Source organism: Vreelandella lionensis (assembly GCF_002087295.1).
In the GTDB taxonomy this organism is placed as follows: Bacteria; Pseudomonadota; Gammaproteobacteria; order Pseudomonadales; family Halomonadaceae; genus Vreelandella; species Vreelandella lionensis.
This window is the reverse complement of sequence record NZ_MWVI01000094.1, coordinates 1-57671: the sequence shown is the minus strand read 5'-3', so window position 1 is coordinate 57671 and position 57671 is coordinate 1. Positions and strand designations below refer to the sequence as shown.

53 protein-coding genes and 6 pseudogenes (1 of these 59 running past the window's edge) are annotated in these 57671 nt (G+C 54.8%); 33 read left to right on the top strand and 26 right to left on the bottom strand.

The genetic code is table 11. The features are described from left to right. From tamA to B4967_RS14140, 6 genes are all read left to right on the top strand, one after another. A protein-coding gene (gene tamA / locus B4967_RS14155; RefSeq protein ID WP_083025887.1) for an autotransporter assembly complex protein TamA crosses the window boundary here: on the top strand, positions 1–185 show its end. It extends 1666 nt beyond the left edge of the window; 185 of the gene's 1851 nt are visible here — the last part of the coding sequence; its start codon lies off the left edge, out of view; the stop codon is at positions 183–185. Between the two features lie 9 nt (positions 186–194). Beyond that, positions 195–830: a hypothetical protein gene (locus tag B4967_RS21095; RefSeq protein WP_340638784.1), complete on the top strand. Its 636-nt coding sequence runs from the start codon at positions 195–197 to the stop codon at positions 828–830. After that, on the top strand, positions 827–2071 hold the full coding sequence (locus B4967_RS21090) for a translocation/assembly module TamB domain-containing protein (RefSeq protein WP_340638783.1): 1245 nt from the start codon (positions 827–829) through the stop codon (positions 2069–2071). The genes B4967_RS21095 and B4967_RS21090 overlap by 4 nt, the downstream gene beginning before the upstream one ends. Further along, on the top strand, positions 2068–4230 hold the full coding sequence (tamB, locus tag B4967_RS21085) for an autotransporter assembly complex protein TamB (protein WP_479694235.1): 2163 nt from the start codon (positions 2068–2070) through the stop codon (positions 4228–4230). The genes B4967_RS21090 and tamB overlap by 4 nt, the downstream gene beginning before the upstream one ends. 16 nt (positions 4231–4246) lie before the next feature. Beyond that, on the top strand, positions 4247–4864 hold the full coding sequence (gene msrA / locus B4967_RS14145) for a peptide-methionine (S)-S-oxide reductase MsrA (protein WP_083025885.1): 618 nt from the start codon (positions 4247–4249) through the stop codon (positions 4862–4864). Positions 4865–4980: 116 nt separating this feature from the next. Further along, entirely contained in the window at positions 4981–5391 is a 411-nt protein-coding gene (locus B4967_RS14140) for a c-type cytochrome (protein WP_243470607.1), read from the top strand. Between the two features lie 19 nt (positions 5392–5410). On the opposite strand, the gene can is transcribed toward B4967_RS14140, so the two are convergent. Beyond that, the gene (gene can, locus B4967_RS14135; RefSeq protein ID WP_083025882.1) at positions 5411–6058 is read right to left on the bottom strand and encodes a carbonate dehydratase; all 648 of its coding nucleotides are present in this window, start codon (positions 6056–6058) and stop codon (positions 5411–5413) included. A gap of 163 nt (positions 6059–6221) precedes the next feature. On the opposite strand from can, the gene gorA reads away from it, so the two are divergent. The 4 genes from gorA (at position 6222) to B4967_RS14115 (ending at position 10255) form a co-directional block, all read left to right on the top strand. Continuing rightward, the gene (gene gorA, locus B4967_RS14130; RefSeq protein ID WP_083025880.1) at positions 6222–7604 is read left to right on the top strand and encodes a glutathione-disulfide reductase; all 1383 of its coding nucleotides are present in this window, start codon (positions 6222–6224) and stop codon (positions 7602–7604) included. Between the two features lie 231 nt (positions 7605–7835). After that, complete coding sequence (ectA, locus tag B4967_RS14125) at positions 7836–8414, top strand: diaminobutyrate acetyltransferase (protein WP_083025879.1); 579 nt, start codon at positions 7836–7838, stop codon at positions 8412–8414. A gap of 87 nt (positions 8415–8501) precedes the next feature. Continuing rightward, positions 8502–9770: a diaminobutyrate--2-oxoglutarate transaminase gene (gene ectB, locus B4967_RS14120; protein ID WP_083025877.1), complete on the top strand. Its 1269-nt coding sequence runs from the start codon at positions 8502–8504 to the stop codon at positions 9768–9770. Positions 9771–9859: 89 nt separating this feature from the next. Next, complete coding sequence (locus B4967_RS14115) at positions 9860–10255, top strand: ectoine synthase (protein WP_083025875.1); 396 nt, start codon at positions 9860–9862, stop codon at positions 10253–10255. Between the two features lie 107 nt (positions 10256–10362). Here B4967_RS14115 and B4967_RS14110 read toward each other — a convergent pair whose 3' ends face one another. After that, positions 10363–10911: a DUF3833 domain-containing protein gene (locus B4967_RS14110; RefSeq protein WP_083025873.1), complete on the bottom strand. Its 549-nt coding sequence runs from the start codon at positions 10909–10911 to the stop codon at positions 10363–10365. Positions 10912–11135: 224 nt separating this feature from the next. Here B4967_RS14110 and B4967_RS14105 point away from each other — a divergent pair, with 224 nt between their 5' ends. Genes B4967_RS14105 through yidD form a run of 6 tightly spaced genes read left to right on the top strand, consistent with a single transcriptional unit; the run spans position 11136 to position 15812 of the window. Beyond that, positions 11136–11972, top strand: a complete 837-nt coding sequence (locus B4967_RS14105) for an ATP-dependent zinc protease family protein (protein WP_083025871.1) — start codon at positions 11136–11138, stop codon at positions 11970–11972. Between the two features lie 38 nt (positions 11973–12010). Beyond that, positions 12011–13534, top strand: a complete 1524-nt coding sequence (locus tag B4967_RS14100) for an inactive transglutaminase family protein (protein ID WP_083025869.1) — start codon at positions 12011–12013, stop codon at positions 13532–13534. Further along, positions 13531–14529 (top strand): alpha-L-glutamate ligase-like protein, encoded by a 999-nt coding sequence (locus B4967_RS14095; protein WP_058577943.1) that lies wholly within the window; start codon positions 13531–13533, stop codon positions 14527–14529. Before B4967_RS14100 ends, B4967_RS14095 begins: the two co-directional genes overlap by 4 nt. A gap of 31 nt (positions 14530–14560) precedes the next feature. Continuing rightward, positions 14561–15010: a transcriptional repressor gene (locus B4967_RS14090; RefSeq protein ID WP_044629111.1), complete on the top strand. Its 450-nt coding sequence runs from the start codon at positions 14561–14563 to the stop codon at positions 15008–15010. Next, complete coding sequence (hisI, locus tag B4967_RS14085) at positions 15010–15483, top strand: phosphoribosyl-AMP cyclohydrolase (protein ID WP_083025868.1); 474 nt, start codon at positions 15010–15012, stop codon at positions 15481–15483. Before B4967_RS14090 ends, hisI begins: the two co-directional genes overlap by 1 nt. A 53-nt stretch (positions 15484–15536) precedes the next feature. Further along, a complete protein-coding gene (gene yidD / locus B4967_RS14080) occupies positions 15537–15812 on the top strand; it encodes a membrane protein insertion efficiency factor YidD (protein WP_207953642.1) in 276 nt (91 codons plus the stop codon). Positions 15813–15815: 3 nt separating this feature from the next. Here the strand turns inward: yidD and B4967_RS14075 are convergent, their stop codons facing one another. Together B4967_RS14075 and B4967_RS14070 are read right to left on the bottom strand one after the other, a co-directional pair. Continuing rightward, the gene (locus tag B4967_RS14075) at positions 15816–16232 is read right to left on the bottom strand and encodes a SufE family protein (RefSeq protein WP_083025864.1); all 417 of its coding nucleotides are present in this window, start codon (positions 16230–16232) and stop codon (positions 15816–15818) included. Positions 16233–16270: 38 nt separating this feature from the next. Then, entirely contained in the window at positions 16271–17473 is a 1203-nt protein-coding gene (locus tag B4967_RS14070; RefSeq protein WP_243470606.1) for a tyrosine-type recombinase/integrase, read from the bottom strand. Positions 17474–17668: 195 nt separating this feature from the next. Here B4967_RS14070 and B4967_RS14065 point away from each other — a divergent pair, with 195 nt between their 5' ends. Further along, a complete protein-coding gene (locus B4967_RS14065; RefSeq protein ID WP_083025862.1) occupies positions 17669–18712 on the top strand; it encodes a DNA-binding protein in 1044 nt (347 codons plus the stop codon). Positions 18713–18768: 56 nt separating this feature from the next. On the opposite strand, the gene B4967_RS14060 is transcribed toward B4967_RS14065, so the two are convergent. Next, the gene (locus tag B4967_RS14060) at positions 18769–20460 is read right to left on the bottom strand and encodes a BCCT family transporter (protein ID WP_279384719.1); all 1692 of its coding nucleotides are present in this window, start codon (positions 20458–20460) and stop codon (positions 18769–18771) included. Positions 20461–20625: 165 nt separating this feature from the next. Next, positions 20626–21231 (bottom strand): Fe-S biogenesis protein NfuA, encoded by a 606-nt coding sequence (gene nfuA, locus B4967_RS14055; protein ID WP_054645091.1) that lies wholly within the window; start codon positions 21229–21231, stop codon positions 20626–20628. Positions 21232–21502: 271 nt separating this feature from the next. Here nfuA and metH point away from each other — a divergent pair. The 4 genes and pseudogenes from metH to B4967_RS14035 all read left to right on the top strand — a co-directional run bounded on the left by metH (position 21503) and on the right by B4967_RS14035 (position 28858). After that, positions 21503–25199, top strand: a pseudogene (gene metH / locus B4967_RS14050) (methionine synthase). 13 nt (positions 25200–25212) lie between these two features. Beyond that, positions 25213–26550, top strand: a complete 1338-nt coding sequence (locus B4967_RS14045) for an MATE family efflux transporter (protein ID WP_083025861.1) — start codon at positions 25213–25215, stop codon at positions 26548–26550. 120 nt (positions 26551–26670) lie between these two features. Continuing rightward, entirely contained in the window at positions 26671–28329 is a 1659-nt protein-coding gene (locus tag B4967_RS14040; RefSeq protein ID WP_083025859.1) for a nitrite/sulfite reductase, read from the top strand. Next, positions 28316–28858 (top strand): DUF934 domain-containing protein, encoded by a 543-nt coding sequence (locus B4967_RS14035; protein ID WP_083025857.1) that lies wholly within the window; start codon positions 28316–28318, stop codon positions 28856–28858. Before B4967_RS14040 ends, B4967_RS14035 begins: the two co-directional genes overlap by 14 nt. A 58-nt stretch (positions 28859–28916) precedes the next feature. Here the strand turns inward: B4967_RS14035 and smrA are convergent. Next, positions 28917–29505: pseudogene (smrA, locus tag B4967_RS14030) on the bottom strand (DNA endonuclease SmrA). Between the two features lie 147 nt (positions 29506–29652). Between smrA and B4967_RS14025 the strand changes: the two are divergent. The 3 genes and pseudogenes from B4967_RS14025 (at position 29653) to B4967_RS14015 (ending at position 31204) form a co-directional block, all read left to right on the top strand. Further along, positions 29653–30129 (top strand): gamma-glutamylcyclotransferase family protein, encoded by a 477-nt coding sequence (locus tag B4967_RS14025; protein ID WP_083025856.1) that lies wholly within the window; start codon positions 29653–29655, stop codon positions 30127–30129. A gap of 57 nt (positions 30130–30186) precedes the next feature. Beyond that, positions 30187–30812, top strand: a pseudogene (gene wrbA / locus B4967_RS14020) (NAD(P)H:quinone oxidoreductase). Further along, on the top strand, positions 30809–31204 hold the full coding sequence (locus tag B4967_RS14015) for a DUF2069 domain-containing protein (RefSeq protein WP_083025854.1): 396 nt from the start codon (positions 30809–30811) through the stop codon (positions 31202–31204). Before wrbA ends, B4967_RS14015 begins: the two are co-directional and overlap by 4 nt. 6 nt (positions 31205–31210) lie before the next feature. On the opposite strand, the gene B4967_RS14010 is transcribed toward B4967_RS14015, so the two are convergent. Next, positions 31211–31897, bottom strand: coding sequence for a cytochrome b/b6 domain-containing protein (locus tag B4967_RS14010; protein ID WP_083025979.1), 687 nt, complete (start codon positions 31895–31897; stop codon positions 31211–31213). A 196-nt stretch (positions 31898–32093) separates the two neighbouring features. On the opposite strand from B4967_RS14010, the gene pdxH reads away from it, so the two are divergent. Further along, positions 32094–32738, top strand: a complete 645-nt coding sequence (gene pdxH, locus B4967_RS14005) for a pyridoxamine 5'-phosphate oxidase (protein WP_083025852.1) — start codon at positions 32094–32096, stop codon at positions 32736–32738. 79 nt (positions 32739–32817) lie between these two features. Here the strand turns inward: pdxH and B4967_RS14000 are convergent. After that, positions 32818–35566, bottom strand: a pseudogene (locus tag B4967_RS14000) (bifunctional acetate--CoA ligase family protein/GNAT family N-acetyltransferase). Between the two features lie 106 nt (positions 35567–35672). Between B4967_RS14000 and B4967_RS13995 the strand changes: the two are divergent. Further along, a complete protein-coding gene (locus B4967_RS13995) occupies positions 35673–36614 on the top strand; it encodes a histone deacetylase family protein (protein WP_083025850.1) in 942 nt (313 codons plus the stop codon). Between the two features lie 69 nt (positions 36615–36683). Beyond that, positions 36684–37295, top strand: coding sequence for a helix-turn-helix domain-containing protein (locus tag B4967_RS13990; protein WP_083025849.1), 612 nt, complete (start codon positions 36684–36686; stop codon positions 37293–37295). 36 nt (positions 37296–37331) lie between these two features. On the opposite strand, the gene B4967_RS13985 is transcribed toward B4967_RS13990, so the two are convergent. From B4967_RS13985 to B4967_RS13965, 5 genes and pseudogenes are all read right to left on the bottom strand, one after another. Continuing rightward, on the bottom strand, positions 37332–37682 hold the full coding sequence (locus B4967_RS13985; protein WP_083025847.1) for a TusE/DsrC/DsvC family sulfur relay protein: 351 nt from the start codon (positions 37680–37682) through the stop codon (positions 37332–37334). A gap of 4 nt (positions 37683–37686) precedes the next feature. Beyond that, positions 37687–37977 carry a sulfurtransferase complex subunit TusB gene (gene tusB / locus B4967_RS13980; RefSeq protein ID WP_062361177.1) on the bottom strand — a complete coding sequence of 97 codons (291 nt, stop codon included), beginning with the start codon at positions 37975–37977 and terminating at the stop codon, positions 37687–37689. 12 nt (positions 37978–37989) lie between these two features. Next, positions 37990–38355: a sulfurtransferase complex subunit TusC gene (gene tusC, locus B4967_RS13975; protein ID WP_062361175.1), complete on the bottom strand. Its 366-nt coding sequence runs from the start codon at positions 38353–38355 to the stop codon at positions 37990–37992. Between the two features lie 12 nt (positions 38356–38367). Next, positions 38368–38758, bottom strand: a pseudogene (tusD, locus tag B4967_RS13970) (sulfurtransferase complex subunit TusD). Positions 38759–38858: 100 nt separating this feature from the next. Next, on the bottom strand, positions 38859–39539 hold the full coding sequence (locus tag B4967_RS13965; RefSeq protein ID WP_083025845.1) for a Bax inhibitor-1/YccA family protein: 681 nt from the start codon (positions 39537–39539) through the stop codon (positions 38859–38861). Between the two features lie 160 nt (positions 39540–39699). Between B4967_RS13965 and B4967_RS13960 the strand changes: the two genes are divergently transcribed. After that, positions 39700–40491, top strand: coding sequence for a dienelactone hydrolase family protein (locus B4967_RS13960; protein ID WP_083025843.1), 792 nt, complete (start codon positions 39700–39702; stop codon positions 40489–40491). Positions 40492–40554: 63 nt separating this feature from the next. Here B4967_RS13960 and B4967_RS18165 read toward each other — a convergent pair whose 3' ends face one another. The 4 genes from B4967_RS18165 to B4967_RS13940 all read right to left on the bottom strand — a co-directional run bounded on the left by B4967_RS18165 (position 40555) and on the right by B4967_RS13940 (position 43176). Further along, entirely contained in the window at positions 40555–40725 is a 171-nt protein-coding gene (locus B4967_RS18165; RefSeq protein ID WP_192859216.1) for a hypothetical protein, read from the bottom strand. 103 nt (positions 40726–40828) lie between these two features. After that, complete coding sequence (locus tag B4967_RS13950; RefSeq protein WP_083025840.1) at positions 40829–41830, bottom strand: aldo/keto reductase; 1002 nt, start codon at positions 41828–41830, stop codon at positions 40829–40831. A gap of 26 nt (positions 41831–41856) precedes the next feature. Beyond that, positions 41857–42891, bottom strand: a complete 1035-nt coding sequence (locus B4967_RS13945; RefSeq protein WP_083025838.1) for a hydrolase — start codon at positions 42889–42891, stop codon at positions 41857–41859. Between the two features lie 102 nt (positions 42892–42993). Further along, on the bottom strand, positions 42994–43176 hold the full coding sequence (locus B4967_RS13940; RefSeq protein ID WP_083025836.1) for a hypothetical protein: 183 nt from the start codon (positions 43174–43176) through the stop codon (positions 42994–42996). A gap of 203 nt (positions 43177–43379) precedes the next feature. On the opposite strand from B4967_RS13940, the gene B4967_RS13935 reads away from it, so the two are divergent. From B4967_RS13935 to B4967_RS13925, 4 genes are read left to right on the top strand one after another with little or no spacing between them, the layout of a single operon-like run. After that, complete coding sequence (locus tag B4967_RS13935) at positions 43380–44042, top strand: ABC transporter ATP-binding protein (RefSeq protein WP_083025834.1); 663 nt, start codon at positions 43380–43382, stop codon at positions 44040–44042. Then, positions 44042–44536: a hypothetical protein gene (locus B4967_RS19730; RefSeq protein WP_243470604.1), complete on the top strand. Its 495-nt coding sequence runs from the start codon at positions 44042–44044 to the stop codon at positions 44534–44536. Before B4967_RS13935 ends, B4967_RS19730 begins: the two co-directional genes overlap by 1 nt. Positions 44537–44561: 25 nt before the next feature. Beyond that, positions 44562–46520, top strand: a complete 1959-nt coding sequence (locus B4967_RS21080) for an FtsX-like permease family protein (RefSeq protein WP_340638785.1) — start codon at positions 44562–44564, stop codon at positions 46518–46520. After that, positions 46517–47689 (top strand): lipocalin-like domain-containing protein, encoded by a 1173-nt coding sequence (locus tag B4967_RS13925; protein ID WP_243470603.1) that lies wholly within the window; start codon positions 46517–46519, stop codon positions 47687–47689. Before B4967_RS21080 ends, B4967_RS13925 begins: the two co-directional genes overlap by 4 nt. A gap of 8 nt (positions 47690–47697) precedes the next feature. On the opposite strand, the pseudogene B4967_RS21415 reads toward B4967_RS13925, so the two are convergent. Both B4967_RS21415 and B4967_RS13910 read right to left on the bottom strand, forming a co-directional pair. Next, positions 47698–50062, bottom strand: a pseudogene (locus B4967_RS21415) (putative inorganic carbon transporter subunit DabA). Then, entirely contained in the window at positions 50059–51669 is a 1611-nt protein-coding gene (locus B4967_RS13910; RefSeq protein WP_083025829.1) for an NADH-quinone oxidoreductase subunit L, read from the bottom strand. The pseudogene B4967_RS21415 and the gene B4967_RS13910 overlap by 4 nt, the downstream one beginning before the upstream one ends. A gap of 130 nt (positions 51670–51799) precedes the next feature. On the opposite strand from B4967_RS13910, the gene B4967_RS13905 reads away from it, so the two are divergent. Continuing rightward, positions 51800–52687, top strand: coding sequence for a LysR family transcriptional regulator (locus B4967_RS13905; protein ID WP_083025827.1), 888 nt, complete (start codon positions 51800–51802; stop codon positions 52685–52687). Positions 52688–52705: 18 nt separating this feature from the next. Here the strand turns inward: B4967_RS13905 and B4967_RS13900 are convergent, their stop codons facing one another. The 6 genes from B4967_RS13900 to B4967_RS13875 all read right to left on the bottom strand — a co-directional run bounded on the left by B4967_RS13900 (position 52706) and on the right by B4967_RS13875 (position 57567). Then, the gene (locus B4967_RS13900) at positions 52706–53794 is read right to left on the bottom strand and encodes a flavin monoamine oxidase family protein (RefSeq protein WP_083025826.1); all 1089 of its coding nucleotides are present in this window, start codon (positions 53792–53794) and stop codon (positions 52706–52708) included. A 211-nt stretch (positions 53795–54005) separates the two neighbouring features. Beyond that, on the bottom strand, positions 54006–54626 hold the full coding sequence (locus B4967_RS13895; protein WP_083025824.1) for a hypothetical protein: 621 nt from the start codon (positions 54624–54626) through the stop codon (positions 54006–54008). Positions 54627–54732: 106 nt separating this feature from the next. After that, a complete protein-coding gene (locus B4967_RS13890) occupies positions 54733–55311 on the bottom strand; it encodes a hypothetical protein (RefSeq protein ID WP_207953640.1) in 579 nt (192 codons plus the stop codon). Positions 55312–55334: 23 nt separating this feature from the next. Then, entirely contained in the window at positions 55335–55790 is a 456-nt protein-coding gene (locus B4967_RS13885; RefSeq protein WP_083025822.1) for a hypothetical protein, read from the bottom strand. 96 nt (positions 55791–55886) lie between these two features. Next, positions 55887–56225: a tRNA-binding protein gene (locus tag B4967_RS13880; protein WP_083025821.1), complete on the bottom strand. Its 339-nt coding sequence runs from the start codon at positions 56223–56225 to the stop codon at positions 55887–55889. A gap of 511 nt (positions 56226–56736) precedes the next feature. After that, the gene (locus tag B4967_RS13875; protein WP_083025819.1) at positions 56737–57567 is read right to left on the bottom strand and encodes a 3-oxoadipate:acetyl-CoA acetyltransferase; all 831 of its coding nucleotides are present in this window, start codon (positions 57565–57567) and stop codon (positions 56737–56739) included. Between the last annotated feature and the right edge of the window lie 104 nt (positions 57568–57671).

The window sequence follows — 57671 nt, the reverse complement described above, 5'->3', positions numbered from 1 at the left end:
GGGGCGCCACCTTTATTGATACAGGGGATGCGTTCGATAATTGGGGCCCGACTGGCCTTAAAACAGGCGCGGGCGTGGGCGTGCGCTGGGTGTCTCCCGTCGGCCCGATACGTTTCGACATCGCACATCCCTTTGATATCGACGACGCTTTCCGCGTGCACTTTTCGATTGGTCCAGAATTCTAGGAGAGCTCTTTGGCTAAGGTTGATTCAAAAGCGCCCCAAAACCGTCAGATGCTCTCACCTAAGCGCCGTACTTGGTTAGCGTTCTGGAGCCTGTTACGCCTTATCATCGTATTGCCGTTATGGCTGTTTTGGTTAATTGCCTTAGTTGCCGGGGTAGCGCTCTCCCCCTGGGGAACCGGGCAGCTGTTTTCCCTAGGTGAACAGCGTGGTTTTTTCACCTACGAGCAGCAAGAGGGCGCGCTACTGGACAGCTTTCGACTGCAAGGCTTTCAAATGGCTGTTGGTGGCACTCAAATTACGCTAGCGGAGTTTGAGCTTGCCTGGGCAGAAGATTGCTTGCTATCCGGTCAGTTATGCCTAGACACGCTACGCGTTGAAGGTGCAGATATTCGCTTAGCTGAAAGCTCAGTAACCGAGGAGCCGCCACAGGAAAGCAGTCCACCGTTCAGCATTTATCTGCCGTTTCCGATTGAACTGCGCGATATCGCTCTCAATAACGTACAGCTGACGCTGGCCGACGGTACACAAGTGGGCTGGGAAGCATTTGCTACTTCCATAACCGCCGAGCAGCAGCAAGTCACTATCGCATCCACCACACTGGAAGAGCTATCTCTCTACTTGCCGCCATCTCCCGGCGTCTGTTGACGCAAAAGATAGATACACCGCTCAACGCCGCCGGTATAGACGGCGCTATTCAGCTAGCTCAGCCGGCGAAGCCTGCGGCTGACAATGAGGCTATTGCCCTTAGCGAGCGTGAGCGGCTTACGCTTCCCGAGATTCAGCTGCCGATTAACGTAGAGCTGGCATCACTGTTAGTCACTGACGTAACAATAAGTGGCGCTGCTGAGTATCAGGTTGAGCGACTGCTTGTAGAAGCTCGGGCCGAGGGCAGCGACATAACGCTAAGCACTCTGGAGCTTGCCATACCTGATGCTGACGCCACCTTATCTGCCAATGTCACTCTAAGCGGCGACTACCCACTGGATGCTGCGATTCGTGCAGAACTATGGCTACCCGAATTATTCCCAGCACTTAGCGGTGAGCAGGTGGCACTGAATCTTTCTGGTAGCCTTGCTGACCTGACCGCGAATCTCAACGCAACCGGGCCCGTTAATGCGTCATTGACTGCGCAAGTAGATGCGTTAGCTCCCACGCTCCCATTTGAAGCGCAACTAGAGAGCGACCGTTTGCAGTGGCCGCTAGTTGACAACAGCGAGATTCCAGAGGCGTCATCGGAAGAACCTGCCACTACAGCTGAGAGCTACGTGCTGGAAAACCTTAGCCTTGGTGTCAACGGCAGCCTGGAGGCCTATCAAGTAACGCTTGAAACGAATGCCGAAGGCCCACAAGTGCCTGCCACCGCCATCCGTTTGAGTGGAGAGGGCGATTTAGCCTCTTTCCATTGGTCACCTCTCACCCTTACTATTAATGATAGCGCGCTTAGCAGCGAGGGCCGGGTAAGCTGGGAAGAAGCGATTGAGGTCGATACCAACGTGCGCTTGGATAATGTAGATCCATCGCTGTTTGTTCCGCAGCTAGCTGGCAATCTAAGTGGTGATATCGTCGCCAGCGTACGCCAGCGCGGTGAGCGCTGGGACATTAGCCTGCCGGAGCTAGATATCCAGGGGCAGCTACAGGAGTACCCACTCACGCTCCAAGCTTCTCTTGAGGCTAACAGCGAACTGGAAGTTGATATTGAAGAGCTGCTCTTTACCCAAGGTGATAACCGTCTAACGGCATCAGGACAACTCAGCCAAGAGGCGATGTCTCTTGAGGCCAATATCGCGCTGAATCAGCTCCAAAGCTTACATCCTGATCTAGCAGGGACATTAACCGGTGATATTCAAGCCCAAGGCAGTTTCTCCCGGCCAGAAGTGGTAGTATAGCGCTGAATGGTCGCAGTTTACGCTTTGCTGAAAATAGGCTAACTACGCTCTCTCTGTCGGGTAATGTCGAGGGTCTTGACGACCCCGATCTCAATATCGAACTGGATCTGCAAGGCGTTAATGCAGGTGGGCAAGCGCTAGCGTCGGTCGCCCTTGACCTCACCGGGCGACTTTCCGAGCATGCCTTGCAACTCAGCACCACAGGCGAAGCCGATAACGTTCTGAGCCAAGCTAATTTGGCCTTAGACGGGCGCTTTAACCAGCAGGCTCAACAGTATCAGGCGCGATTAACCCCGCTGGAAGTTGATTCAGAAGCGGGGGACATTCGCTTGGAAGCGCCGCTGGATATCACTTACAACCTTGCTAACGGCCAGGCGCGCTTAACACCTTTCTGCCTACGTCGGTTGCAGGGTGGCCTCGTATGCTCTGAAGAGCCCATTGCCGCGTCAGCCGACCAAGGGCGTGCAGTGCTGAGTGTTCGCGAAGTACCCATGGAGATGCTGGAACCTTTCTTGCCAGAGGAGTGGAGCTTTGAAGGTGACACTACGGCGGATCTAGTAGCCAACTGGGAGCAGGGAGGCGCGCAGTGGCAAGCCAATCTTCAGCTGCTCAGTGAGTTAGCCATCACGGCAGTCAATGATTACGGTCAGCCAGTAGAGCTTCCCACTATTAATCTGGATGCGAAAATTGAAGCCAATCAAGCACAGGCCCAAGCGGATGTACTGCTTGCTCTGTCGGAAGCAGGTGAGCTTACGCTTAATCTAGCGGTAAACGACCCATTGGGTCAGGGAGCGCTTGATGGTCAGCTACGGGCAAATAACATCACGTTAGCTCCCTATCGCCCTATGGTGGTGGGTATGGATGAGCTTGAAGGCGGCTTAAATGGCAGCGTGCAAATTGGTGGCACCACAAGCCAGCCTGATTTACAGGGTGAACTAGCCTTACGCAGCCTGCGTATTAGCGGGCCCGATATTCCCATTACTATTGTGGATGGCGAGCTGGCGGTAGCCTTTGATGGCGAAGAGGGAAATATAGACGGTTTTCTCGCTGCCGAGCGAGGCCGGCTTTCGATTAGCGGTAACGCTTATTGGCCTACCGATGAAGCGTGGCGTATTGGCATAGACCTAAACGCAACTCAAGAGCCTTTGTTGGTGGTATTACCGCAGTTCGGTCGCCTGGAAGCCGCGCCAGATATTCGCATTCGTATTACCCCAGAGCGTCTGCAGGTACGGGGCAATGTGGATCTTCCCTGGGCTCGCTTAGAGGTGGGTGATCTACCTTCGTCAGCAACATCGCCAAGCCCGGATGAAATTATCATTACCGAGCGCGATGATCGTGAGGCTGAACGACAAGCACGTCTTGCGGCAGAGGCTGGGAATGATCCCAGTGCAGCTGATGAACTGGCAGACACCGGTATGGCTCTGGATGTGCTGATTACACTGAATCTTGGGCGCGATATGCAAATTTCCGCCTATGGCCTGGAGTCAGGACTGGGCGGTAGCCTGGAGATTCGTCAGGATAGCGGAGCGCTTCAGCTGTTTGGCGACGTCAACTTAGTAAATGGTCGTTTCCAGGCATTCGGGCAAGACCTGTTGATTCGTCGTGGTCAACTGATCTTTAGTGGTCCTCCGGGCTTGCCGGTGCTAGATTTTGAGGCCATCCGCAACCCGGATGTCACCGAAGATGATGTGATTGCGGGGCTGCGCGTAACAGGTAATGCCGAACAGCCCAATGTGATGATCTTTTCAGAGCCCGCGATGGACGAGACCCGTGCGCTATCGTATTTGCTACGCGGCCGCGCGCCAGATGCTTCAGGCGGTGGTGTTGATAGCGCACTAACCACTGCGCTCATTGGTATGTCCCTTGGCCGCACCGGTGGGGCCGTTGGCTCTATCGGGGAAGCGTTTGGGATTGATGACCTGACACTTGATACCACTGGGGCGGGTGACGACAGTCAGGTAGCGGTGAGTGGCCAACTGTCTGATGATCTTCGCATTAGCTATGGCGTAGGTATTTTCTCTCCAATTGCAGAACTAACCTTACGCTATACGCTATGGCGGAACCTGTATCTACAGGCGGTGTCTGGTGCTAACCAAGCCGTTGACCTAATTTATACGTTCACGCGCTCAGGCGATCCTTATATTTATCCGCAGCAATAGAATAGAAGAGGGTGTTATGACGCTATTTACGAAACAGCAAGCACCAGAAGGGCGCGATACACCCATTGAGACCAGCGACCTTCATACCATTACCGGACACTCTATACACCCACCGTTTCCTGAAGGTTATGAGGAAATTGTGTTGGGTATGGGATGCTTCTGGGGGGTAGAACGGCTGTTTTGGCAGCAGCCAGGGGTGTATGTGACGGCAGCGGGCTATGCTGGGGGCATCACGCCCAATCCAACGTACAAAGAGACTTGTACAGGCTTAACAGGGCATACCGAAGTGGTCAGAGTGGTTTATGACCCGAAAAAGGTAAGCCTTGAAAATTTACTGCAAATCTTTTGGGAACAGCACGACCCCACCCAAGGAAACCGTCAGGGTAACGATATTGGCAGCCAGTATCGCTCGGCCATTTTCACGACTACGGAGGCACAGCTTGCCGCTGCTCAGAAGAGCGCAGAAGCTTTCCAAGAGGCCCTGCAGCGTGCCGATAGAGGCCGTATCACGACGGAAATTAAGCCGCTTGACGTTTTCTATTATGCTGAGGCGTATCACCAGCAGTATTTAGATAAAAACCCAGGCGGTTACTGTGGCTTGAAAGGTACGGGTGTCAAGTGTCCGATTGGCTGAGGGGTGAAAAGATGCTTTTTTGTTTGCAACCCCAACGCCTTACGCAGGCTACGATAGCTGCTGCGGTGTTAGGCTTATTCAGCATAGGGGCTCACGCTGAGCATGCAGCCCCGGCAATGCCACAATCTGTTGACGAGACGCCCTTTGCTAGCGAGCGTGAAGCGGTCATCTGGCGACAGGATGAGTTGAAAGATTTAGAGCGCCTGTTGAGGCAGCTGCGCTTTGACCTAGTGAATAATCAAGATGCTCAAGGTGCCGCCCCCCGACTAGCTGAGCTGCAAGAAAAAGCGACGCAAGCACATTTTTTACCTGCGTTTATCGCAGGTACCCATGGGCGAGGTTCAGATGCGAAACCAGAGATCTGGGAAGAATGGGATCAATTTGCGACGGGCTTCACGGACTTAGAGCAAAAGGTGTCCACGCTTGTGGAAGCAGCAGAGCAAGAAGATTACCGGGCAGCCACACGCGCTTTTTCAGAGGTTGGGTTAAGCTGCCGCAGCTGTCACCGCGCCTACCGTTACGATTAGGGCAGGCGAAGCGCTTACATCAGTCGCTTGGTTGCACGCGATCAATACGATAAAGGGTCGCCACTTGCTCCAGGCCACTGATGGTGCAGTTTAAGTCTTTAACGCGGCCATCGCTTAGGCCATAAACCCAGCCATGCACTGAAATTGCTTGGCCTCGCTGCCAGGCACGCTGCAGAATTTTAGTTCGACACAGGCTGTTGACCTGGGCTTTCACATTTAGCTCACACATGCGATCAATCTGATCTTCCATGGGCAGATGCTCTAGCGTGTCGCGGTGGCGGTTGTACTGTTCACGCACTGAGTGCAGCCAGTAATCGACAATGCCGCACTCGCCACCGGTGACAGCAGCCTTGATACCACCGCATCCGTAGTGGCCAACAATCATGATATGGCTGACTTTAAGAACGTCCACCGCGTACTGCACAACCGATAGGGCATTCATATCGGTGTGATGCAACAAGTTAGCCACGTTACGGTGTACAAAGACTTCACCCGGTGGTAGCGCAATAATCTGGTTAGCCGGTACACGGCTGTCCGAACAGCCAATCCATAGATAGTCGGGGTTTTGCTGGCTAGAAAGGCGTTTGAAATAGTCCGGATCCTCTTCACACATCCGTTCAGCCCAAACGCGATTATTATCCAGCAGCGTAGCAATTTGATCAGACATCGAATCTCCGTGAGATAACATTATTCAGGGGTTGAGGGAGTCCATGCGTAGCGCAGCAGCATTTTTGTTACAAGGTAGGGCGTTTTAACCCCCCTTGCACAGAAGGTCAATCTTAGCGCTTACCTTAGCAGAGGGTAAGCACGGCAGTGGATAGGAGATAACCATGTCAGCGGATGCTGCATATGACTTCGATTTATTTGTAATTGGAGCGGGCTCAGGTGGGGTTCGCGCGGCACGTATGGCAGCAGCTACCGGCGCACGCGTTGCTGTTGCGGAAGATCGCTATTTAGGCGGTACTTGTGTCAACGTGGGCTGTGTACCCAAAAAGCTATACTCGTATGCTGCTCATTTTCATGACAGCTTTGATGATGCGGCAGGTTTTGGCTGGCAGCTGGCCTCACCAGCAACCTTCGATTGGCCTACGTTAAGAGATAATAAAACCAGCGAAATAAAACGGCTTAACGGCATCTACCAGCGCATGCTAGAAGGCGCAGGGGTAACACTGTTTAACGCTCGGGCCCGCGTTGTTGATCCGAACACAGTGACACTAACCAATGCAGATGGCGAAGTGAGCGTCAGCGCCGAAAAAATCTTACTCGCGACAGGCGGCTGGCCCTGGGTACCCGAGTTTCCAGGGAGCGATCTTACCTTAACCTCTAACCAAGTATTTGACTTAGATAGCTTTCCTGAAAGGTTTTTAGTACTGGGTGGTGGCTATATTGCCGTCGAGTTCGCCAGTATTTTTAATGGATTGGGCAGCGAGACACATCTGATTTATCGAGGCGACCTGCTTTTAAAAGGGTTTGACCAGGAAGTTCGCGAGTTCACGTGTGATGAAATGGCCAAAAAGGGCGTTAACCTCCATTTCTCTGCCAACATTGCGCGCATTGAACGGAAAGAGGGTGCTCTGCAGGTTGAGCTAACCACTGGGGAAGCCATAGAAGTGGATGCGGTGCTTGCCGCAACTGGGCGCAAGGCGAATACAAGCGGCCTGGGTATCGATGTACTGGGGATTGAGCTAAACAGCGAAGGCAAGCTGCCCGTGAATGAGCGTTATGAAACGCAGGCTCCTTCAATACTAGCTTTGGGTGACCTAATCGCTGGGCCTGAATTAACGCCCGTCGCCCTGGCAGAGGCGATGAACCTGGTGGATATTCACTTCCATAAAAAAACGCCTAGGCCATTGGACTATGACACCATTCCTACTGCCGTTTTCTGTCATCCCAATCTCGGTACGGTAGGCTTATCTGAAGAGGCGGCTAGGGAGAAGTTTTCCAAAATACGGGTCTACCGCACTGATTTCAGAGCCATGAAGCACACGCTTTCCGGTAGCCAGGAGCGCATGTTGATGAAACTGATTGTCGATGACGCCAGCGATGTTGTTGTCGGTGCTCACATGGTAGGTGAAGAAGCAGGCGAGCTGATTCAGGGTATTGCCATCGCCGTTCGAGCAGGCCTTACCAAAGAAGATTTCGACCGTACGGTAGGCATTCACCCCACTGGGGCCGAAGAGTTCGTTACCATGCGAACCCCCGCGCGCTATTAACCTTATTGATCAACAGCAATAGGCGAGCTTCGGCTCGCCTTTTTTGTCTCGCGCATCGGTATCACTGATCTAAACTCTGATGGTAGCGCCCAGAAACTTGATGCTAGAGTACGTAACGCTCGTTTGATAACCAAAAATTATAGAAAATGCGGGGATGAATAATATGGTTTTTGAATTGCTCATAATCAGCTGTTATAATGATTCTCAAATTCGCTACAGCGAAGCATAACCATGAGTACGCCTATTAAGCCTTTTCCACCTTCTGCCGAGCTGGCTCGCCCAACCGTTGCTGATGCCGTGGTAGGCAATTCCGAAATGCCGCTTTTTATTCGTAAGCCCAATGCTGATGATGGCTGGGGGATTTACGACCTCATCAAAGCGTGCCCGCCGCTCGATGTTAATTCAGCCTACGCTTATCTGATGCTAGCAACGCAGTTCCGCGATACCTGTGCTGTGGCTACCAACGAAGAGGGTGAAGTAGTTGGTTTTGTATCCGGTTATGTCAAAGATAATGCCCCTGACACCTATTTTTTATGGCAAGTCGCCGTAGGTGAAAAAGCTCGGGGCACAGGTCTGGCACGCCGTCTGGTGGAAGCGATTATGTCGCGCCCTGAACTTGACGACGTTCACCACTTAGAAACCACGATCACCCCTGACAACCAAGCATCGTGGGGGTTGTTCCGTCGCCTAGCTGCACGATGGCAGGCACCTTTGAACAGCCGTGAATACTTTTCTACCGAACAGCTTGGAGGAGAGCACGACCCGGAAAACCTAGTACGTATCGGGCCATTCCAGACGGACCACATCTAAAGGCCGTCTCGATAGATCGTTTTCCCGCTCGTGTTGCCCTAGCTGTTTTAACTCGCTTAGCTCACATACTTGATAAGGAGGTCGCTAATGCAGACCCAAACACTCGAACGCATGGAATCTAATGTTCGTACCTATTCACGCTCGTTTCCTGTTGTCTTTACCAAGGCACAGAATGCGCGGCTGACCGATGAGAATGGTCGTGAATATATTGATTTTCTCGCCGCCGCTGGCACGCTGAACTACGGTCATAACAATCCGCATCTAAAAGAAGCGATGATTGACTATCTCTCCAGCGATGGAGTGGTTCATGGCTTGGATATGTGGACAAGCGCTAAGCGTGACTACCTGGAAACCCTTGAGAACGTCATTCTGAAACCTCGTGGACTTGATTATAAAGTCCACCTGCCGGGACCAACCGGTACTAACGCAGTGGAAGCGGCCATCCGTCTGGCCCGTGTTGCTAAAGGTCGCCATAACATTGTGACCTTCACCAACGGCTTCCACGGTGTGACCATGGGCGCCCTGGCAACCACCGGTAACCGTAAGTTCCGCGAGGCGACGGGGGGCATCCCCACGCAAGGCGCAAGCTTCCTGCCATTTGATGGCTATATGGGTGAGCACGCCGACACGCTGGACTACTTTGAAAAGCTCTTAAACGATAAGTCAGGCGGCTTGGATATCCCCGCAGGCGTGATTGTTGAAACTGTGCAAGGCGAGGGTGGTATCAACGTCGCTGGCCTGGATTGGCTCAAGCGCCTAGAAAGTATCTGTCATGCGCATGACATCCTTCTCATTGTGGATGATATCCAGGCAGGCTGTGGTCGCACGGGTAAATTCTTAAGCTTCGAGCATGCAGGCATTACGCCAGACATTGTCACTAATTCGAAATCGCTCTCAGGCTTCGGATTACCGTTTGCACATGTGTTGATGCGTCCTGAACTCGATAAGTGGAAGCCTGGCCAGTATAACGGTACGTTCCGTGGCTTTAACTTAGCGATGGTGACGGCGACCGCAGCGATGAAAAAGTATTGGTCTAACGACACCTTTGCGCGTGATGTTCAGCGTAAAGCGCGTATCGTTGAAGAGCGCTTCCAAAAACTGGCCGCTATGCTGACAGAAAATGGCATGCCGGCGACCGAGCGTGGCCGTGGTCTGATGCGCGGTATTGACGTGGTATCTGGCGATATCGCCGATAAGATCACCAGCCATGCGTTTGAGCACGGCCTCATCATCGAAACCAGTGGTCAAGATGGTGAAGTGGTCAAGTGCCTTTGTCCGCTAACCATTCCGGATGAAGATCTGCTGAAAGCCTTAGATATCCTTGAAGCGTCAGTTAAGTCTGTTATTAAGGCATAGTTTAGCGTTACGCTAAATCGTCACACGCCATTACGTCCCTTACAGGAATAGGCAGCCAGCAGCTGGCTGCCACGAAACGGAGCACGTTTATGATCGTTCGTAATCTCGAAGAAGCACGTAAAACAGATCGCCTAGTCACTGCTGAAAACGGTAACTGGGACAGCACGCGTCTTGTTCTGGCCAATGATAATGCAGGTTTCTCTTTCCATATCACCCGCATTTTTCCTGGCACTGAGACACACATTCATTACAAAAACCACTATGAAGCGGTATTTTGTTATGAGGGTGAAGGCGAGGTGGAGACCCTGGCCGACGGTAAAATCTGGCCGATCAAGGCGGGCGACATCTACCTGCTGGACCAACACGATGAGCACCTGTTGCGCGGCAAGGAAAAGGGCATGACCGTAGCTTGTGTCTTCACGCCACCGATTACTGGCAACGAAGTACACCAGGAAGATGGCTCTTACGCACCGGCAGGCGATTAAGCTCCATTGTCGTTAGGCTTGTAAGTCTAACTGCCATAACGTAAAAGCAGCCTAGCGTCATTATGCTAGGCTGCTTTTTTTGATTATGGCTAGGCCGAACGCAACTTCTAGCGGTCTACCTGTTCAAATACCAGCGTAATTTCACCCAGGGTGAGGCCAAATTTACGCATGGTCGAACGGTTAATTAGTCGGCCATCAGGCTGCAGGTACCTCCAGTCATCCATGGTGAAGCTTAATGTGCGTTCACCCACTTCAATATCTAGTGGGTAGCGCATATGGAAGGCATGGCCGTATTGCCGAGCATCTACTTGGCCTTCAACATCGTTAGCGGTGCCAATCCAGTGATGCTCGTCAACGCGCTCAAACTCCCAAACACGCTGATCAGTCTCGCCATCGGCAAAGACAAAGGCTTCATCCAGAGTGAGCGTATCGCCTTCGTAGGTGCCTGTAATATCAACTGTAAAGCGACGCTGCACTTTGCCAGAGTAGTCTTGTACCATACCCCAAGCGCGGGTTTCCCTCGTAAAGTATTCCGCGATATCCAGCCGGGGAGAAGTGTCAGCATACTCCTCAATTTTGACGTTGGCACAGCCAGCGAGTAGGACAAGAGTGGAAAACAATGAGAAAGCCAAAAATCGTTGACGCATGCTGTTCATTGGGAAATTCCTATATACTTTCTCTTATAAGTATAGCTATTGTAGGAGAAAATTTTGCTAGGTAATAGGCTTTATTTGCTCAAGCAACTAACCAGCTGAGTTCGCATAATATATATTATGTTAAATCAGCTAAACTAGACGGATGAAAACCGCTGCCATGTTGGACAAGCGGTCACCCTTCTCCTTATCATTCGTGCTCTTATTGTCCAAGGATATCCCTCGTTATGCGCTCAGGTGTTTTATGGCTAATGGCCGGTTTGTCGATGTCGTTTACAGGCTGCCCAGTGACACAGCAAGAGTCAAATGAGCCACCGCCATTAAGCGAGGCGTCTTTTAATACCCGCATCCTTGAGCTTGAGACATCACTGTCCCAGCAGTGCGACGCCTCTACCGCGTTCAATGAGCAGCAGCTCAGCCAGCAGCAGGTACTGACGGCAGATGTTCGTGAGGTGGGCAGCCTGCTGCGCCATTTACGTCAAGAAGTTGCCAGTTTGGAAGCACGTAGCGAAGAACCCGTCATCATTCGCGAAGAGTGCCGTGTTGAAGAACCCGAAGATAATAAAACACTGCTTGGCCGCAGCGAATGGGTGGGCCTGCCTAGCATTGGCACCTATTTAAAGGCGCGGGTCGATTCAGGAGCCAATACGTCATCCTTATCTGCTTCCGAAATCACTCGCTTTGAGCGTGATGGTGAAGACTGGGTGCGCTTTAAGCTGGCACTGAACGAAGATGACGTGGTCGTAGAGCAGATTCGCGACGAGTGGATTGAGGCGCCTATTGAACGCCGCGTTAAAATCATCCAAGCATCTGGCGAAGAGTCCCGCCCGGTGATTTCACTGTTGATGACTTTAGGGCCAATTCGTGAAAACGTCGAGTTCACTCTGAACGACCGCTCGCATCTGGATTATCCGGTACTGCTTGGGCGTCGTTTCATGATGGATATAGCAACGATCGACGTTGCTGAAACCTATCTGCATGACCGCCCCGAATTCCCGGGTGGCGAACCCTCTGAAGAAGCGGCTGATGATGAAGCGGCCGATCAAGACGATACTGAAGAGTAATCACACTCCCCTGCCGCTTTACGCTGAAAGGAATCACCATGTCACGGTTGCCATTTTATTTTATCGTTGGATTGCTGCTGCTGGTTGGCATCGTCGCCAGCGTGCATCGCCATTTGCAGTTTGAGATTCCCTGGTTTCCAGGCGAGCAGCGCCAAGTATGGGAAATTGAAGCGGTTATTAACTTCAACGCTCAAAATGGCCCGGTACAGGTCGATCTAGCGCTGCCATCCCACCAGGCAGGATTCCGTGTATTGACCGAAAACACGGCATCTTCTGGCTATGGGCTGGCTTACCAGGCAGATGAACTGGGTCGGCAGGCGCAGTGGACCATCCGTGAAGCGGCGGGCAGCCAGCAGCTCTATTACTCCGTTCAGATGCTGGTATCACCTGACTCTCGCGCTCCCATACAAACGCCGCCCGGCATCCCTGCTGTTACTCCCTGGGAAAGCCCCTACGATACGGCCGCTAGCCAGCTAATTGATCGTGCTTGGGATCGTAGCGCCAATAACGCTACGTTTGCCCGCGAGTTAATTCTCGATATTAATGGAGAGCGTCAGGGAGAAAATGCGCGCCTGCTGCTAACCCAAATGCAACCGTCAGCTCTGATTGTGCGCTTGCTGAATCAAGCAGGCGTGCAGGCCAGAGAAGTAAGCGGCTTACTGCTGGAAGATGGTCGTCGCCGTCAAACCCTCAGCAGTTGGATTCAGGTGTTTGACCAAACTGCTGAAGAGTGGACGCTGTTTAACCCAGCGACCGGCGAACAGGGTCAACCCGAGAACTTGCTGTTATGGGAAACCGGCGGTCGTGCGGTGCTTGAGGTTCAAGGTGGCACGAATTCCCGTGTTTCCTTCTCAATGCTAACCCACTACCAGCCTGCTTCGGCGGCGGTGCGTAACCACTACTCCGACGACACGCTGCTAAACTTCTCGATTCACAGCCTGCCGCTGGAAGAGCAGGCGCTATTCCAGACGATCCTGTTGATCCCGATCGGTGCGCTAGTGGTTGTATTCCTGCGCGTACTCGTGGGTGTGAAAACGTCAGGGACCTTTATGCCAGTACTGATTGCTCTGGCGTTTATTCAAACCACCCTACTGACCGGTTTGATTGGTTTCCTGCTCATCGTGGCGGTTGGCTTAATTATCCGTAACTATCTCTCGTACCTCAATTTGCTCTTAGTCGCGAGGGTCTCGGCGGTCATTATTACGGTCATTGCCATCATCTCGATCTTTACCGTGCTGGCGTACCGCATGGGCTTGAGCGCCGGGTTAACGGTGACGTTCTTCCCGATGATCATCTTGGCGTGGACCATTGAGCGGATGTCGATCCTTTGGGAAGAAGAAGGTCCCAAACAGGTATTGGTACAGGGCGGTGGCAGCCTGCTAACAGCGGTGCTGGCATTCCTTGCAATGAATAACCCGTGGGTACGCCACATCACCTTCAACTTCCTGGGTGTGCAGCTCATCTTGATGGCCTTTATTCTGCTATTGGGTAATTACACGGGCTATCGCCTGCTGGAACTTCGTCGTTTCAAACCCATTACCGAAGATGAGAAGCCTTCATGAGCTGGCTAAAAAACTGGACGTGGCCGACCCGCCTTCGGGATAAAGGCATTGTGGGCATGAACCGGCGTAATATTCGTTATATTGGCCGGTACAATGCGCGCCGGTTATATCCTCTAGTGGATGACAAGCTCAAAACAAAGCTACTGGCTCAGCAGTATGGCATTACCACGCCCGAACTCATCGGTACGGTGACGACACAGTTTGGCGTTAAGCATATGAGTGACATGCTTGACGGCCATCAGGGCTTTGTTGTCAAACCGGCCAAAGGGAGTGGTGGTAAGGGTATTCTTGTTATTGAAAAGGTAGAAAATGGCCTTTTCTACAAACCCAGTGGTGCCAGCCTGACGATGGAAGACATTGAGCGACACGTCTCAAACCTTCTCTCGGGCCTTTATTCATTAGGCGGCTCGCCCGATGTAGCGGTCATTGAAACGCTGATTAACTTTGATGAAAGCCTGCTTGAGTACACCTATGAGGGTGTTCCTGACATTCGCGTGATTGTCTTCAAGGGCTACCCGGTGATGGCCATGATGCGCCTCTCCACGGCGGCATCCGATGGTAAAGCTAACCTTCACCAAGGGGCTGTCGGGGTTGGCTTGAACATCGCCACTGGAGCAGCGCTACGGGGTGTGCAGTTTGACCGCCCTTGCTATAGCCACCCCGATACGGGGCATGACCTGGCAAGCCTTGTCGTGCCCCAGTGGGAAACTCTCCTTCACCTGGCGGCGGGCTGCTACGAGATGACCGGCCTTGGCTATCTGGGTACCGATATGGTGCTGGATCGCAAGCACGGCCCCATGCTACTGGAGCTAAACGCCCGCCCCGGTTTAGCGATTCAAATGACCAATGGTGAGGGTCTGCGTCGCCGGCTGGACTTGATTGAGCGTCAGCCTGATAACGTGCCGGTGGCTAAGCGCGTAGCGTTCGCCCAGCACCATTTTGCGCGTAAAAGCGAGCTGGTCGATAACCCTGACACACCCTCGGCAACGGCGTAGACTACACGCGAGACGTTCAACGAGCTATCTAATGACTGAAGCGAATACGCTATTGCAGCAAGCAGAATCTCAGTGTCACACGCGCGGCGTTCGGTTTACCCCGATACGCCGCCGGGTACTTGAGCTTATCGCAGAAAACGGTGGCGGCCTCAAAGCATATGATCTGCTGGATCAGCTCTCCACTGAGCATGCCGCTGCCCGCCCGCCTACTGTCTATCGCGCGCTGGAATTTCTGATCGAACAGGGGCTGGTGCATCGCATTGAATCGCAAAATGCCTATGTGGCCTGCGCATGCCCAGAGCACGCCCATGGCTTCCAGCTACTCATCTGTCGCCAGTGCGGCTACGTCGAAGAGCTGCACCTTGATGAAATTAGCGATCAGCTTGCCGCCCTGGCCCAGCGCCAAGGCTTCAACGTTGAGCGCCAAACGATTGAGCTTCAGGGCTTATGTCAAGCATGCCGATCCGTGAGTAATGCCTAATGTCCCAATTTGATGAACTCGCCCCTCAACAGCTTTTTAAGGCGTTAGAGTCAGCGACCACAACAGCCTCCCTGCCCAAGCTTGCAACGCTACTAGATGCCGTTCGCTTTAATGAAGACGGCCTGATTCCCGCCATTGCCCAGCAACATGATACGGGCGAAGTACTGATGATGGCGTGGATGAACCGAGAAGCCCTGGAAGAGACGTTAACAACGCAGCGAGTTTGCTACTTCTCACGCTCGCGCCAAAAGCTATGGCGTAAAGGTGAGACATCTGGCCAGCAACAGCGCCTTAAAAGCGCAGCGCTAGATTGCGATGGGGATACGCTGCTGGTTCAGGTGGAGCAAACTGGTCCCGCGTGCCATACCGGCCGTCGCAGCTGCTTTTATGTGTCGCTCGGTGCAGACAGCGCCAAGATTACCAGCGAGCCGCTGATTGATCCGGCCACGCTATACGGCAAAAAAGCGCCGTGAAAACTTGGCTGTTCGCCATTAAACAGGTTTTTCTTAAGCTGCTAGCAGCAGTGATGGTAGGCTGTATTCGCGTATACCAATACACCATCAGCCCACTGCTTGGACCCCGCTGCCGTTTCTGGCCAAGCTGCTCTTCCTATACCATCGAGGCCATCCAGGTGCACGGCCCTTTCAAAGGCGGCTGGATGGCCGCCAAACGCATCGTGAAATGCCACCCAGGTAGCCCAGGCGGCATGGACCGGGTGCCCGGTGGGCGCAGCGAAGCGCTCTGCCGTGAAGATGACGACCGCCCTGCTGAGCGTTGCCGCTCAACCTCCTGCCGCCACTAACGTTTATCCTAGCTTAGCCACCTGATAGATACGCTCTAACATGGCGTGCAGGCCGTTACTGCGCGTGGGTGAAAGGTGGTTATCAAGCCCGAGATCTTTCAAGAAATGCGGCTCGGTCTGATTGATCTCTTCGGCTGTGCGCTCACTGTATATACGCAGCAACACGGCGATCAGCCCTGATACGATGGCAGCATCCGACGTAGCCTTAAACACCAGTTTGTCGCCTGCCTGTTCATGGCACATCCACACGTTGGATTGGCAGCCTTGGATTTTATATTCTTCCGTACGACGCTCCTCCGGAAAGTCAGGCAGCTGCTTTCCCATATCAATAATGTATTGATAACGGTCCATCCAGTTATCAAACATCTCAAACTCTTCGACCAGCTCCTGTTGGGCTAGCTCTGCGCCTGAAGTTGCCATGGCGTATCCTTTGGGTTGATGAATCACAGTCGAGGCTATTATAACGTTTCAGCCCCTGTTTTTGGGGGCGTTTTCAAGCGGTGGCGCTGCTGCTCTTGATGCCACTCATCGGCTTCGGTGTGCAAATAACGGCTGGTGGTATCTAGCTTGGCATGGCGAGCGCTTTCCGCTAAATAGCGCAGGCTAACGCCGGATTGGGCCTGATGAGTGATCGCCGTATGCCTCAGCCAGTGAGGCGTTGCTCGGCGAAGCGCATTCACATACGCAGGCTTACCGCCCTCCTCTTCTAGCACATCAGCGGCCTTGGCAAAGGTTTCCTTAATCAATCGGTAAAGCTGGTTATCGCTAATGCCTCGGCGTTTATCCAGCGCACGAATGATTGGCGCTGGCTCATGGTAGCTTGGCAGTGCCTTTAGCCCTAGCGCTGCCCGCCATGTTTTCAAACTCTCCAGCATGTCATCAGGCACCGGAATACGAGCCTGTTTACTGCCCTTGCCTATCACACGCCACCACCAGCGCCCCTCCACCTCATGAAAATCATCCATTTGGGCGCTGGCCATCTGACTAATACGTGGCGCCAATAGATAAGCAAAGCTGAAGATGAAGCGTCGGCGCGCATCCTCGTACATGAGGCGGGCATCATCACTACTCAAAGGTTGGTTTAACCACTGCCAAAACCAGGCCCACAGCGGTTGCTCCAGATAGCGCTCTATGGCCTGCGACTGATTATTCATTCGTCGTGCTTTATCGCGCATCAGCACAAACGGGTTATGCCTAACCCACCCTGCTTCTACCAGCCAGCTAAATAAGCCCTGAAGAATAATCAAGCTCTGCCGGCGACTAGCGGGCGACAGTCCGTTTCTAAATGGCCGCCACTCAGGATGCTCTCTTGACTTTGAAGGCCCCACCCACGCCGCCCGCGGCTGAGGGTCTTCTAGAAAGGCTTCAAACTGGCGCAGCGCCTCGCGGTTCATATCACGTAAGCCTTTCCCTTGGCTGACCAGCCAAAGCAGCAGTCTCTCCGCTTCTCGGCGGTAGCTTTTTAGCGTTTGCGGGTTGTCACGGTACTCCGCCAGCCATAGCCGCACGGCCTGGTAGTCATTTTCCGCCTCGATTCGCGGGTTCTGAGTAGACGCGAGGACAGATTGGCTTGTTGCCCAGTGCTCCTCCTCTATCAGGCTTGGCATTGCAGTGAGGTTATCGCCGCTGTTTAAGCCATTATGTGGCGTTTCGGGTGGCATTTCAGCGCCTTCTTCGTCGTTATTCAATGGGTTAAGTGTGGCGCTACGCCTCATAAAATTCAAGATAATGGGCGTAATCTTGAATTTTATGCTATAAAATAAATAATATTACGTTTTATGTATTACGTAATTATTGTTTTTTTTTCAGACACAGCCACGACAATAGCGCTCTTTGACTGGCAAAGGATAACGACCATGGCACGCAGCGGAATTCAGTACAGTGACGTTCAGCAAGCGATTGATACACTGCTGGCCCGCGGGGACACACCCAGCGTGCAGCGCATCCGTGAAGTGCTCGGCACTGGCAGCTTTACGACCATTAGTGAGCATTTCCGCCTATGGCGCACCGAGCGTGAACACAATCGTGACGTACCGCCCCCCAAAGGCGTGCCTGAAGTCGTGGTCACTGTGGCCAGCGAGCTATGGCGCGAAGCGCAAGAGGTTGCCAACCAGGCACTGGTACACTATCGGGAGGATGCCAATCGTCAGGTGGAGAGCGCGCAGCAAGAAGCTGCCGAAGCGCTTCAGCAGGCCGCCAATGCAGAGCAGCGCGAAAGTGCCCTGGCAGAGCATTTACGCCATACCGAACAGCGCTTAGAAGCGCTTCACCGCGACTTGGGAGAAAGCCAAACCAACGAGCGCCACTGGCAGCAGCAGGCAGAAAAAGCAGCTCACGAGGCCAGCCAATACCGCGAGCAGCTTGAGCAAGCCAAGCAAACCCTTAAAGCCAACCAAGACCGCTTTGTCGAACAACAGGAAGCGCAGCAGAAAGCCTGGGAGCAGCGCTTAGCCCAGGAGGAGCAGCGTAATGAGGCATCAGAAGGCAAGCTGATGGCACTGCTGGATACGCTACGACAGGAGCGCGCCCAAGAAGAGAAGTTGCTGCAAAAGCGTTTACAGCAGTGGGAACAGCGAGCGGAAGCGCTCAGCAACGAGCTTCAAAACAAGAACGAAGCGATTCATCAGTATCAGCAGGACAACAACACCCAACAGCAGCGTCTGGCCGAACTGGAGCGTCACAACGCGGAACTGCAAACCCAGCGAAACGAGCTACAGACGAGTCTGGATAAAGCCACCCAGACGTTAGAAACACACCAACAACAAGCGCGAGACAGCGACCACTGGCAAGAGCAGCTATGGCAGCGTATGGCATCATTGCAAGCGCAGCTGGCAGACCTGCCCAACACGCTCGCCAGTAGTAGTGACGAAACACCAGAGACAAAAAAGCCATCCCGATAACGGGATGGCCAATGGTGGTTAGGGCATTAAAAGATTAGGAGTAGCTGTCCAGTCGATTAAGACTTGCTGGGCTCACCGCTCTGCTCATCGGGTAACTCCCAAGTGCCCTTTTCGGTCCATGGATCGTTTTCCGGAAACTCTTCGATATTGATTTCTGGCTCATCGTAATCGGGCTGGAAGCGCAAATCGTAGTGCGCCGCCCTAACCATAGAAACCATCAGCAACACGGAAATCAACAGCAGTGGTACGCCGCTGACGATACTGGCAGTTTGCAGCGTCTGCAGCCCACCTAAGAAGAGTAGCGACATGGGCAAGAGCGATAGCGTAAAGGCCCAGAATAGGCGATGCCACCGCGCTGGCTCTTTATCGAGCTTCTTCTCTGCGGCAGAAGAGAGAATGTAGGCAATCGAATCAAAGGTAGTGGCAGTGAAAATAGACAGCAGAATCACCACTGCTAACGTCACCAGCCAAGAGAGCGGCAGTTGGCTCAGCACCGCATAAAAGGCCGCATTAGCTGACTGATCGTTCATCACCTGGATAACGTCCAGCGTGCCTGAAAGCTGTAGGTAAAGGCCATAGTTGCCCAGGATGATGAAAAACAGCGCGCAGCCCAGTGAGCCAAAGAAAATCGATCCGGCCACCATGGTTTTGATGCGGCGCCCTTTCGAAATGCGCGCAATAAACAGGCCCACGGTTGGCGCAAATACCAACCACCAAGCCCAATAAAAAATCGTCCAGGATTGATGGAAACCGGTGTCTTCGAAGCCATTCAGGTCACCGAAAGGCTCTGTCCACGTCGCCATTTGAACCAGGTTGCTGAGCATTAAGCCGATGGAGTTTAGGCCAGTATCTAAAATAAATACGGTAGGCCCCATCACCAAGACAAACAGCAGCACGGCTAAACCAAGCCACATGTTGATGTCGGACAGCATCTCGATGCCGCCCTTCAAACCGCGCCATGCACTTACCGCAAAGATCGCCGTGGTACCTACCAGTACCGCAATTTGGCTGGTGGCATTAGGGGTGAAGGAGAACAGACCACCCAGCCCTTCATTGATCAACGGTACCAGAATACCTAGTGACGTTGCGCCGCCGCCCAGCATGCCAAAAATAAATAGAATATCAATGATGTTGCCCAGCCAGCTTCTAGCCAGTTTCTCACCTAGCACGGGGCGAATGGCTTCACTGATGCGCAGCACTTTATGTTTACGCACATGAAGGAAGTAAGCCATGGGCAGTGCGGGAACAAGGTAGATCGACCAAGCAATAGGGCCCCAGTGGAACATACCGTAAGTCGCTGCCCATGCGGTTGCCTCCTCAGAGAAAGGCTCGACATGAAAGGGAGGGTTCTGCAGGTAGTACATCCACTCGACCATACCCCAGAACACAACCGCCCCGCCGATGCCTGCTGCGAACAGCATTGCGCCCCAGGAGAGCAGCGAAAACTCCGGCTCGGCGTCTACATCGCCCAGCTTGATTTGCCCTATATCGCTAAACACGATGTAGAACATAAAGCCCAGCGAAGCGACGCCCATGGCGAGATAGAGCACGCCAAAGTTAGTGGTCACGAAGCTTTGCGCTGCCATCACCCAGACGCGGCCCATCTCTGGAAACAGTATGAGCGGAAGCGTCACCGCAAGTAGCAGGCCCAAAGACCCGAAAAAGATAGGTTTATGGATATTAGAAAACAAAGATGAGGGTTTAAAGGCCGTCTCTCCATGGCACTTTGTTGGGAATTCTCTCGCCATAACGGCTTAGAGAATAGCTTTACAATAGTGTTACATGGAATAAACGTTGACTGCCAGCAGCGGCTTCTATCGCCTATTGTTTTCGCATATCAAAGCGCACACAAAAAAAGCCCAGCAGTGGCCTGCTGGGCTTTTGCGACGCTAGCAAAGTATCTGAAGGATGCTCTAGCGGTAATAAGCGTTCGTTGTATCAGTATGGTCAGTCACGTCGCGAATGCCTGCCAATTCAGGGATGCGATCCATCAGCGTTTTCTCTACGCCATCTTTAAGCGTGAGATCCACCGCTGCACACCCTTGGCAACCGCCGCCAAACGCTAGAATCGCCACGCGGTCTTCTGTCAGCTCGACAAGCTTAATCTCGCCACCGTGAGCCGCTAGTCCAGGATTGATTTCACTGTAGAGCGTATAGTTGATACGGTCTTCCAGCGGGCTGTCGGCATTCACCTTGGGCATTTTAGCGTTGGGTGCTTTAATCGTCAGCTGTCCGCCCATACGGTCAGCGTTAAAGTCGACAACCGCTTCTTCTAAAAACGCTAGGCTGTTTTTATCGAGAAATACACCAATCTTCTCAAGTTCCAGCTTCACGTCGGTAGGCTCTTCTTCCCCAGGACGGCAATAGGCTAAGCAGGTTTCTGCATAGGGCGTGCCGGGCTGAGTGATGAAGATGCGTACAGCGATGCCTTCAACGTTCTGCTTTTCCAGCAGTTCCGCTAAGTAGTCTTGTGCGCTGTCGGTAATGTTAATGCCGGGCGCTTCGATAGTCGTGGTCATAAGGGATGTTATCCTCCCGTGGTAGTGGCAGTGCCACTTCACATGTCATTTATGCCTATGGTAAGCAAAACCGCGTGCCGACACAATCCCGAGTGTTTTAGTCGGCTATTGCTCTCGCCTATGAGTGCGGCTAATAAGGATGCTGCAATAACTTCACGCCCACGCTTGCTGCCCTATGGGGCGCCCTTTGGTATGATAGCCGCCGCTCAACTAATGACGACGACGATAAAAATATCCTTTCTGACTGAGACGCTGGAGATTTCCCCCTGCCATGGCTGCTAGTGATTTGACTGCTTCCCTCACCCAACGCCTTGCCCAACGCATCCTGATTCTGGATGGCGGCATGGGCACCATGCTGCAGAATGCCCAGCTCAGCGAGGATGATTTCCGCGGTGAACGCTTCCGCGATTGGCCGTCGGATTTAAAAGGTAATAATGACCTACTAGCGCTGACCTGCCCGGATGTCGTCGCTCGTATTCACCGCGATTACCTGGAAGCTGGCGCGGACATCCTGGAAACCAACACGTTTAACCAGCACCCGTTTATCCCAGGCCGACTACGGCATGGAAGACTTGGTGCCCGAGCTTAACCGTGAATCGGCACGCTTGGCACGCGAAGTGTGCGATGCGGTTGCCGCCGAGACCGATATCCCACGTTACGTGGCCGGGGTGCTAGGCCCAACGTCACGCACGGCATCACTCTCTCCAGACGTTAACGACCCCGCAAAACGTAACGTGACGTTTGATGCGCTTCGCGAAAACTACTACGAAGCGGCCAGTGCCCTGATCGAAGGCGGCGCTGACCTGATCATGATCGAAACGATCTTTGATACGCTTAACGCTAAAGCCGCTATCTATGCGCTTGAAGAGCTGTTTGAGGATCTTGGCCGCCGCCTGCCGGTGATGATCTCCGGCACGATTACCGATGCTTCCGGGCGCACGCTTTCCGGGCAAACCACGGAAGCCTTCTGGAACTCCGTGCGTCATGCCAACCCGCTCTCCGTGGGCTTGAACTGTGCGTTGGGTGCTGAAGAACTCCGCCCCTATTTAGAAGAGCTCTCCACCAAAGCCGACACGTTTGTGTCTGCTCATCCCAATGCGGGCTTGCCCAATGAGTTTGGTGAGTACGACCAAACGCCTGAAGAGATGGCCGCCATCGTCAGCGAGTTTGCCCAGAGCGGTTTAGTCAACATTATTGGTGGCTGCTGCGGGTCAACGCCTGAACATATCCGTGCCATTGCCGATGCCGTGCGCCCTATGGCGCCCCGCATAATACCGGAGCGCAGCAAAGCGTGCCGCCTGTCGGGTCTTGAGCCGTTTAATATTGAAGCCGACTCCCTGTTTGTTAACGTTGGTGAACGTACCAACGTGACCGGGTCGGCACGTTTTAAGCGCTTGATCGTTGAAGAAGATTTCACCACGGCGCTGGAAGTTGCTTTAGAGCAGGTGGAAAGCGGTGCCCAGATTATCGACATCAACATGGACGAGGGCATGTTGGAGTCGAAGGAAGCCATGGTGCGCTTCCTGAACTTGATTGCGGGCGAGCCGGACATTGCCCGCGTGCCCATCATGATCGACTCCTCGAAATGGGACATCGTTGAAGCAGGCCTGACATGAGTTCAAGGCAAAGCGGTTGTTAACTCGATCTCTCTGAAAGAAGGCGAAGCCGCCTTCCGCGAGCAGGCAACCAAATGCCGCCGCTTCGGGGCGGCGATTGTCGTCATGGCGTTTGACGAAGAGGGCCAAGCCGATACGTTTGCCCGCAAAACCGAAATCTGCGAACGCGCTTATCGGCTGCTCGTGGACGAGATTGGTTTTCCGCCGGAAGACATCATTTTCAACCCAAATATCTTCGCCATCGCCACGGGCATTGAAGAGCACAATAACTACGCCGTCGATTTTATCGAAGCCACTCAGTGGATTCGTGAGCACCTGCCCCACGCGATGATCTCGGGCGGTGTCTCCAACGTTTCGTTCTCGTTCCGGGGTAACAATCCGGTACGCGAAGCGATCCATTCGGTATTCCTCTACCACGCCATTCGTGCCGGGCTCAGCATGGGTATTGTGAACGCCGGTCAGCTAGCGGTTTACGATGACCTACCTGCCGAGCTGCGCGATGCAGTGGAAGACGTGGTGCTGAATCGTCGCGCTGATGGTACTGAACGCCTGTTGGACCTCGCCGACAAGTACAAAGGGGATGGCAGCGGCCCTGCCAAAAAAGAAGATTTGGAGTGGCGCAGCTGGCCCGTCAACAAGCGTATTGAACACGCGCTGGTGAAAGGGGTGACTGCCTTTATCGAGGAAGATACTGAAGAGGCTCGTGCCCAGGCCGCTCGCCCGATTGAGGGGATAGAAGGCCCGCTCATGGACGGCATGAACGTGGTGGGCGACCTATTTGGTGCAGGCAAAATGTTCCTGCCTCAAGTGGTCAAGTCGGCTCGCGTCATGAAGCAAGCGGTCGCTTATCTGATCCCCTATATCGAAGCGGAAAAAAGCGAAGACACCCAAGCCAAAGGCAAAATCGTCATGGCCACGGTTAAGGGTGACGTACACGACATCGGAAAAAATATCGTGGGCGTCGTGCTGCAGTGTAATAACTACGAAGTGATTGACCTGGGTGTGATGGTTCCCACCGAGAAAATTTTACAGGCCGCCATCGACCACAATGCCGATATCATCGGCCTCTCTGGCCTGATTACGCCCTCGCTGGATGAAATGGTCCATGTGGCCAAAGAGATGCAGCGCCGTGGTATGAACCTACCGCTGCTGCTTGGCGGTGCCACCACCTCAAAAGCGCACACGGCAGTAAAAATCGAACCGCAGTACGAGCACCCCGTTATTTACGTGACGGATGCTTCCCGTGCGGTAGGCGTGGCCGGTAAGTTGCTGGCCCCCAATTTGAAATCTGCTTACGTGGCCGAGATTCGCGAAGAGTACGAAAAAGTACGCGAGCGTAACGCCAAGCGTCGCCCGAAAGCGGCTGGCCTGGATTACACCCAGGCGCGTAAACGCCGCTTCCGCACCGACTGGGCAAATCATACCCCTGCCAAGCCGAACACGCTGGGTCTGATGACCTTTGACGATTACGACCTGGAAGAGCTGGTCGAGCGTATCGACTGGACGCCTTTCTTCATGAGCTGGCAGCTCGCCGGGAAGTACCCCAAGATTCTCAATGACGACGTGGTGGGTGAAGCCGCCCAAAACCTGTTTGACGATGCCAAAGTGATGCTGCGCAAGCTGATCGATGAAAAGCGCGTACAGGCGCGGGGCGTGATTGGCTTATGGCCCGCAAACAGCGTGGACGACGACGTGATAGAAGTTTACGCCGATGAGAGCCGCACCGAAGTAGTCGAGCGCTTACACCATATTCGTCAGCAGACCACCAAAGGCCGCGACGGCATCTGCTACAGTCTGGCCGACTTCATCGCTCCTAAAGAGAGCGGCAAGCCGGACTGGATTGGCGGTTTCGCCGTGACTACTGGCCACGGTGTTGACGAGCTCTCCAAGGCCTATGAGGCAGCGGGCGATGACTATAACGCCATCATGGTGCAGGCGCTCACCGACCGTTTGGCAGAAGCCTTTGCCGAACGTATGCACGAGAGAGTACGGAAAGAGTTCTGGGGCTACGTGCCCGAAGAAACGCTGGACAACGAAGCACTGATTGCAGAAAAGTACCAAGGCATTCGCCCGGCTCCGGGCTACCCCGCCTGCCCCGACCATACCGAGAAGGCAACGCTTTTCCGTCTCTTGAACGCGCCGGACAACACCGGCCTTACGCTGACGGAAAATTTTGCTATGTGGCCGGCAGCGGCTGTATCGGGCTGGTACTTTGCTCACCCGCAGTCGAAGTACTTCTCTACCGGCAAAATTACTCGCGACCAAGTCGAAGCGCTGGCTGAGCGTAAGCAGATGCCGCTGGAGGAGATGGAGCGCTGGCTGTCGCCGGTACTCTCTTACGACCCTAGCTAAACCAGTCTAGCGTATGTCGCCGGTGGTTCGTCGTCAGGGAAAGGTCATGCGCTTGGCCTTCCCCATTATGTTGGGCATGCTCTCCCAGAGCGTGCTCAACCTTATTGATGCTGCTCTGGTCGGTCACTTAGGCCAGGAAGCACTGGCGGGGGTCGGTATCGGCGGCTATGCCATGTTTATGATGACGGCACTGGTTTTCGGGCTCTCCTCCAGCGTGCAGTCGCAAACCGCCCATGCTTCAGGTGCTGAAAAGGCCTGCACTGCCCAGCCGCTTCGCGCTGGCTTAATGATTGGCTTAGCCATTGGTCTGCCGCTCTCTTGCCTTGCTTGGTGGCAAACGCCTGCCCTCATTCAACTGATGGCACCTTCGGATGCAGTTACTCAGATCGCCCTTGAGTACTTCCGCTGGCGCGTTGTAGCGCTCACGGTGATTGCACTGACTCTTTGCCTGCGCGGCTACTGGAATGGATTGCAACAAACGCACCTTTATCTGCGTATTATCGTGTTCGTGCATGTTGTGAACGTCGCCCTCAGCGCGGCGCTGATTTACGGTATTGGGGGGTTACCAGCATTAGGCGTGAACGGCGCCGCTATCGGCACCACTCTGTCGCTTCTGCTCGGGTTATTCATCTGGGCTGTCATTACGTGGCGGCAAAGCCCCCCGCTTACTCGCCTCTTGCCTTCATGGCATGGCGTGAAGGTTACTCTGAAGCTCGCGCTTCCTCACTCGCTACAGCAGCTATGGTTTGCCGCAGGCTACGTGGTGCTGTTTTGGCTGCTGGGCCAGTTGGGTACATCCAGCGTAGCTGTGGGCCATGTGCTGGTAAATTTATCTCTCTTACTGATTTTGCCGGGAGTCGGCGTTGGCGTGGCCGCCATGAGCCTTGTAGGCGAGGCCCTAGGCCGTGACGATCAGCAGGCCGCCCACCGCTGGGGCATTGACGCCTTAAGTGTTGCCGGTATGCTGCTGACTGTTTTAGCGTTACCCATGCTCGTTATGCCCGAGCCCATTTTAAGCATCTTCTTTACCGATGAGTCGCTGGTGCAGTTGGGGAGACTGCCCCTGCAAATCACCGGCTTGATGATTGTGCTTGATGCTGCCGCGCTGGTGCTGGCGCAGGCATTGATGGGCGCAGGTGCGCAGCGTACCGTCATGCTGCTGACGCTGGGCATGCAGTGGCTACTGTTTTTGCCGCTGGCCTGGTGGGTGGGTATTTGGCTTGGCTACGGCCTTGTAGGTGTATGGTTGACGCAGCTCTTTTACCGGCTGCTCAACTCCAGCAGCTTTTTGTGGGTATGGCAGCGACGCCGCTGGCTAGCCCACGGCTTTAAAATAGACGCTTCTAAATAGCATTTAACGATAAAAAGATAATTATATATTCTTTTGTAGAATATGACGCCCGCGTTAAGGTGACGGCACATTACCGTCCGTCTCGACGTGACCATTTCGCTTTTAGCAGGATCGTGCCCCATGTACCGTTATGATATTCACGACCAAACGCTGGTTGACGAGCGCGTAGCTCAGTTCCGCGATCAGATGGAACGCTACCAAGCCGGACGTTTGGGAGAAGAAGAGTTTCGCCCGCTACGGCTGCAAAACGGCCTGTATATTCAAAAGCACGCACCGATGCTGCGCATTGCCATCCCATACGGGATGCTAGCAGGCGCTCAACTGCGTGCACTGGCCGATATCACCCGCCGCTACGACCGCGGCTACGGCCACTTTACGACGCGCCAAAACCTGCAGCTCAACTGGCCTGCGCTGGAAGACGTGCCGGATATCTTAGGTGAGCTGGCCAAAGTACAGATGCACGCTATTCAAACCAGCGGCAACTGCATTCGTAACACCACCAGCGACCAGTTTGCTGGTATTGCCAACGATGAAGTGGAAGACCCACGCCCCTGGTGCGAGCTTATTCGTCAGTGGTCTACCCTGCATCCGGAATTCGCCTATCTGCCACGCAAATTCAAAATTGCCGTGAGCGGTGCTGCCCAAGATCGCGCGGCTATTCAAGTGCACGATATTGGCCTGCGCCTGTGGCGCAACGATGACGGCGAGCTGCGCATTAAAGTGCTGGCCGGTGGTGGTCTGGGCCGCACGCCCATGATTGGCGATGTGGTGCGCGAAGACCTGCCCTGGCAGCACCTGCTGACGTATCTTGAAGCCTGCGTACGGGTTTACAACCAGTTCGGCCGCCGGGACAACAAGTTCAAGGCGCGCATTAAGATATTGGTGAAAGCGCTAGGCATTGAAGAATTCCGCCGCCGGGTTGATGAAGAGTGGGCCCACCTGAAAGATGGCCCGCAGACCCTTAACCAAGCAGCGGTCGAGGCAGCCAAGGTGCACTTCCCTGAACCCGACCGTCGCCCGGTAGCAGCGAGCGCCACGGAAGATTTCGACAAGCTACGCAGTGAAAACCGCAGCTTTGCGCGCTTTGTGACCAATAACGTGACCGACCACAAAGTGCCGGGCTACAAAGCCGTCACGCTGTCGCTGAAGCGCCGCGAGCACGCACCGGGGGATGTCACCGCCGACCAGATGGAAGCCGTTGCTGATTTGGCTGACCGCTATAGCTTTGGTGAAGTGCGTGTTACTCACGAGCAGAACTTGGTGCTATCAGATGTGCCGGTTGACGAGCTAGAAGCGCTGTGGAAAGAGCTGGACGCGCTCGGCATGGCCAACCCCACTGTTGGCACGCTGAACGACATTATCTGCTGCCCCGGTGGCGACTACTGCGGCCTTGCCAATGCGGTCTCTATTCCAATTGCCCAGGCGCTTCAAGAGCGGTTTGAAGACTTAGACTTCCTCTACGACCTTGGCCCGCTGGACCTGAACATTTCAGGTTGCATGAACGCCTGTGGTCACCACCATGTCGGCCACATTGGTATTTTGGGGGTCGATAAGAAAGGCGAAGAGTACTACCAAATCTCGATTGGCGGTAACTCCACCGATGATGCCTCACTGGGTAAAATCTTGGGCCCCTCTTTCTTCCGTGAAGACGTGCCGGGCGTGGTTGAGAAAGTGCTGGAAGTCTACGTGGCCGAGCGTCACGAAGATGAGCGTTTCCTGGACACTTATCGCCGCATTGGCCTAAAACCCTTTAAGGAGCGTGTTTATGCCCAGCAATGACACCCAAACCGAAGTGGTTGAACAAACTCCGGTTCATGTAGATCATTTAATTGAGAACGGTGAGCTGGCCGCTGAAAACGCCTGGTGTGTCTCATACGATGCTGAGGCGCTACCCGAGCAGCGCCCTGCGTTTGTTCCACTGGCGCTATGGCAGGCGAACCAGGACGACAACGAACTCGCCCCTCTGCTCACGAGTGACACTGAACTCACTACCGAGCTTGGCAGCACGTTGAAAGGCGCTTCTGCCATTGCCGTAGACTTTCCTGCATTCACCGATGGTCGCGGCTACACCATCGCTCGCCTGCTGCGCGAGCGTTATGGCTATACAGGCGAAATCCGTGCGGTTGGCGATGTTCTGGTGGATCAGTTGGATTACATGCGCCGCTGTGGTTTCTCCACCATGGCACTGCGTGATGACCAGCATCCAGAAGATGCCCTTCGCGCTCTGAACGCCTTTAGCGTACGTTACCAAACCGACGTTGAAGAGCGCCAAGCGCTATTTGAAAAGCGTTTAACGGCTAGCCATTAAACCGCTCTACTGCACTACAAACGCCGACAGGGGCCAGCCCTTGTCGGCGTTTTTGCGTTTAACCACGCCGTTTCTGCTGGCGCTCGCGATTATTGGCTTTGGCGCGATCACTTTTACGCAGCATCACCCAGGTTGCGCCTAATCCCCCTTCCGAGGGCTGAGCGGATACATAGGCTTGCACCTCATCAAACTGAGTGAGCCACTTGGCAATATAAGAGCGCAGTACGTTGGCCGGGCTATCCAGCTCCCGCCCACGGCCGTGAACGATTAATACCGAGCGCAGGTCGTGCGCATAGGCCTCTTGGATGAAGGGAAACAGCATTCGCCGGCACTCTGCCAGCGGGCGCCGTAGCATGTGCAGCTGTGCCTGCACACTGTAGCCACCGTGCTTTAATTTATCGACGACCCCTTGTTGAATTCCCTCCCGGCGAAACTCAATAGGATCAAACGGGGGCAGCAGATCAACAAAGTCGTCGGATAAAAAATTACGCTCATCTAAGCGCTCTGCAGCGCTTTCACGTCTGGCCAGCTGGGCTTCTGAGGGCCGCTGACGTTGGGGGCCTGTGTCTGCACGGTTACGGGGGAAGTGGCTTCACATCGCCAACGAGTGCGCGGAAATCCATCTCATCACGAAGTGACTGGCTCATAACAGGCTCCTCCGATAGGGTCCGATGCTTAGTCTAATGCCTAAGCGACGATGCTTATCGTAGCAAAATCACCGACACTGCTTAAGACTTGTCTTGTGATCGACAGTTCTTCACTCTAAAACGTCATACTTTGCGTAGGATATTGGCATGATTTGGTTAAAGCGTTTAGTGGTGGTTTCGCTATTCTGCGTACTGGGAGTGGCCGTCTGGCTATGGCTGGCCATGCTAAGTCCTTGGTTCTACGAACGCCCGGAAGAGCTGCCGGACATCGAACAGCGCACGCACCAGGTCTTTGTTTATGGCACGCTACGTTACTTGCCCATTCGATGGGTGGTGATGGGCACCTCAGGCTCGCCTAAGCCTGCCCGCCTAGACGGATTTGAACGCCAAGGGCTGGATCTTTCCCGCAACGCAGACAGTTATGTCGATGGCCTACTGCTGACCGTTTCGCCCGAGGCCTTGCAGCGGTTGGACCGCTACGAGCGGCTGGGCATTCGCTATGAACGCGTTGAACAGACACTCGCGGATGGTAGTACTGCCTGGGTATACGTACGACTCCCCATGGTAAGTGAGCTCGACATCCACCCTCCTGCCCACCGGATAGCTCTGGTAACATACGACTAGTTTTTGTGGCCGTAGAGTCCCACCGACGGTCGCCACCCCTACTGTTTAGGACACGCCATGAGTGAAGCCACGCCGTACGTATTAATTCTGTATTACTCCCGTTCAGGAGCCACTGCAGACATGGCACGCCAACTAGCTGCGGGCGTTGAAAGCATTCCTGGTATTGAGGCGCGCTTGCGCACCGTGCCAGCAGTGTCGCCAACCTGTGAAGCGGTGGATCCAGAGATCCCTGAGGAAGGTGCTGTTATGCAGACCTGGATGACTTGCGCCACTGCAGCGCGCTAGCGTTAGGTAGTCCGACGCGGTTTGGCAATATGGCAGCACCGTTAAAGTATTTTCTCGACACCACCAGTAGCCTCTGGATGAACGGTGCGTTAATTGATAAACCCGCCAGCGCCTTCACCTCCACGTCCAGCTTGCATGGCGGCCAGGAAAGCACGCTATTGACGATGCTGGTACCGCTACTCCATCACGGCATGGTGTATGCGGGTATTCCCTACAGTGAAACCGAGCTGCTGAACACTCAGCACGGCGGCACGCCTTGCGGGGCTAGCCATGTAGCAGGGGCGCGCAGTGATCGCCCGGTAGACGAGCGCGAACGGGCTCTGTGCAAGGCACAAGGTAAACGGCTCGCGAAACTAGCGCTGGCAATGCACAAGATGCGCCTGGAGGAAACACCATGAGGCAGTGGTTAGAGGGGCTTGAGGAGAAACACGGGCTCGATAAATTAACCCGACAAGCACGACAGTTAGTAATCATCAGCTTTGTGCTGCTACTGGTGCTAGTGATTTATCGTGGCTTCTTTGTACAGGGCGATACGTTTAACTGGCGGCCAGTCGTGGCGTTTGTGCTTCCACTGGTGCTGTTCTTGCCGTCTATTATTGGCCAGCGGGCTCGTGGGCACGCCTGGCTTGCGTTCGTTAGCCTACTCTACTTTACCCAAGGCGTTATGTTAGCCACGCTGCCGGGGCAAGGCATGCGCGGCGTGCTGGAAGCTTTAGTATCGCTGGCGCTGTTTACGGGCTGCATGGGCTATGCGCGCTTTCGCAGCCGCCAGCAGCGCCTTAACGGCTAGCCACTGCTAATAAAACCAGAGCCAGCCACTCACGCCTGCTGCTACCAGCAACGCGCCAATCGCATAGCGCTTTTGTGCACGGTAAGCGGCAGGCTTTTCATCGGCTGGCACGTTTGAAAAACGCTTCACACCCGTCAGCATAGCGGGCACTAAGCGCTCGCCCTGCAGTGTATGCCAAACCAAACCCACCAGATGTAAACCAATCAATATCAGCAACAGGTCGCTATTCAACGAATGCAGCCGGGCTAGCACATCACCTACTGCAGGGCCCAAAAGCCCATAAAGCGGCGCCTGAAAGAAAATATCGTCGCTCAGAAATAGTCCGCTGAGCGCTTGAAAACCCAGTGACACTAGTAGTAGCACCACCATCCACCCGCCTACCGGGTTATGGCTTGCATAGTGCGGTGCACGCCGTGTCATCAGCGCTTTGGCGTACCCGGCCGTCTTCTTCGGGCCGTATAAAAAAGTGCTAAACCGAGCGTAGGGCGAGCCTACCAACCCCCAAATAAAACGAAATACCAACAGGCCAATAATGATGTAGCCTGACTGAGCATGCACTTCGATAGGAAATAAAAACGGTTGCCCCGTGGTTTTGGTGGTGTAAAACGAAATCACCACCGCCGCCAACAGGGACCAGTGAAACAAACGAATTAACTTATCCCATACGGCTATGCGTGTCGTGCGACTCTGCATCAAGCTATCCTCTAACGTCATACTGGTAGAGTTTCTCATTTATTGCTGTTTTCTCATAGAACGATTCAGCGCGCCTGCTAACGCTTTGCTACTGCTCTTATCGTTTGCAACCACAAACCGAACAACACTTGAGCTTTATCGGTAGACCAGCGAACATGACAATAATGCAACTTATCACCGCAAGGGAGCTTCACCGATGACACGAAATATTGCCGACGTCAGGCGTGACTATGAGGGTGGGCGTTTAGAAGAAGCGCAAACCCCAGATAACCCGTTTGTCATGTTTGATGAGTGGTTCAGCTTAGCGCTGGAAAGCGAAGGCAAGGATGGTAATGCCATGACACTCGCCACGGTGGACAGCCAGGGACGTCCTCATGCACGCGTTGTGCTGCTTAAGGGATTCGATGAGCAGGGCATGGTGTTTTTCACCAACTACCATAGCCATAAGGGCAGCGAGTTAAACAACGTGCCTTATGCTGCTTTGACGTTCTGGTGGCCCTCCTTATCACGCCAAGTACGCATCGAAGGCCCGGTGGAGCAAGTGTCTGCAGAAGAGTCGGATGAGTATTTTGCCAGCCGCCCGCGCGGCAGCCAGTTAGGAGCTTGGATCGCGACCCAAAGCGTGGTCATTCCGGACCGCAACTGGATTGAGGAGCGTCAAAAGCGCTTTGAACAGGCTTACGAAGGCCAGGATATTCCGCGTCCGATCCACTGGGGCGGCTACCGCGTAAATCCTGAAATGATCGAGTTTTGGCAAGGGCAACCCAGCCGTTTGCACGACCGTTTGCGCTATGAGCGCCGTGATGGCGGTGAGTGGAGCCGGTTCCGTTTAGCGCCCTAATCATCTAGCGCGACATGTCATTCAACAAATGGCCTGCCGATATTTACCAGCAGGCCATTTGTTTGAGCGTGGCTTAGGCTTAATCCGGCTGGCTCTCCAAGCGGTGCCGTTGCCACTCGCTGTCGGGTTCGTTTAGCCGTAACACTGCATCAATCACCTGCTCTTCCATGTTGTACCGACAGCGGAAGCCAAGGTGCTTCATCAGTGCCCGCATCGGGTGGTTATCCACCATGATCTTGCCGATCATTTCGAGCGTGCCGATGCTGGTGCAGTAGTCGATCATCTTCTTCATCAGCAGGCTGCCAATACCCAGCCCCTGAAGATCATCCCGAATGATAATAGAGAACTCGGTGCGTATATTGTCAGGGTCGTTCCAAACCCTCACCACTCCCAGCATCTCCTTACTGCCAATCATCGTGCTGATGCTCGGCAATAAAGGCCATTTGCCGGTCATAGTTGATATGCGACAGGATGGAGAGGTCCCGCTGGGTAAGGTTCGACTTGTTATGGAAGTAGCGAAACCGAATACTCTCCTCTGACAGCTGGCGATGAAACGTCGTGATCAGCGGAGCATCCTCGGCGCGAATAGGCCGCACCTCCACCTGCCAGCCGTTATTGAGTGTGACCCACTCCCTGAGCTCTTCCGGGTAAGGCATGATCGCAAAGCGTGCGGGGTGCCCCAAATCCATCGCAAAATCGACCGCCAGCATGCCATCGCGGTTTAACAGTAACGGGTTGAGCTCCAAACCACGCAGGTCCGTCAGGTCGGAGGCCATTTGTGACAGCTTAACCAGCAGTTGGCAAAGGTGCTGAATATCTCGCTCGGGGTCGGCAGAGTGCTCACGAATCAATGACGCCGCATGAGTGCGGCCCACTACATCTGAGGCGAGGCTCATATTGAGCGGCGGCAGCGCCACTTGGCGGTCGGCAAGTACGTTACCCTTGTAACCGCCAATACCGAAGACGATCAGCGGCCCAAACACGGGGTCCCGCGTGATGCCTGCACAAATTTGCATAGAGTGCTTACCGCGCTGCATAGGTTGTAAGCAGTACTCTCGAATGGCGTGCTCGGGAAATTTCTCCTGCACCTTATCGCCCAACCGCCTTACGCCGTCGGCGACTTGCTCCGGGGTTTCTAAATCCTGCAGTAGCCCAGCGGAAATTTTATGCGGGTGCTTGCGATAGCGATAAGGCGGGCAGTTACCCTCATGAACCACTTTCAGCGCCTTGGGCCCCGGAAAGCGCTCGGCGACCACCAAAGCCTCTTCTGGGGAGTGCACATAGGCGCTGGTGGCGGTAGGAATGCCGTAAGCCTCCAACACTTGCGCGGTTTCAGAGTGGGTCAGTGTCTGCCTGCCCTGCTCTTTTGCCTGCTTGATCAGTGCCCGGCACTCGGCGCGAATATCTGGGCTAGTGGAAAACGGCAGGCTGGGGGGGATTTCATGCAGCAGCGCCTGCACACGCTGGTAATCCACCATGTGCATAAACGCCTTTACTGCCTTTTCAGGCGAGGTATAGGTGGGAATCCCTGCCAGGTTGCAGACATGGCGAGCATTTAGCGCTTCTTTCAAGCCCATCCAGCTAGTGAGTAAATTACGCTTAAAGGTTTTACGGTGATCGATCAGCGCCTGAGCGGTGACCTGGGAAGGCGCTAACCTCGTGGGGGCGTGCACTACCAGCACGGCATCCACATTAGGGTCAGCGGTGACGATTTGCAGCGCCTCCACAAAGCGCTCTGGCGTCGCGTTACCGCCTAAGTCCACAGGGTTTTCACCCGGCTTACTCATATCCACTTGGCTTTTATGCAGCGCCGCCTGGGTGTCTGGGCTGAACTCAGCGAGCTTGCCACCCGCGCTAATCAGCTTATCGATGGCCAGCATGGCAGGCCCAAGCGCGTTGGAAACAATCGCCAAACGGTCGCCGCGCAGTGGCTTCATGCGTGATAGCGTTTCCAGCGCATCGAGCATTTCATCCGAATCGTTTACCCGAACCACGCCTGCACGGGCGAAGGCAGCATCGAACACCACGTCGCGATTGGCGATGCCCGGTGTAGGGGGCATGCCGGAAATATCCGACTGCGGCGTGCGGCCACTTTTGATCGCCACCACCAAACGGTTACGGGAAGCATCCCGTACGGAGGTCATAAAGTGCTGGGCATCCGTTACCCGCTCCAGATGCAATAAGATGGCCTGAGCAGGGGAAAACTGGTTCACATAGTCGATCAAATCAGGCAGCAGGACATCAACGCTGTCCCCTACGGTAATCAAATGGGAGAAGCCGACATCGCGACCCGCTGCCCAGTCGATCATCGCGTTGGCCAGCATCCCTGACTGGCCTAGGTAGGCGACCCTGCCGGCTTTAACCGGCTGGCTGGCGTAGGAGGCATTGAGCTTTTTGCCGGGCACAATCAGCCCCATACACTCCGGACCAAGCACACGAATGCCTGACTCCCGGGCAGCTTGCAGCATGCGTTGGCGAATAGAGCCTTTATTGTCCTCATCACGGTCAAGGTAGGCTCCACCAGAGAGCACCAAAGCGGCTTTTACGCCAAACTTTCCGAGCTTTTTAATCAGTTTGGGGACGCCTTCAATAGGCGAACACACTACTGCAAGGTCTGGCACTTCCGGCAGCTCATCAACCGTACGCACACAGTCAACGCCAAGCACCGTTTCGTACCCCTTGAGGTTCACGGCCCAGAGTTTGCCCCTAAAACCGCCCTCTTGAAGATTGCCTAGTACCAAACCACCCAAGGACTCAGGCTTTTCAGAGGCACCGAACACGGCAGCCGAACGAGGTTCGAAAAAATGATGCAAAAAACGTGTGCTCACGAATGCGCCTCCCCTGGAGTGAATGACTACTGTGTACGACTTATTGACACTGTCGCGCAAGCCCCCGTGGCGATTAAGGTAGCTTTATTGTTATCGGAGCGCTTGCATGATCACTGCCTACCTTACCCACCCCGACTGCGCATTGCACCACATGGGGCCAGAACACCCTGAAAGCCCACTGCGGCTGGAGGCAATTCGTGCGCGCCTATCACTCTCTGGGCTATTGCAGCAAACCATGCAAGCCGATGCGAAAGAAGCCTGCGATGAGGCTTTGGCAAGGGTACATCCCCTGCGCCACCTAAATGCGCTGGAAAAGTGCCTTCCTAAAGAAGGGATTGTCACGCTGGACAGCGACACCATGATGAACCCAGATAGCCTAAAAGCCGCACGAGTGGCCGCAGGTGCAGTCGTTCGTGGTGTTGATCAGGTGTTTAAACGCCAGGCAGATAACGTATTTTGCGCCGTTCGTCCACCCGGGCACCATGCAGAAGCTGCAGATGCGATGGGCTTCTGCTTTTACAACAACATTGCCGTGGGAGCTGCCCATGCCAAAGCAAAATACGGCGCTAAGCGGATCGCCATTCTCGATTTTGATGTGCATCAATGTAACGGCACTATCGATATTTTTAAAAATGACCCCGAAGTACTGATTTGCACTAGCTTTCAATACCCCTTCTACCCGTGGCGTTACCTGCGCAGCGAATGGCAGAACGTGATTAATACCCCGTTGGAAGTAGGTACCGCTAGCCAGGAGTATCGCCGTATTATTGAGCGCCAATGGTTGCCAGCGCTGCATGCGTTCAAACCCGACCTGGTGATGCTATCGGCAGGTTTTGATGCCCATAAAGATGACCCTATGGGCGATATTTGCCTTGAGGATGAAGACTTCTACTGGGTAACACACCTGGCTATGGAAATTGCGGCGCTCTACGCCGATAACCGAGTCGTGTCTGTGTTGGAGGGTGGCTACAATCCCACGTCATTGGCCAGCGGTGCCGAAGCACACCTGAAAGCGCTCTTGGGCCTGCCCTTCACCAATACTCCCTAGCCGCCCCCGCGGTTAGGGAGCTGTGGTACTATGCAGCCACCATGTTGGCCTCCATTCTAGGTGACCGTTATGACCGCCACTTCTGAAGAGCACGCAGCGCTGCGCATCGCGTCAGGGCGCAAACCCTTTGTCGAGCCGTTACGCCTGGGCGAGCGCCTCAAGCAGATTCGCCTTGCCAATCAGTGGACGCTGGAAGATGTGAGCCAGCGCACCGGCATTGCTCGCTCCACGCTCTCCAAAATCGAGAACGATCAGGTGTCGCCGACGTTTAGCGTGGTGCAGAAACTGATTAGTGGTCTCAATATCGACCTGCCCCAGCTCTTTACGCCACCCAAACGCGAACGCTACACCATGGGTAGGCGCGATCTCACTCGGAAAGGAAAAGGGCAGCTGCACCCTACTCCCACCTACGAGCATGAGCTGCTGGGCCATCAGCTTGCGCAAAAACGCATGATTCCGTTTAAAACCATCGTGCGGGCGCGTAGTTTTGAAGAGTATCACCAGTGGGTGCGCCACGATGGCGAAGAGTTTTTGATGGTGCTGCACGGCGACATCATGCTCTATACAGAATTCTATGCGCCGCTAGTACTGGCCGAAGGCGACAGCATCTACTTTGATAGTGACATGGGCCACGCCCTAGTCTCTACCAGCCAAGACGATGCTGTCGTGCTATCGGTGTGAACCCGAGGGGATTTGGTTTAGCGCTAAGGTTGCTTACTACAAGCAGTTCGTCGGCTTGGGCAACCCAGCAATACGAGCTAAACGTTTCGGCGGGCTGCCGGGGAATAGGCTCATTAAATAGACCGAGCGCCCTTTTTCCTCGCCTAATGCTTGCTTGGTGGCTTTGACTAGCGGTCGCATCGCTGGTGCCATTTCATAGCGGGCATAAAAATCCCGCACCACGCGAATGAGCTCCCAGTGCTCCTCTGTAAGTGTTAGCTCTTCATCCTTAGCTAACAAATCAGCAACACCCTCGTCCCAATCCCCCTGCTCTACTAAATAGCCTTCGGGGTCGAGCTTGATTTGTTCATCAGCATCAAGATAACGGTATAAACTTTCATCACTCATTGATTTAGTACCATGACAGAATCTTAGTATGCTGCTCAGTCAGTTCGACAAAGCCTTCCATATCCACCAGGATTGCTTGGCTATTGAGCGCAGCTCCGCTTAAGCCGCGAGAAGCCGCATCCTCTTTTAGCACACACACGCTCACATCAGCCGCCGCATCCCAACCTTGCCAATCAGCATGCAGTAACGCCTGCACGGCATCTTCAATCAGTAAAATACCATCGCCCTCCGCAACGGTAGAGAGCATCTGCGCGGCCGCTTCGCTGTGCGGGGGCTTGTTCAGAATATGTAACATGTCGCTGCCCGTTTAAAAATTCATGACATAGGAGTGACGCTGTACCAATTCGGGTAAGGTATCGTCGGCCACCACCGTCGCCCCATCCACTAGTTGGGCTGCTTGCAAGTTCAACGCATCCAGCGCGCTTTGAGGCACTAGCAGCTGGTCGATATCATACATCTCCAGCATATCAATGGTCGGTAGCGTTGCCTTTTGTCCTGGCGCACCGGCTGCCTGCTCTTTGAGAAGCGCCAGCACTCCCTGGCCAAGAAACAATAGACTTACCGTTTGGCCAAAGGCCGCAGCGACCAGCGCTACATCTAGCCCTTCTCTCAAGGCATTGGAGCTATAGGGGGCATGGCGAATAATCACTAGCCGTTCGTGTTCATGACTCATTGGGCGCTCTCTCTAGGCAAATGTGATTAAACGGTCACAGCGCTGCTGAAGCGTCAGCAGTTGCCCTAACCCGGTTAACTCAAATGGCGCATCCAGATTAAAGTGCGCTTGCCCATGGCGTTTCGCCTCAGCTTCACTCATTACGCCACGGCGCAGCGCCGCCGCAATGCACACGTCCAGCGTCACGCCATGCTCATGATGCAGCGCTATCCAAGCGTCGCGCATGTTGAGCTCATCCTGGGGAGGTGTCATTAAGCTGGAAGCGTTATGAATCCCTTCTTGAAAAAAGAATACGCCCGCCACTTGATGGCCTCGGCTGATCACCGCTTTAGCAAAGCGCAGTGCCGAATGAGGTGCCGCACTTGTGTAGGGGTGCACCCATGACTAATAAGCCGTACTCCATTGCAGCGTCTCGTGCCAATTCAACGAAAAAAAACAGACCCTACTGAGTAGGGTCTGTCATTGATATCACTTCGATCAAGTGATCGCGTTCTTGCTATCCATCAATCGTTGCTCATGATGCCCAGAATAGACAGCAGGCTGACGAACAGATTGTAGATAGAAACATACAGCGTCACGGTCGCGAGAATGTAGTTGGTCTCGCCAGCGCGGTGTACGATTTCACTGGTTTGATAGAGAATCGCGGCAGAAGCAAACAGCACGAAGCCTGCAGAAACCATCAGCGACAGCGCCGGAATGCTAAAGAAGATGCCAGCGACCATCGCCAGAATCAGCACGATGGCACCCGCCATCAGGAAATTGCTGAGGAAGCTGAAATCTTTCTTCGTGGTCAACGCTACTGCAGAGAGGCCAATAAACGTCAGGCCGGTCATAGCCAGCGCATTCATAATCAGCGCACTGCCATTAGGCAACGTTAGGTACGCAGAAATAATTGGGCCCAGGGTAAAGCCCATAAAGCCAGTAAACGCAAAGGTCGACAGCAGTCCAACTGCGGAGTTAGCTGTTTTGTGAACCAGAAACATCAGGCCATAAGCACCGATGAAGAATACAAAGATATTCATCTGCTGGATGCCCATCGCCACTGAGGCACCCGCTGTAACTGCAGAGAACAGCAGCGTCATTGCCAACAGTGCGTAGGTATTGCGCAAAACCTTGTTAGCACTGGCACCGCTCACCGCGCTATGGGTTTGCGTTTTCGCCATATTCGAATCGTTAAAAGCCATGTATCTATGCTCCCTAGTAGTCATACTATCAACGGACAAGCATGCCGTTACCTAGTTCCAGACGCAAGTCTTTGTCTTCCACGCTAACCGTACGCTTTTACGCATCTCCTCTCGGCATGGTTGACTATGCTTTAACTCCCACATCGACTTAGACACTACAATGCGCTTTAAAATCCCCACTCCCCTCTCAGTAATGGGTATTTCTACACTTTCTGCCCTTACCTTTTCCACCTTATTACTTTCCACAACGGTCTATGGCTATACCCCTAGCGGCAAAGACATCACTTACGACGTGAATGGCGAGAGTTTTGAAGGTTATTTTGTCTCCGCTGGAGAAGACGCTAAAGGCAGCGTGCTCATCGTACATGACTGGGACGGCGTCGATGACTACGAACGTCAACGGGCCGATATGCTCGCGGAACAGGGCTATGACGCATTTGCCGTGGATCTGTTTGGCGCTAACAATCGCCCACAATCAACGGAAGATAAGCAGGCCGCTACCCGAGCGCTTTACGAAGATCGCGAACGGATGCGAGAGCTTACCTTGGCAGGTTTAACGCAAGCCAGAGAAGCAGGCGCTAACCCAAACACGGTAATAATGGGGTACTGCTTTGGCGGCGCTGTGGCGCTTGAGATGGCTCGTTCTGGCGAGGCAAGTGACATAGCCGCGTACACCAGCTTTCATGGTGGGCTAGATACACCTGAGGGCCAAGCTTACCCCCAAGATACACCGCCCATTTTCATTGCCCATGGCGGAGCCGATGAATCAGTTAGCCTGGAGGACGTCGCAACGCTGGCAGGCGAGCTGGAAGAAGCTGGTGTCACCTATGAAATCGGCATCTACTCTGGCGCACCGCATGCGTTTAGCGTATTTGGCAGCGACCGCTACCATCAACGAGCCGATGAGCAGTCTTGGGCCACATTCAACCAGTGGCTTGAAGAGATGCTATAACGCGCATAAAAAATGGGTAGCCAAGGCTACCCATTTTTTAACGCTGATTGACTAGAGTCTAAACTACACCCTCGGCGCTTCGCTGTCGTCTTCTTCGTCTTCTTTGTGCGGCGTGGTCACCGTGGATACCACTTGGCGAACATCCTGAGCATTATATAGCCGTGCATCAATCACCTTAAGCACCGCTAACTGCGCAAAAAGCACCACAAAGCAGATGATTAAACCTTTTAACATGGTAATAACCCTGAATAAGGCGAAAAGCTCGCCTGAATGAATCGAATAGTAGCCCAGCGCAAAAAGAAAGCAACGGGCCACCGAAAATAAACTCGCTGCCTATTTATACAAACTCTTCTGTATCGATATCTGCCTGCTGCGCTTCGTTATAACGAGCACCGGCGATTTCTCCAGGCAGCATCATTTTATTGAGTTGTACCAAATCCTCATCGCTTAATACCACCTGCTCGGCGTAGAGGTTTTCCTGCATATGGCTAACGGAGCGCGACCCAGGAATGGGAATGACATGGTCGCCCTGCGCCTTTACCCAAGCAAGCGCCAGCTGGGCAGGCGTCATCTCTAAATCGTTCGCCATCGCATTAAAATGCGCCAGCAGCGTCAGGTTATGGGTCAGATTATCGCCATTAAAGCGCGGCATCCCGGCGCGCATATCGCCTTCCACATAGGTGGTATGGGCGTGAATAGCGCCAGATAGGAACCCGCGACCTAGCGGGCTAAAGGCCACCAGCGCGGTACCCAGCTCTTTACACGCTTGGCTAAGGGCTATCTCAGGATTACGCGTCCACAGCGAGTACTCAGACTGAACGGCTGCCACCGGGTACTCAGCGTGCGCCTTACGCAATGTGTCGGCAGAGATTTCTGATAAACCCACTGCACGCAGCTTACCCTCCTCGACCAATCGTCCAAGCGCGCCCACGCTCTCTTCAATGGGCACTTGGCGATCCATGCGGTGAAGATAGTAGAGATCCAAATGATCGGTGTCTAGGCGAGCCAGGCTCTCTTCACACTGGCGGCGCAGCGTTTCAGGCCGCCCATCAATCACCCGCTTGCCACTCTCTGGGTCCATGGCCATGCCGCACTTACTGGCCAGCAGCAGCTCACGACGTTTAGACGCTAGCGCTTTTCCTAACAGGCGTTCGTTCGCAGTACCGCCGTACAGCGTAGCCGTATCGAAATGGCGATAGCCCATCTCAAACGCGTCGTTCAGCGCTCTGATACCCTCCTCTTCCGGCACATACTGCCCGTAGCCGTGAGAAAGGTTCATACAGCCAAGCCCAATACGTGGCGATGCGACTTCCTTCAAACGTTCATAAAACCCAGACATTTGAAAACCTCAATAAGGGTGATTAATTATAATGCTATTGCCTGCGCGTTATATGTAGGCGCTGCATGAGGCACCTGGGCGTCTAGCCAGGTTGGCAACCGGTGTTCAAGATAGTAACGCGGCCGCCAGGGGCTGCCTTCTATAAACCCTACGTGCCCACCGCTGGGAAAGAGCTCCAAGGCAACACAGTCAGGTAAGGCTGCTGCCTTGGGAACGCTATGCGGGTAGATAAACGGATCGTCTTCCGCGTGCACGATCAGCGTAGGCACTTGAATGGCCGAGACAAAATAGGCGCTGCTACTGCGCTGATAATACTCATCGGCGCTTGCGAAACCATGCAAGGGGGCCGTGACGCGACCATCAAAATCCCAAAACGTCTTCATGCCTTCTAACGTTTCAAGAGACATGAGCCGCGCCAGCTCATCAGTGCGACCCTGCTGACGGAAAGCGTGCTGCTTAGATTCCACGTAATGACGTAAAGCACGCAGAAAGCGCGCTTGATACACCTTGGAAAACCCCTGGCTGATTCTATCCGCACAGTGATCCAAACGAAAAGGCACCGAAACCGCCACGGCAGCACGCAGCGGGCACTGGCTGCCCGTCTCGCCCAAATATTTTAAAAGGACGTTACCGCCAAGGGAGTAGCCCACGGCCACTAACGGCTTAGAGGGATAACGCGCCATTAGCTGCTTAACAATATCGGCAAGATCTTCACTGGCACCGGAGTGATAGCCTCGGGCACGGTGGTTAGGCTCACCGGAACACCCCCGCCAATTCACCGCCACACTCTGCCAGCCCCGCGCTGCCAGCGCCCGTTGTTGGCCCAAGATATACAGCGATGACGAACTACCCGTTAAACCATGGAGCAGAATAGCGCAGCGCGTCTGCTCGCCTTGCGGGCCGTACCAATCCAGATCAATAAAATCGCCATCTTCCAGCGTGATACGCTCGCGCTGCCGAGCAAGCTCAGGCTTAGAGCGAAACAGTGGGCTAAACAGCGTCTGCAAATGCCCGCCGGGCAGCCAGCGTGTGGGGCGAAAGAGGGAGTGAAGCGAACTCATACCATTGCGTACCCGCTAAGAAAACCGCTGGCTAGCTTAGCAAACTTTTAACAAAACGCAGTGGCCGCGCCGAATGGCTTTCTCGTTGCGCCTCAATTCCCGCTACTCTTCGACATCCACCTTGCGCAGGTCATCAATGCCTACTCCCTCGGGCAGGTCTTCCGGCTGGGCAGGCAGCCACACCGGGGATAGGTCGCTATCTTCTCGGCCATTTTTGTGGGTATGCCCAGGAATGCGATACACCACTCGCTCGTGCTTGTGATCCCACGCGTAGATTCTATCCATGTTTTCTCCTTGGTTTGCACTTCGTGATGAGCACTGTTCGATTGTTCGATTGTTCGATTTGAGACTAGACCAACATGGCACCACAAGCCGCCCTCACCCAGAGCTATCCAGCAAACACAAACTGCAAAAGATACGTATAAGTTACCGCCTTTTTGGTGAGCGCTTTGCTATAGTGACGACGATTAGTCACCCAGGAGACGCGCATGCTTGCCCTGCATCAGCTTAGTAAAACCTTCAGTACCCCTCAGGGCGAACTGCATGTGCTCCATCACGTGAACCTCACGCTTAAACAAGGCGAAAGCCTGGCGCTGATGGGCGAATCAGGTAGCGGCAAATCTACTCTGCTTCACTTAGCCGCCGGGCTGGATACTCCTGACCAGGGCAGCGTGGTCATCAATGGCCACACGCTCTCCGCGCTGAATGAAACCGAACGTGCAAAGCTGCGTCGCCAACAGCTCGGCCTGGTATTTCAGCAGTTTCATTTAGTGCCCAGCTTGAACGTGGCCGATAACCTGCGCCTACAAGCACGGCTTGCAGGCCGAGAAGACCCAGCGTGGAGCGCCTATTTGCTGGAGCGGCTGGGGTTAGCCGGCCGAGAAACGACCTACCCCGAACAGCTCTCTGGGGGCCAGCAACAGCGTCTTGCGATTGGTCGCGCCCTGGCCGTTCGCCCTGCGCTGCTGCTGGCCGATGAACCCACCGGCAACCTAGATGAGCACACCGCCGATAGCGTACTAAACTTGCTGCTATCGCTGGTGAAAGAGACCCAGTGTGCGCTGTTAATGGTCACCCACAGTGCGCGAGTAGCCGCGCCGTTGGACCGCGCTTTTAGGCTGCATCACGGCCAGCTACAGGACGCACGCTGATGATGAAGCGCGTCCTCATCACGCTCTTTAGCCACTACAAGCGCCACCCTGGGCAGCTGGCGATGCTGCTGGTGGGGCTATGGGTTGCCAGCGCCCTGTGGAGCAGCGTGCAAGCCATTAATGCCACGGCGAAAGAGAGCTACGCCCGAGCCAACGAGCTGTTCAGCGCCGACACCGAGCAGCTAGACCGCCTAGACAACGCGCCACTCAGCATGGACGACTACATCGCGCTGCGGCGAGCGGGGCTTCCGGTTTCGCCGCTGTTGGAAGCGAGGCTCAGCCATGAAGACCAACCGCTAACGCTATTAGGCATTGACCCCTTTACGCTGCCTTCAGGAGAGGGCAGCGGCTCATTCACTGAATTCATCACACCCCCTTGGCAAACTCAGCTCGCCCCGGACACTCTGCCCACTCTAGGGCTCAATCGTGGCGATTGCCCCAGGTGCGACGCCGCTACTCAGTGGGCAAGCGCTACCGCCCCTGCAACTGCGTAACGACCTGCCGCCAGACACTCTAGTGATGGATATCGGCGCGCTCTCTGCACTCTACGGTGAACAGGCCACACTGAGCTTGGTGAGCGCACCGGATGCCATTGAACAGCCGCCCAGCGGCTACCGAATCACCCGAGCGGCCAGCATTGCCTCTCCTGAACAGCTCACCGACAGCTTCCACCTCAATTTAACCGCGCTAGCGTTTCTCTCCTTAGTGGTGGGGCTGTTTATTGTTCAAGCCGCGCTAGGCTTAGCTATGGAGCAGCGGCTAACGACGCTGCGCACTCTTCGCGCCCTGGGCGCGCCCCCAGCCACTATTACCCTCGCCATATTGATTGAGTTACTGGTATTGGGTGGCATAGGCGCAGCCGCCGGGTTACTCAGTGGACTGTGGCTTGCCGGAAAACTGCTGCCAGATGTGGCCAGTACGCTGACATCGCTCTACCGGGCAGATGTTCAACAGTCACTCGCCCTGCCCTGGCATTACTGGCTAGGGAGCATTGCGATCACGCTGGGCGGCCTACTGCTGGCCGGTAGCGGTACGCTGTGGCGAGCGGCAAGCCTTAACGTGCTCGCCCTTGGGCACGCCTATGCCTGGCGCAGCGGCTACCAGCGCCAGCTAAGGCGCATGCTGATAGCGGGTGGTTTAGCGGCCCTACTTACCCTTGGGCTGGCCTTTTGGCTGAGCAGGCTACCTAGCGGCAGCGGCTTGATGCTGAGTTTCGGGCTGGTCGCGGCGCTGCTACTCACCTGTGCGCTCTGCTTACCGCCGCTACTCAATGCGGTATTGAACGGCTTACAAGCCGCTGTTCGTCGCGTTGCTCTGCTGCAGTGGGCCGTGGCGGATATGCAGCTACAGCTTCCCCGCTTATCGCTGGCCATGATGGCGCTATTGATTGCGCTCGCCACTAACTTGGGGGTCAGCAGCATGGTGGGCGGCTTTCGGCTGACGTTTTTAGACTGGCTAGACCAGCGCTTAAGCGCACCGCTGTATATCAATGCCGCGCCCTCTACCCTAGCCCCGCTCAACGACTGGCTGCGCGATCAAGAGAGCGTGCTGGAAATTCTGCCTACTGCCAGGGGCAATACAGATTTACTCAGTATTCGCTCAGCTTCAGGCAGTGAGCAGCCCGTTCAGGGCAGCATTTCTTTGTTTGGCATTCACCCCGTACCGCTACTCACTGACCACTGGCCGCTACTAGAGACACAGCACAGCAGCACCGCCGCCTGGCAGGCGCTCAGCCAAGGCAGCGTATTTATTAACGAGCAGATGGCGTTCGCGCAAGGTCTAGCCCCCGGCGACACGCTAACGCTGGCAAGCCGCCAAGGCCGAAGCGATGTCACCATTGCCGCTATTTACCCGGATTACGGCAACCCCCAGCCACAAATGGTGATGACCGTCGAGGCATTAACCCGGCGTTTTGAGGGCGAGCTGGCCACCGTAGGCGTTACCTTGCGGGACGGCGCTGACGAGGCGAGCTTTCGCCAAGCGCTGATGGAGGAGTTCAGCCTTTCCGGTGAAGCAGTGATCAATCAGCAAGAGGTGAAGCGGCTGGCCTCGCAGATCTTTGAGCGCACCTTCAGTATTACCCGCGCTTTAAATGGCCTTACCCTCGGCGTGGCCGCTTTGGCATTGCTCGCCACGCTGTTGGCCCAAGCGCATCAGCGCCAGCGCCAACTGGCCGCCTTATGGGCGCTTGGCGTGCCACGTCGAACGTTGGTCATTCTACCGTTGATGCAACTCGGTGGCCTTGCCCTGCTCACGGGCCTGTTTGCCCTGCCACTCGGTATCGCGATTACCTGCCTGCTGGTCGCGGTCATCAACGTAGCGGCCTTTGGCTGGCGGCTACCGCTGCAGCTGTTCCCGAGTGAAATAGCCATGATGCTGTTCACGGCAATCGCGGTGGCGCTACTGGCCGCCGCGCTGCCCTGCTGGAAACTATGGCGCAGCTCGCCTCGCGCACTGCTAAACGAGGGAGATGCATGAAACCACGTATGCGGCGCGTCTTATTAGCAATATGGATGGCAGCGGCGGCTGGCGTTAGTGCAGGGCTTGCGGGGTGCAGCGAAGAAGACGCCAACACGCCCACTGAGGGCTTTGCCGGGCTGGGCGCGCAGGCAGAAGGCTATGCCCAAGCCAGTGCCGCCGCGCCACTCGCGTTTCCGGAAGACCACGGCCCCCACCCGGATTACCGTATTGAGTGGTGGTATCTCACCGCTAACTTAGAAGATGAATCTGACCAGCCGCTAGGGCTTCAATGGACGCTGTTTCGCCAAGCGCTAGTGCCCCCGGAAGAGCGCCCAGCCTCTACCCCGTGGGCCAGCGACCAAGTGTGGATGGCGCATATGGGGCTTTCTCAAGGGGAAACCCACCTAGCGGCGGAACGCTGCGCCCGCAGCCACAGCGAACAGCCCCAAGGGCAGGCAGGTGTGATAGCGGCCCCATTTCAAGCGTGGATTGACGACTGGCTTTTTCAAAGCCCCGCCACGTCCAACTTTGAGCAATTTACGCTTAGCGCCTACAGCGGTGAAGGCAGCGAGCGCGTTGGCTACGAGCTAACGCTTTCAGCAGAAGGCCCACTGGTATGGCACGGCGAGAACGGTTTTAACGCCAAAACCGTTCAAGGCCAGGGCTCGCACTACTATAGCCAGCCGTTTTTACGTATCGAAGGCAGCGTCACGCTCAATGGCCAGCAAAAAGCCGTCACGGGTAATGGCTGGCTAGATCGGGAGTGGAGCAGCCAGCTATTAACGGCAGAACAGACCGGCTGGGACTGGTTTTCGCTGCATTTGAACGATGGCCGTAAGCTTATGGCGTACCGCTTACGTGGCGGTGGCGAGAACGGCGGCGACTATCTGTTTACCCACTTGTTTGACGCTGAAGGCACGACTCAACAGATGGGCACTGACCACGTCACGCTGACGCCACTCGCCACCAGCCGAGTGGCCCAGCGCGATATACCCACTACTTGGCAGCTGACACTGCCCAGCGCGGGGCTAGACCTCACCATTGAAGCCCGCGACCCCAACCGCTGGATGCCCACCACCGTGTCCTACTGGGAAGGCGATGTGACGGTGCGCGACACCACCACACAGGCAGCGCTCGGCGTGGGCTATTTAGAGATGACCGGCTATGAAGATCTCAGCGCTAAGTAGCTGGCCCCTCAAACGACAACCGGCTGCCAGCCTTCTGGCGAATAGCGCTCTAGGCCACCTTCTCCCATACGAGTAAGCCACAGCCAGCGGTGGTTGATTAAATCCGCCACCACCGGCTGGCGCTCAATAATCGCTTCGATGCGCTCTCTGGGCGCGTCGATCACCACGGTTAAGCGCAGCGGCTCGTGATGAAGCTTTTCGCCATCGCGCAGCGACTGCTCCGGCAGGCCAATGCGCAGTTGGGGCGAATTCCCTTCAATAACCCCCACATGGCCACCCACCACTGAGTGCAGCAGCTTATTGCCCGCACCGTACAGCCCAGGCACCACGGTAGACGCGTAGTACTGCAGGTTGATCCAACTGGCCACCAGCATCGGTGCCATCATCAGCCCCTCTAACACCTTACCTTCCGGATCTTGCTCTGGGCGGTAGTCGTGCAAGAACGCGCGCCCGTCCAGCGCTTTCCCTTGGGTACGCGCCCGTGGCGCTAAAATAAGCGCAGCGTTATTTACCAGCCCCCACTCAGGCCGTGGTTGCGACCAGTCGGCACCGCGCATAGCGAAGGTTTTCAGCCGCTCGATAGGATCGGCGTCATCCAGACCCAGGTCAGGTGCCCGCTCAAGACGCGTAGCCTCACCCGCCACGTGTACACCGCTTTCAAATGCGGCCAGCGCGTCTTCTAGCGCTTCGGGCATCTGCTCATCCCGGTAGACATGCACGCGGTCGGTGAGCGTGCAGTGGGTGGCGGCCAATACGTGAAAAGGGCTGGGCAACGTCATACCTGCGTGTTGTACGGCCTGCTGTACTTCTGGGTCGTTCAGCAGCGCAGCGGCCACCCGCGCATTCATGCCACCGCCCTGACCGCCACAGGCACCGCAGGTAAGCCCGGCGTGATGTGGGTTGTTTTCGCTTTGGGAGTCGTGGCCCACCAGTACCAGCAGCGACGCCGTGGGGGCTCCCAACAGCGTTAGCAGATTTTTCGCCAGCGCTATTTTTTCATGGCGGGCAATTGGCTCGCCGTCGTAGGTGTGGAAAAGCCCGGCGGGCGCTTCGCACTGGGGCACGGTTGCCTGTTTACGCAGGCTGTCTTTAATCAGCTTCCAGCCCCAGGCAATGCCGGTTGTTTCCACCAGAGTGAAGGTTGAAAGCGGCGCGTACTTCGCGTGGCGCACGCTTTGGCGCTGGCTCTCTTTTTGATAGCGCTGAACGCCCTGCTTCTGGGGCTGCAACGAGCCCCACCCGATAAGCAGGTTTTAACAACCCCGGCACGCGGGGCTGGGCACGCTCGGGCCCCGTAGCCGCATCGGCCACCGGCATAGCGAAGAACCCCGCCACGCCTAGCGTGGCCACGGTAGGCGTAGCCTGTTCTAAATGGCGACGAAACCGCTCAGAGCGCACGTCGATACAGAACGCAGCCTGTACCTTGGGAGCGGAGGAAGGCTCGGCACTCGGCGCGGCTAACGTCGCGGCTAGCGCCCGCTGATAGCCCAACTCATAGGCGTGCTGCCAACACCACAGCGCCTCATGCGGAGAAGTAATGGCCGCATCGGCGGTTTGCCACTGGGCAAACCACTCGCTCTGTTGGATGCTGGTGAGCTGGTCAACGCCTATCCACTCCCATGCCAGTACCATGGCAGCCAGCTGGGTAATGCCCGCCTCTGCCTGCTGGGGGGCAGTATGCCAACCAATGCCTTGGCACCAGGAAGCCCAGCCGTTAACCCGTAGCAGCAGCGTGTGGGCTAGCGCCTCAAACGCTTCCGGGGTGAGCGCCCAATCCTCGGCTATTTGCTCAACCGCTGCTGTGGGGTCATCTGGCAGAGCTTGTAACGCCTGGCGCTGCGCTTTAGGCCAGCGCAGATCGTGCTGTGCCGCCGTTTTCCAGAAGTGATAAAGCGAAGGCACAGCACGGCTTGCCCAGCGCTGTTGATGGTGATCGAAGTAGCTCGCACAGCTCTCCGCCAGCGGGTCAAACCCATCATGCCCTGCCAGGGAATCCCAGGCGCTGCGTAGCGGCGTTACCGGCTTTGGCGGTGTTGCCAAGTAGCTCATTAGGCTCTGCTCGGTATAAGCGTAGCCGCCTTGGCGCAGCGCCTGCTGTAGGTCTTGCGGAGTAACCCGGCCCGATTCCCAAGCGTTACGATAAAATTCGGCAGGCATGGTCATCGGCTGTCCGGCCCGGCGGCTGAGCGCGTGGCTCACCTGCTCAATGGGTTGATGCTTCAGGCCCCACCAGGGGTTGACCGCAATCCACTGGTCCAGCGGCCACACCGGGGCAATGGCGTCGGTCGCGCGCTTTAGCGCATCGCGATACTGCTCTGGCGACGGCACTGACGAATGGTGTGAGGATGTGTCTACGGCAATAGACTGACTCATGACCACTCTCCTTTTAAACCAGGGGCAAGCGATGAAGGACGCGACCAGGCACGAACGGGGGCTACCGCATCCACCGCACGCTGAAACGGCAGTGCCAGGTAAAGCCCCTGGCTAAAGTGAACACGCCAGCGGGCTACCCAGGCAGCCTGAGGGAACAGCGTGACGGCCCCTGCGGCCAGCACTAGGCTTGCCAGCATCAGTGCCCCTAAAAGGCCTGCCGTGAGTGTTAAGGGCGTGTAGGCGCTGGACAGCGCCGGTGCCAACACGCTATGTAGCAAGGCATACAGCGGCACCAGGGTAAGCGCCATTCCTACCAGCGCTAAACGCTTGGGTTTGGCTGTGCCTACCGGCATGCCCAACAGCGTGCTGCCCACCGCCAAACTAAGCAGTGCACCCAGCAGCGGATTATGGCTAACCAGCGAGGGCCATATCATCAGTACCATCGCCGCGACGACGGCCGCAGGCAGCGCAAGAGAAAGGCGCTGACGCAGCGGCGCAAGCGGCAGGCGCTCACAGCGCGAGGCCCTCACGGTACGGCCAGACGCCAAGAAGGAGTGAGCTTTGTAAAGCGAGTGCGCCAACAGGTGAGCCAGCGCCAAGGTGTACGCCCCTACGCCAATTTCGAACAGCATAAAGCCCATTTGCGCGCAGGTAGACCACGCCAGAGCATGCTTGACGGAGGTTTGGGTCAGCATCGTCATCACCGCGACCAGTGCGGTAAAACCACCCACCGCAATGAGCAGGTAGTGGCCCAGCGTTAGGCCATCAAACACCGGGAACAAACGCAGCCACACAAAGCCCCCCAGGTTAATCACCCCCGCATGCAGCAGCGCGGAAACCGGTGTGGGGGCTTCCATGACTTTGATCAACCAGCCATGCATCGGCACCTGGGCGCATTTGCACAGTGCCGCGATGGCCAGCGCCACTGAGGCGGCCTCCACCTGCCAGCCGCTAGAGGACGCCGCAGCGGCCGCAAACAGCTCAGGTAGCTGAAAGGTACCGAAGCGTGCGTAGAGAAGCGCTACCGCTACAATCAGCGCGGCATCGCCTAAGCGGCTTACCACAAATTTTTGCCATGCCGCCCGTTGGGCTTCAACCCGCTCAGGGTAGAGCGTTAGCAAGTGGTGCAGCGCCACACTCACGCCCACCCAGGCAATCAGCATCACGACTAGGTGATGGGTAAAGACCAGCAGCATCACGCTTGCCAGCACCACCAAGCACCAGGGCAAAAACCGACGCTCGCCACGATCGCCCTTTAGATAGTTCTCTGCAAAACGCAGCAGCACCGTGCCTAACAAGCTGATCAGTAGCGCCATCCACACGGCCAAACCATCCGGATACAAGCCCAGCGGCTGAGCGGCTTCGGGCAGGCCGGTAGGTACACCCAGCGCATCCAGCACCAGTAGCCCGCCCACCGCTAGACTCGCGACCAGCGCGCTTGCCGTTAACCAGCGGCCTATTTGCCAAGCGCGCTTCAGCGATGCGGGCGTGCTGGCCCGTGCGCTGACGCCCGCCATCACTAACAGCGAAACCGGGACCAGTAACCACAGCGCCAGTAGTGATAGCACCGTTATGGATAGCACCGTTATGTCGACGAAATTTGGCATAGCCTTTCCCCCTTAGTCGTATGCCACCGACTATGCCCAGCTCGTCACCATATAAAAAATAGTTTATTTTTGATAAATCGTTCTTTAAAACAGAACGAATAGCCAACACGCAGCCTGAGGCCCCTCTGCCATGAAGCTCAACTACCATCATCTGTACTATTTTTGGCAAGTGGCGAAATCGGGCCACCTGACGCGCACGGCCGAAGCTCTGCACGTGTCACAGTCGTCGCTTTCCCAGCAAATTCGCCAGTTAGAGGAGCGCTTGGGCCAAGCGCTGTTTATTCGCGAAGGGCGGCAGCTGCATCTTTCCGAAGCGGGCAGGCTGGCGTTTGATTACGCGGAAACCATCTTCACCCAAGGCGAAGAGCTGAGCGCGCTGTTTGCTGAAGGCGGCCACGCCCACCGCGAGGTGGTGCGCGTAGGCGCAGTGGCCACGCTATCGCGCAACTTTCAGGAAGGATTTGTACGGCCACTGCTGGGCCGAGACGACCTGGATTTGATACTGCAAAGCGGTGGCATGGATGACCTGCTAAGGCGGCTTTCTGCTCACAAGTTAGACGTAGTGCTCTCTAACCAACCCGTGCGTGGCGATAGCGAACACCCCTGGCGCTCGCAACGCCTGGCACGTCAGCCGGTGAGTTTGATTGCATCGCCTCACCTCTCGCCGCCACCCAGCTTTCCCAACGGCCTGAGCGGTCACGCGTTTATTCTGCCTGGGGTGGAAAACGCCACTCGCCACGCCTTTGACCAGCTGTGCAGCCACTACCGGCTAACGCCCAAAATTGCCGCCGAGGTAGATGACATGGCGATGATGCGCCTACTGGCGCGGGACACGCAGCACATTGCCGTTATGCCCCCCGTGGTGGTGCGCGACGAGCTGCACAACGGCACGCTCAAAGATTACGGCGCGCTGCCCGGCGTATGGGAGGAGTTCTACGCAATTACCATTCAGCGCCGGTTTGAATCCCCTAGCTTAAAAGCGCTGCTCACGCGCTCGGGCGAATCGCTGCTGGATTAGCGCTTGGGCACAAGCGCCCTACTTCGCCAACACATCCGCTACGCCACGTTCGGCGGCTTCAAGGGCACCTGCCAAGTAACCGGCATACTGCTCCCCCCACTCGCTCCCAATGCCGGTTAAGCAAGGCTGCCAAGGCCCATCGGCAGCGCGAACAGGCGGTGCCATGCCATGATGCTCGCTAGGTTGTTGATCGGTGTGGGTAGCGGTGAACGATTCCTGCGCCCAGTCTTTAATCACATCCTGCTTTGGGTTAGCCGCTTCCGGGCCAAACAGCCTGGCTAGCTGTGCGCGGCAATGCTGGCGCAGCGCCTCATCGCCTATCTGCGCTCGTGCGCTGGCAGGTATGCTAAAAAAGCCAAACAGCGCTCCGTGACCATCCGGATGAGATGCATCATGAATTTCGCCCAGCGGGCCGATCAAGCTACGCGCCTCTCCGGAAAGCTGCTCCTCTCGCCAAAAAGGCGTGGCATACAGCGCCACGTATTTGCCATGGGGAGCCATCCAAGTCGCGGTATTGGCCCACTGGTGGGCAAGACGCTCCGGCAGCGGTGGCGTAAAGGTTATCGCCTGCGCCGCCAACCTGGGCGGCACTGCCAGCAGCACGTGCTGCGCGCTGTAACGCTGCCCGCTCGCACACGCCAGTACCACATGGCCATTGCGATTGAGCGACATAGCCTGAACCGCCTGCCCGGTGTGAAGTCGCGAAGATTCAACACGCTGGCGCAACGCATCAATCAAAGCCTGCATGCCGCCCTGTAGCCGCATCGAAGACGGCTGATTCGCAAAGCCCTGCATACGCACAGGCGGCATCTGGTGAGAGCGCTCCACCACCATATCGCCCGTTTCATGCTGAGCAAACGACGACAGCCCCAGCGATTCCACCAGCGCCCCCAGCGCGTGCTGAAACCCTGGCCAAAACCACGAAGGCCCCAGATCAAACACTTCAGAAGCATGGGCCTCATCCGGCACCAGTGACGCAATACGCCCACCCACACGCTCCCGCGCTTCCAATACCACGTAATCGGTGATGCCCCGCTGTTCCAATAAATAAGCAGCATACAGCCCCGCCAAACCAGCGCCCACGATGACGATGCGTGTTGTTTGCATGAAGAGGTCTCGGTGGTGGGTTAGGGTTGGGAGGATAGCTTAGCTGGGTGGGTTTTGGGGTGGTTGGATAAAGGGAGTGCTGCTGTATTTGAGTCAGCTAACGGCCAAGAGCAGCCTTTCAGGAGCCACTGATATAGCGCTTTAACGCTTGGCGCAACGGCGCCAGCTTGCGAGCGTTCGGCAACCGAAGGCTGCGAAATGCCGCGACTTGTTAAGTTCCATTTGCGATGGTTTCGAAGAAGCTTGTTACGTCTTTTAAGCATGGAAACTCTTCGAGATCACGTCCCCACATTCCACCAACATCCCTGTATAGAAGATAAAGGTATGGGTGATACTTTTTATAGAATTCCGTTAAATTTAATTCGGATACTCGTTCAAATGAGGCGTGACCTGAAACCTTGTTTCTGTAAGTGCGAAAGCCCTCTCCAAAATTCTCTGGAATTGGCAGTAAGCCTTCATAATAAGAAATATGATTTTCCCAACTTGGGGCTCTTCCTTGGCTAATCCGGTCTATCCTTGCTTTAACAACTCTGTGAGCATCACCAGTTAACAGTAAGTCAAGATACTCTGTACGTTCTGGGCCTCGCTTATTAGTAATGCTGGTATTTCCAGCATCTCTTGCATGACAAGCCATTAAAAACTCATACAAATGATGGATAAAATATGAATACGCATTATAGGCCCGATAAGAAATTTCTTTATTTTGGCCTGAAAGAATTATCCCTTCCGCTGTGACTCGAAATCTCTCAAAAGCATCTCTGCACTTATAATATTCATGCGTAATTGCTTTGCAGTGATCTGAATCCGTTTCCGTACCTATTTCGATTCGCACGACTCCTCCTGAAACTTAACGCCCACATATGGGGCGGCTGTAACATAGCGAGGAACGAGCGCAGTGCAAGCCGTCCCAGCCACGTAGTGGCGCCATAATGTGTTTGTTAAGTGTACTTCTCATAGTGAGGCGCAACCAGTTCATCCCACAACTCTGCACTGCCCAAAATCCTAGTATGTTGCTTCAGGTTTTCGTTCATGAACTGTATCAATTCTTTGAGCGCTTCATGCAATAGCTGAAGCCACGAGTCGCACCCAACTGTGTCACAATAGAAATCCTCTTTATTTCCTCTAAAGTCCCATGCGTCTAGCCTGTACCTAAGGCCGACAGGTAAAGAATCGAGGCTTAAAATTTGATCTCCGTACTTATCCTTAAAGCCGGGCTGAAGATAAGGCTCGGCATCTTTCAGCATTTCACGCACTCTATGGCTGTATTTCTCGACCCACTTAACCAGTTCCTTGCCTTTTTTATCACCGCTGTGAAAGTAACTGAGAAATGACTTTAGTATTGATTCAATTCCCATTCTAAGATCGATAAAGCACTTAGCGCGCCTTGACCTGGGCGTAAAGAAAAGCGGGCCATCGCTAAAAAAACAGTGATCGAATCTAATTTGAAAATCTAGCGCGTCGTGAAAAAAGTGATTTGACACTTCAATGCGGTCCGGTTTAGTAGTCTTGGCTTCCATCTTGCCTCCTTACACTTAACGCCTCAAACACCGGCCTGGTGAAGTTGGCGACTTTTTTGGAACAAAAAAGGTGACAGCTTTGCCAAGTCCGAGTGCTTTGACTTGTTAAGTGTTGCCGACGTTGATTGATCGCTGTTGCTTTGCTTTTTGGTGTATATGTCATTACCCAATGTAACGGCAAGAACCAGTAACGTTAGTAGGGCCAACCAGTACATTTGCCAGTGCCGCCTTTTGGTACGTTTTGCTTCGATGAGCCGGAAGACATTCGAGTAAGCATTATTAAACGTATTTATATATGCCTGATTGTCCATTGGCTTAAACAAGCCATCCCCATTTTCGGTTTTAGGGAAATGCTGGCAAAGAACCTGCAAAAACTGCTTCAGTTCATTTTCAGACGCGTCAATTAGATCAGGCGAGAATGCATAACACAGAACATCAGCCTGCTGCTTTAGAGTATTTTCGTAGGTGTAGCGCTTCATATTTTCCCTGACACTTAACGCCCCGCTAAACGGCGAGCGTTAGCGAGTCCGGTGTAGGCTGCGTTTTTTGCAGCCGGAACGAATTTGAGCGGCTTGTTATGCCAACCGAGCTCCATTTGGCAGCTCCATATCAACGGTTGAAAGCACAACAGAACCATCAGGCCGGTGCAACCCAGTGACTAAACATTCAGACATGATGGGGCCAATTTGTTTTGGTGGGAAGTTTACGACTGCCAGCACCTGCTTACCCAACAGCTCTTCTTTGGTGTATAAATCAGTGATCTGCGCACTAGATTTTTTGATACCAAGCTCTTCTCCAAAATCCACTTGTAACTTATAAGCAGGTCGGCGAGCCTCTGGAAAGTCTTCTACATCGACAATGGTTCCAACGCGGATATCAACCTTTTGAAAATCACCCCAATCAATATGTTCCATAATTCACCTTAAATACTTTGTGTGCATAACAGCGTATTAGACAGCGCGTTCTATGATTGAATGAACGTGCTGGCACTTTTGTCCGGCAAATGCAGCCCACCAGATTTTCCCAAGCCTATGATTCTTATATAAATTAATTTAAATTAGGCTATATATACAAAACTCGCGCGCCCGCTGCATTTCCCGGCATGACCGCTTTGGGTCGAAAGCCGTCAAAACAAGGAAAGCTCATCATCCTTAACCAACAGTAGCGAAAACAGCAGCCTCTGTCACGCGTCTCGTATACGGCAATGAGCGTCTATCTATTGAACACGGTATCAGCTATGGATAGGTACTGCCTTGATGGTGACGCCGTGAAATACACCCTTTGCGCTAAGCACTGGCCTGCTGGAAGATATAGGGTAAACAAAAGAAAAAGCCCTTTCGTGAAAGGACTTTTCGAGATAGACAAAATCGGCACACTACTCTCACTGCCACTGTTTTGCCTCTAAAGCAGCACCTACCCATAGCCTTACACCATTGGCAGTCCCAGTATGTCGCGGGCTTGCTGCCAGGTGGCAACCGGGCGCTGGTATTTTTCGCACAGCGCGACGGTTCTATCGACCAGGGCGGCGTTGGAAGCGGCTAGGGTATCGCGATCTATCCGCACGTTGTCTTCAAGACCAGTACGGGTATGGCCGCCTGCGGCAATCGACCATTCGTTAAGCCGGTATTGGTTGGCTCCTATGCCTGCGCCGCACCATTGGGCGTCGGGGGCTAGTCGCTTGAGTGTTTCAATGAAGAAGTCAAAGCTGTGTTTGTCGGCGGGCATTGAGTTTTTTACCCCCATAACGAACTGAACGTATAACGGCGCTTTTAACTTGCCCTGCTTTGAAAGCGCGACCGCCTGATGGATGTGCGAGAGATCAAACGCCTCAATTTCAGGCTTCACGTTGTACTTGAGCATTTCGTCTGCCAACAACTCCACCAGTTGGGGAGGATTTTCGTAGACGCGGCTGGGGAAATTATTCGAGCCCACCGATAGGCTGGCCATATCCGGTTTCAGCGGCAGCATGCCGCCGCGAGCTTCGCCAGCCCCAGATCGGCCACCGGTGGAAAGCTGGATAATCATGCCCGGGCAGTGTTTCTTGAGCCCCTCCATCAGGCGGCCAAATTTTTCTGGGTCGGATGACGGCGTTTGATCGTCGTTACGCACATGGCAATGCGCAATACTGGCCCCGGCTTCAAAGGCTGCCTGGGTGCTCTCTATTTGCTCATTAACGGTAATGGGCACCGCCGGATTGTTTTCTTTACGTGGCAGGCTTCCCGTAATGGCAACACAGATAATGCACGGCTGAGACATAAACACCTCGCTTTATTTTTATAAGAAGAAATCAAGATAGAAATAAACGTTAGATGTACTACGGCTAACACCTAACATTAACCTGAATCCGTGAAGCCGGCGCC

Bases quoted from the DNA above. Each gene is read 5' to 3' on its own strand.
- msrA (WP_083025885.1), top strand. From the start codon at position 4,247: ATGACGCTATTTACGAAACAGCAAGCACCAGAAGGGCGCGATACACCC.
- B4967_RS14140 (WP_243470607.1), top strand. From the start codon at position 4,981: ATGCCACAATCTGTTGACGAGACGCCCTTTGCTAGCGAGCGTGAAGCG.
- can (WP_083025882.1), bottom strand. From the start codon at position 6,058: ATGTCTGATCAAATTGCTACGCTGCTGGATAATAATCGCGTTTGGGCT.
- gorA (WP_083025880.1), top strand. From the start codon at position 6,222: ATGTCAGCGGATGCTGCATATGACTTCGATTTATTTGTAATTGGAGCG.
- ectA (WP_083025879.1), top strand. From the start codon at position 7,836: ATGAGTACGCCTATTAAGCCTTTTCCACCTTCTGCCGAGCTGGCTCGC.
- ectB (WP_083025877.1), top strand. From the start codon at position 8,502: ATGCAGACCCAAACACTCGAACGCATGGAATCTAATGTTCGTACCTAT.
- B4967_RS14115 (WP_083025875.1), top strand. From the start codon at position 9,860: ATGATCGTTCGTAATCTCGAAGAAGCACGTAAAACAGATCGCCTAGTC.
- B4967_RS14110 (WP_083025873.1), bottom strand. From the start codon at position 10,911: ATGAACAGCATGCGTCAACGATTTTTGGCTTTCTCATTGTTTTCCACT.
- B4967_RS14105 (WP_083025871.1), top strand. From the start codon at position 11,136: ATGCGCTCAGGTGTTTTATGGCTAATGGCCGGTTTGTCGATGTCGTTT.
- B4967_RS14100 (WP_083025869.1), top strand. From the start codon at position 12,011: ATGTCACGGTTGCCATTTTATTTTATCGTTGGATTGCTGCTGCTGGTT.
- B4967_RS14095 (WP_058577943.1), top strand. From the start codon at position 13,531: ATGAGCTGGCTAAAAAACTGGACGTGGCCGACCCGCCTTCGGGATAAA.
- B4967_RS14090 (WP_044629111.1), top strand. From the start codon at position 14,561: ATGACTGAAGCGAATACGCTATTGCAGCAAGCAGAATCTCAGTGTCAC.
- hisI (WP_083025868.1), top strand. From the start codon at position 15,010: ATGTCCCAATTTGATGAACTCGCCCCTCAACAGCTTTTTAAGGCGTTA.
- yidD (WP_207953642.1), top strand. From the start codon at position 15,537: ATGGTAGGCTGTATTCGCGTATACCAATACACCATCAGCCCACTGCTT.
- B4967_RS14075 (WP_083025864.1), bottom strand. From the start codon at position 16,232: ATGGCAACTTCAGGCGCAGAGCTAGCCCAACAGGAGCTGGTCGAAGAG.
- B4967_RS14070 (WP_243470606.1), bottom strand. From the start codon at position 17,473: ATGCCACCCGAAACGCCACATAATGGCTTAAACAGCGGCGATAACCTC.
- B4967_RS14065 (WP_083025862.1), top strand. From the start codon at position 17,669: ATGGCACGCAGCGGAATTCAGTACAGTGACGTTCAGCAAGCGATTGAT.
- B4967_RS14060 (WP_279384719.1), bottom strand. From the start codon at position 20,460: ATGGCGAGAGAATTCCCAACAAAGTGCCATGGAGAGACGGCCTTTAAA.
- nfuA (WP_054645091.1), bottom strand. From the start codon at position 21,231: ATGACCACGACTATCGAAGCGCCCGGCATTAACATTACCGACAGCGCA.
- B4967_RS14045 (WP_083025861.1), top strand. From the start codon at position 25,213: ATGTCGCCGGTGGTTCGTCGTCAGGGAAAGGTCATGCGCTTGGCCTTC.
- B4967_RS14040 (WP_083025859.1), top strand. From the start codon at position 26,671: ATGTACCGTTATGATATTCACGACCAAACGCTGGTTGACGAGCGCGTA.
- B4967_RS14035 (WP_083025857.1), top strand. From the start codon at position 28,316: ATGCCCAGCAATGACACCCAAACCGAAGTGGTTGAACAAACTCCGGTT.
- B4967_RS14025 (WP_083025856.1), top strand. From the start codon at position 29,653: ATGATTTGGTTAAAGCGTTTAGTGGTGGTTTCGCTATTCTGCGTACTG.
- B4967_RS14015 (WP_083025854.1), top strand. From the start codon at position 30,809: ATGAGGCAGTGGTTAGAGGGGCTTGAGGAGAAACACGGGCTCGATAAA.
- B4967_RS14010 (WP_083025979.1), bottom strand. From the start codon at position 31,897: ATGCAGAGTCGCACGACACGCATAGCCGTATGGGATAAGTTAATTCGT.
- pdxH (WP_083025852.1), top strand. From the start codon at position 32,094: ATGACACGAAATATTGCCGACGTCAGGCGTGACTATGAGGGTGGGCGT.
- B4967_RS13995 (WP_083025850.1), top strand. From the start codon at position 35,673: ATGATCACTGCCTACCTTACCCACCCCGACTGCGCATTGCACCACATG.
- B4967_RS13990 (WP_083025849.1), top strand. From the start codon at position 36,684: ATGACCGCCACTTCTGAAGAGCACGCAGCGCTGCGCATCGCGTCAGGG.
- B4967_RS13985 (WP_083025847.1), bottom strand. From the start codon at position 37,682: ATGAGTGATGAAAGTTTATACCGTTATCTTGATGCTGATGAACAAATC.
- tusB (WP_062361177.1), bottom strand. From the start codon at position 37,977: ATGTTACATATTCTGAACAAGCCCCCGCACAGCGAAGCGGCCGCGCAG.
- tusC (WP_062361175.1), bottom strand. From the start codon at position 38,355: ATGAGTCATGAACACGAACGGCTAGTGATTATTCGCCATGCCCCCTAT.
- B4967_RS13965 (WP_083025845.1), bottom strand. From the start codon at position 39,539: ATGGCTTTTAACGATTCGAATATGGCGAAAACGCAAACCCATAGCGCG.
- B4967_RS13960 (WP_083025843.1), top strand. From the start codon at position 39,700: ATGCGCTTTAAAATCCCCACTCCCCTCTCAGTAATGGGTATTTCTACA.
- B4967_RS18165 (WP_192859216.1), bottom strand. From the start codon at position 40,725: ATGTTAAAAGGTTTAATCATCTGCTTTGTGGTGCTTTTTGCGCAGTTA.
- B4967_RS13950 (WP_083025840.1), bottom strand. From the start codon at position 41,830: ATGTCTGGGTTTTATGAACGTTTGAAGGAAGTCGCATCGCCACGTATT.
- B4967_RS13945 (WP_083025838.1), bottom strand. From the start codon at position 42,891: ATGAGTTCGCTTCACTCCCTCTTTCGCCCCACACGCTGGCTGCCCGGC.
- B4967_RS13940 (WP_083025836.1), bottom strand. From the start codon at position 43,176: ATGGATAGAATCTACGCGTGGGATCACAAGCACGAGCGAGTGGTGTAT.
- B4967_RS13935 (WP_083025834.1), top strand. From the start codon at position 43,380: ATGCTTGCCCTGCATCAGCTTAGTAAAACCTTCAGTACCCCTCAGGGC.
- B4967_RS19730 (WP_243470604.1), top strand. From the start codon at position 44,042: ATGATGAAGCGCGTCCTCATCACGCTCTTTAGCCACTACAAGCGCCAC.
- B4967_RS21080 (WP_340638785.1), top strand. From the start codon at position 44,562: ATGGATATCGGCGCGCTCTCTGCACTCTACGGTGAACAGGCCACACTG.
- B4967_RS13925 (WP_243470603.1), top strand. From the start codon at position 46,517: ATGAAACCACGTATGCGGCGCGTCTTATTAGCAATATGGATGGCAGCG.
- B4967_RS13910 (WP_083025829.1), bottom strand. From the start codon at position 51,669: ATGCCAAATTTCGTCGACATAACGGTGCTATCCATAACGGTGCTATCA.
- B4967_RS13905 (WP_083025827.1), top strand. From the start codon at position 51,800: ATGAAGCTCAACTACCATCATCTGTACTATTTTTGGCAAGTGGCGAAA.
- B4967_RS13900 (WP_083025826.1), bottom strand. From the start codon at position 53,794: ATGCAAACAACACGCATCGTCATCGTGGGCGCTGGTTTGGCGGGGCTG.
- B4967_RS13890 (WP_207953640.1), bottom strand. From the start codon at position 55,311: ATGGAAGCCAAGACTACTAAACCGGACCGCATTGAAGTGTCAAATCAC.
- B4967_RS13885 (WP_083025822.1), bottom strand. From the start codon at position 55,790: ATGAAGCGCTACACCTACGAAAATACTCTAAAGCAGCAGGCTGATGTT.
- B4967_RS13880 (WP_083025821.1), bottom strand. From the start codon at position 56,225: ATGGAACATATTGATTGGGGTGATTTTCAAAAGGTTGATATCCGCGTT.
- B4967_RS13875 (WP_083025819.1), bottom strand. From the start codon at position 57,567: ATGTCTCAGCCGTGCATTATCTGTGTTGCCATTACGGGAAGCCTGCCA.